The 54,889-nt window shown below is 70.5% G+C and carries 54 protein-coding genes, 4 tRNA genes and 2 pseudogenes (1 of these 60 cut by a window edge); 31 read left to right on the forward strand and 29 right to left on the reverse strand.

Annotation, left to right across the window (positions count from 1 at the left end; all coding sequences use genetic code 11):
• From ACW7G5_RS13830 to ACW7G5_RS13885, 12 genes are all read right to left on the reverse strand, one after another.
• Positions 1-131 (reverse strand): GTP-binding protein (locus ACW7G5_RS13830; protein WP_049472324.1); only part of this gene is annotated, 131 nt, incomplete at its 3' end.
• Between the two features lie 60 nt (positions 132-191).
• A tRNA-Thr gene (locus ACW7G5_RS13835) sits at positions 192-267 on the reverse strand.
• Positions 268-310: 43 nt separating this feature from the next.
• Positions 311-384: transfer RNA gene (locus tag ACW7G5_RS13840), tRNA-Gly, on the reverse strand.
• A gap of 13 nt (positions 385-397) precedes the next feature.
• Positions 398-483: transfer RNA gene (locus ACW7G5_RS13845), tRNA-Tyr, on the reverse strand.
• Between the two features lie 120 nt (positions 484-603).
• Positions 604-1,695 (reverse strand): redox-regulated ATPase YchF, encoded by a 1,092-nt coding sequence (gene ychF, locus ACW7G5_RS13850; protein ID WP_457005460.1) that lies wholly within the window; start codon positions 1,693-1,695, stop codon positions 604-606.
• Between the two features lie 7 nt (positions 1,696-1,702).
• The gene (gene pth / locus ACW7G5_RS13855; RefSeq protein ID WP_457005462.1) at positions 1,703-2,284 is read right to left on the reverse strand and encodes an aminoacyl-tRNA hydrolase; all 582 of its coding nucleotides are present in this window, start codon (positions 2,282-2,284) and stop codon (positions 1,703-1,705) included.
• Positions 2,285-2,335: 51 nt separating this feature from the next.
• Positions 2,336-2,992 (reverse strand): 50S ribosomal protein L25/general stress protein Ctc, encoded by a 657-nt coding sequence (locus tag ACW7G5_RS13860; RefSeq protein WP_457005464.1) that lies wholly within the window; start codon positions 2,990-2,992, stop codon positions 2,336-2,338.
• A 102-nt stretch (positions 2,993-3,094) separates the two neighbouring features.
• Complete coding sequence (locus ACW7G5_RS13865) at positions 3,095-4,057, reverse strand: ribose-phosphate diphosphokinase (protein WP_343255931.1); 963 nt, start codon at positions 4,055-4,057, stop codon at positions 3,095-3,097.
• 40 nt (positions 4,058-4,097) lie between these two features.
• Positions 4,098-4,174: transfer RNA gene (locus ACW7G5_RS13870), tRNA-Gln, on the reverse strand.
• Positions 4,137-5,036, reverse strand: a complete 900-nt coding sequence (ispE, locus tag ACW7G5_RS13875; protein WP_457005466.1) for a 4-(cytidine 5'-diphospho)-2-C-methyl-D-erythritol kinase — start codon at positions 5,034-5,036, stop codon at positions 4,137-4,139. Before ispE ends, ACW7G5_RS13870 begins: the two co-directional genes overlap by 38 nt.
• Positions 5,033-5,683 carry a lipoprotein insertase outer membrane protein LolB gene (gene lolB, locus ACW7G5_RS13880; protein ID WP_457005468.1) on the reverse strand — a complete coding sequence of 217 codons (651 nt, stop codon included), beginning with the start codon at positions 5,681-5,683 and terminating at the stop codon, positions 5,033-5,035. Before lolB ends, ispE begins: the two co-directional genes overlap by 4 nt.
• On the reverse strand, positions 5,680-7,395 hold the full coding sequence (locus tag ACW7G5_RS13885; protein ID WP_457005470.1) for a tetratricopeptide repeat protein: 1,716 nt from the start codon (positions 7,393-7,395) through the stop codon (positions 5,680-5,682). Before ACW7G5_RS13885 ends, lolB begins: the two co-directional genes overlap by 4 nt.
• Before the next feature lie 51 nt (positions 7,396-7,446).
• On the opposite strand from ACW7G5_RS13885, the gene hemA reads away from it, so the two are divergent.
• Genes hemA through ppk2 form a run of 4 tightly spaced genes read left to right on the forward strand, consistent with a single transcriptional unit; the run spans position 7,447 to position 12,388 of the window.
• Positions 7,447-8,769 carry a glutamyl-tRNA reductase gene (gene hemA / locus ACW7G5_RS13890; protein WP_457005472.1) on the forward strand — a complete coding sequence of 441 codons (1,323 nt, stop codon included), beginning with the start codon at positions 7,447-7,449 and terminating at the stop codon, positions 8,767-8,769.
• Positions 8,747-9,835: a peptide chain release factor 1 gene (gene prfA, locus ACW7G5_RS13895; RefSeq protein ID WP_457005474.1), complete on the forward strand. Its 1,089-nt coding sequence runs from the start codon at positions 8,747-8,749 to the stop codon at positions 9,833-9,835. The genes hemA and prfA overlap by 23 nt, the downstream gene beginning before the upstream one ends.
• Before the next feature lie 16 nt (positions 9,836-9,851).
• Positions 9,852-11,603, forward strand: a complete 1,752-nt coding sequence (locus tag ACW7G5_RS13900; RefSeq protein WP_457005476.1) for an O-linked N-acetylglucosamine transferase, SPINDLY family protein — start codon at positions 9,852-9,854, stop codon at positions 11,601-11,603.
• Positions 11,600-12,388, forward strand: a complete 789-nt coding sequence (gene ppk2, locus ACW7G5_RS13905) for a polyphosphate kinase 2 (RefSeq protein WP_457005478.1) — start codon at positions 11,600-11,602, stop codon at positions 12,386-12,388. The genes ACW7G5_RS13900 and ppk2 overlap by 4 nt, the downstream gene beginning before the upstream one ends.
• A gap of 51 nt (positions 12,389-12,439) precedes the next feature.
• Here the strand turns inward: ppk2 and ACW7G5_RS13910 are convergent, their stop codons facing one another.
• The gene (locus ACW7G5_RS13910; RefSeq protein ID WP_457005480.1) at positions 12,440-13,099 is read right to left on the reverse strand and encodes a TlpA family protein disulfide reductase; all 660 of its coding nucleotides are present in this window, start codon (positions 13,097-13,099) and stop codon (positions 12,440-12,442) included.
• A complete protein-coding gene (locus ACW7G5_RS13915) occupies positions 13,096-14,364 on the reverse strand; it encodes a YihY family inner membrane protein (protein ID WP_457005482.1) in 1,269 nt (422 codons plus the stop codon). The genes ACW7G5_RS13910 and ACW7G5_RS13915 overlap by 4 nt, the downstream gene beginning before the upstream one ends.
• Positions 14,365-14,436: 72 nt before the next feature.
• Between ACW7G5_RS13915 and wrbA the strand changes: the two genes are divergently transcribed.
• From wrbA to ACW7G5_RS13930, 3 genes are read left to right on the forward strand one after another with little or no spacing between them, the layout of a single operon-like run.
• Positions 14,437-15,027, forward strand: coding sequence for an NAD(P)H:quinone oxidoreductase (wrbA, locus tag ACW7G5_RS13920; protein ID WP_457005484.1), 591 nt, complete (start codon positions 14,437-14,439; stop codon positions 15,025-15,027).
• Positions 15,027-15,383 (forward strand): DUF2069 domain-containing protein, encoded by a 357-nt coding sequence (locus ACW7G5_RS13925; protein WP_457005486.1) that lies wholly within the window; start codon positions 15,027-15,029, stop codon positions 15,381-15,383. The genes wrbA and ACW7G5_RS13925 overlap by 1 nt, the downstream gene beginning before the upstream one ends.
• A 59-nt stretch (positions 15,384-15,442) precedes the next feature.
• Positions 15,443-15,928 carry an asparaginase domain-containing protein gene (locus tag ACW7G5_RS13930; RefSeq protein ID WP_457005488.1) on the forward strand — a complete coding sequence of 162 codons (486 nt, stop codon included), beginning with the start codon at positions 15,443-15,445 and terminating at the stop codon, positions 15,926-15,928.
• 52 nt (positions 15,929-15,980) lie between these two features.
• Here the strand turns inward: ACW7G5_RS13930 and ACW7G5_RS13935 are convergent, their stop codons facing one another.
• From ACW7G5_RS13935 to sufT, 4 genes and pseudogenes are all read right to left on the reverse strand, one after another.
• Positions 15,981-17,315, reverse strand: coding sequence for a M20/M25/M40 family metallo-hydrolase (locus ACW7G5_RS13935; protein WP_457005490.1), 1,335 nt, complete (start codon positions 17,313-17,315; stop codon positions 15,981-15,983).
• Positions 17,316-18,021: 706 nt separating this feature from the next.
• Entirely contained in the window at positions 18,022-18,309 is a 288-nt protein-coding gene (locus ACW7G5_RS13940; protein ID WP_457005610.1) for a PPC domain-containing protein, read from the reverse strand.
• A gap of 45 nt (positions 18,310-18,354) precedes the next feature.
• Positions 18,355-20,079 (reverse strand): annotated as a pseudogene (locus ACW7G5_RS13945) (S8 family peptidase); the annotation flags it as partial.
• Positions 20,080-20,347: 268 nt separating this feature from the next.
• Positions 20,348-20,899: a putative Fe-S cluster assembly protein SufT gene (sufT, locus tag ACW7G5_RS13950; RefSeq protein WP_457005492.1), complete on the reverse strand. Its 552-nt coding sequence runs from the start codon at positions 20,897-20,899 to the stop codon at positions 20,348-20,350.
• An 89-nt stretch (positions 20,900-20,988) separates the two neighbouring features.
• Between sufT and ACW7G5_RS13955 the strand changes: the two genes are divergently transcribed.
• On the forward strand, positions 20,989-21,396 hold the full coding sequence (locus ACW7G5_RS13955; protein ID WP_457005494.1) for a hypothetical protein: 408 nt from the start codon (positions 20,989-20,991) through the stop codon (positions 21,394-21,396).
• Positions 21,397-21,486: 90 nt separating this feature from the next.
• On the opposite strand, the gene ACW7G5_RS13960 is transcribed toward ACW7G5_RS13955, so the two are convergent.
• Positions 21,487-22,884: an NAD(P)(+) transhydrogenase (Re/Si-specific) subunit beta gene (locus ACW7G5_RS13960; RefSeq protein WP_457005496.1), complete on the reverse strand. Its 1,398-nt coding sequence runs from the start codon at positions 22,882-22,884 to the stop codon at positions 21,487-21,489.
• The gene (locus ACW7G5_RS13965) at positions 22,881-23,195 is read right to left on the reverse strand and encodes an NAD(P) transhydrogenase subunit alpha (RefSeq protein WP_457005498.1); all 315 of its coding nucleotides are present in this window, start codon (positions 23,193-23,195) and stop codon (positions 22,881-22,883) included. The genes ACW7G5_RS13960 and ACW7G5_RS13965 overlap by 4 nt, the downstream gene beginning before the upstream one ends.
• 163 nt (positions 23,196-23,358) lie before the next feature.
• Here ACW7G5_RS13965 and ACW7G5_RS13970 point away from each other — a divergent pair, with 163 nt between their 5' ends.
• Genes ACW7G5_RS13970 through ACW7G5_RS13980 form a run of 3 tightly spaced genes read left to right on the forward strand, consistent with a single transcriptional unit; the run spans position 23,359 to position 24,772 of the window.
• Complete coding sequence (locus tag ACW7G5_RS13970) at positions 23,359-23,934, forward strand: RNA polymerase sigma factor (protein ID WP_457005612.1); 576 nt, start codon at positions 23,359-23,361, stop codon at positions 23,932-23,934.
• Positions 23,931-24,314, forward strand: a complete 384-nt coding sequence (locus ACW7G5_RS13975) for a hypothetical protein (RefSeq protein WP_457005500.1) — start codon at positions 23,931-23,933, stop codon at positions 24,312-24,314. Before ACW7G5_RS13970 ends, ACW7G5_RS13975 begins: the two co-directional genes overlap by 4 nt.
• Before the next feature lie 5 nt (positions 24,315-24,319).
• Positions 24,320-24,772 (forward strand): DUF3106 domain-containing protein, encoded by a 453-nt coding sequence (locus ACW7G5_RS13980; RefSeq protein WP_457005502.1) that lies wholly within the window; start codon positions 24,320-24,322, stop codon positions 24,770-24,772.
• An 82-nt stretch (positions 24,773-24,854) separates the two neighbouring features.
• Here the strand turns inward: ACW7G5_RS13980 and ACW7G5_RS13985 are convergent, their stop codons facing one another.
• Together ACW7G5_RS13985 and ACW7G5_RS13990 are read right to left on the reverse strand one after the other, a co-directional pair.
• Positions 24,855-25,949, reverse strand: coding sequence for an NAD(P) transhydrogenase subunit alpha (locus tag ACW7G5_RS13985; protein ID WP_457005504.1), 1,095 nt, complete (start codon positions 25,947-25,949; stop codon positions 24,855-24,857).
• A gap of 496 nt (positions 25,950-26,445) precedes the next feature.
• Positions 26,446-28,929, reverse strand: coding sequence for a DUF1631 family protein (locus ACW7G5_RS13990; protein ID WP_457005505.1), 2,484 nt, complete (start codon positions 28,927-28,929; stop codon positions 26,446-26,448).
• Positions 28,930-28,979: 50 nt separating this feature from the next.
• Here ACW7G5_RS13990 and ACW7G5_RS13995 point away from each other — a divergent pair, with 50 nt between their 5' ends.
• Genes ACW7G5_RS13995 through ACW7G5_RS14005 form a run of 3 tightly spaced genes read left to right on the forward strand, consistent with a single transcriptional unit; the run spans position 28,980 to position 31,099 of the window.
• The gene (locus tag ACW7G5_RS13995; RefSeq protein ID WP_457005507.1) at positions 28,980-29,600 is read left to right on the forward strand and encodes a nitroreductase family protein; all 621 of its coding nucleotides are present in this window, start codon (positions 28,980-28,982) and stop codon (positions 29,598-29,600) included.
• Positions 29,582-30,523 carry a 5'-3' exonuclease gene (locus ACW7G5_RS14000; protein ID WP_457005509.1) on the forward strand — a complete coding sequence of 314 codons (942 nt, stop codon included), beginning with the start codon at positions 29,582-29,584 and terminating at the stop codon, positions 30,521-30,523. The genes ACW7G5_RS13995 and ACW7G5_RS14000 overlap by 19 nt, the downstream gene beginning before the upstream one ends.
• A 9-nt stretch (positions 30,524-30,532) precedes the next feature.
• Entirely contained in the window at positions 30,533-31,099 is a 567-nt protein-coding gene (locus ACW7G5_RS14005) for an NUDIX hydrolase (protein WP_457005511.1), read from the forward strand.
• A gap of 41 nt (positions 31,100-31,140) precedes the next feature.
• On the opposite strand, the gene pip is transcribed toward ACW7G5_RS14005, so the two are convergent.
• Together pip and prmC are read right to left on the reverse strand one after the other, a co-directional pair.
• The gene (gene pip, locus ACW7G5_RS14010; protein ID WP_457005513.1) at positions 31,141-32,082 is read right to left on the reverse strand and encodes a prolyl aminopeptidase; all 942 of its coding nucleotides are present in this window, start codon (positions 32,080-32,082) and stop codon (positions 31,141-31,143) included.
• 65 nt (positions 32,083-32,147) lie between these two features.
• Positions 32,148-32,987 carry a peptide chain release factor N(5)-glutamine methyltransferase gene (gene prmC / locus ACW7G5_RS14015; protein WP_457005515.1) on the reverse strand — a complete coding sequence of 280 codons (840 nt, stop codon included), beginning with the start codon at positions 32,985-32,987 and terminating at the stop codon, positions 32,148-32,150.
• Between the two features lie 114 nt (positions 32,988-33,101).
• Between prmC and ahpC the strand changes: the two genes are divergently transcribed.
• The 3 genes from ahpC to ACW7G5_RS14030 all read left to right on the forward strand — a co-directional run bounded on the left by ahpC (position 33,102) and on the right by ACW7G5_RS14030 (position 36,458).
• Positions 33,102-33,662, forward strand: a complete 561-nt coding sequence (gene ahpC / locus ACW7G5_RS14020; RefSeq protein WP_457005517.1) for an alkyl hydroperoxide reductase subunit C — start codon at positions 33,102-33,104, stop codon at positions 33,660-33,662.
• 215 nt (positions 33,663-33,877) lie between these two features.
• Positions 33,878-35,470: an alkyl hydroperoxide reductase subunit F gene (gene ahpF, locus ACW7G5_RS14025; protein ID WP_457005519.1), complete on the forward strand. Its 1,593-nt coding sequence runs from the start codon at positions 33,878-33,880 to the stop codon at positions 35,468-35,470.
• A gap of 34 nt (positions 35,471-35,504) precedes the next feature.
• Positions 35,505-36,458, forward strand: a complete 954-nt coding sequence (locus ACW7G5_RS14030; RefSeq protein ID WP_457005521.1) for a LysR substrate-binding domain-containing protein — start codon at positions 35,505-35,507, stop codon at positions 36,456-36,458.
• A gap of 655 nt (positions 36,459-37,113) precedes the next feature.
• Here the strand turns inward: ACW7G5_RS14030 and msrA are convergent.
• On the reverse strand, positions 37,114-37,761 hold the full coding sequence (gene msrA / locus ACW7G5_RS14035; RefSeq protein WP_457005614.1) for a peptide-methionine (S)-S-oxide reductase MsrA: 648 nt from the start codon (positions 37,759-37,761) through the stop codon (positions 37,114-37,116).
• 64 nt (positions 37,762-37,825) lie between these two features.
• Between msrA and ACW7G5_RS14040 the strand changes: the two genes are divergently transcribed.
• From ACW7G5_RS14040 to ACW7G5_RS14060, 5 genes are all read left to right on the forward strand, one after another.
• On the forward strand, positions 37,826-39,580 hold the full coding sequence (locus ACW7G5_RS14040; RefSeq protein ID WP_457005522.1) for a glutamine--tRNA ligase/YqeY domain fusion protein: 1,755 nt from the start codon (positions 37,826-37,828) through the stop codon (positions 39,578-39,580).
• A gap of 97 nt (positions 39,581-39,677) precedes the next feature.
• On the forward strand, positions 39,678-40,085 hold the full coding sequence (locus ACW7G5_RS14045; RefSeq protein ID WP_457005524.1) for a hypothetical protein: 408 nt from the start codon (positions 39,678-39,680) through the stop codon (positions 40,083-40,085).
• Complete coding sequence (locus tag ACW7G5_RS14050; RefSeq protein WP_457005526.1) at positions 40,082-40,660, forward strand: nucleoside deaminase; 579 nt, start codon at positions 40,082-40,084, stop codon at positions 40,658-40,660. Before ACW7G5_RS14045 ends, ACW7G5_RS14050 begins: the two co-directional genes overlap by 4 nt.
• A gap of 37 nt (positions 40,661-40,697) precedes the next feature.
• On the forward strand, positions 40,698-41,780 hold the full coding sequence (rlmM, locus tag ACW7G5_RS14055) for a 23S rRNA (cytidine(2498)-2'-O)-methyltransferase RlmM (protein WP_457005528.1): 1,083 nt from the start codon (positions 40,698-40,700) through the stop codon (positions 41,778-41,780).
• A gap of 111 nt (positions 41,781-41,891) precedes the next feature.
• On the forward strand, positions 41,892-42,650 hold the full coding sequence (locus ACW7G5_RS14060; protein WP_457005529.1) for a hypothetical protein: 759 nt from the start codon (positions 41,892-41,894) through the stop codon (positions 42,648-42,650).
• 25 nt (positions 42,651-42,675) lie between these two features.
• Here the strand turns inward: ACW7G5_RS14060 and ACW7G5_RS14065 are convergent, their stop codons facing one another.
• Together ACW7G5_RS14065 and ubiH are read right to left on the reverse strand one after the other, a co-directional pair.
• Positions 42,676-43,866, reverse strand: a complete 1,191-nt coding sequence (locus ACW7G5_RS14065; protein ID WP_457005531.1) for an FAD-dependent oxidoreductase — start codon at positions 43,864-43,866, stop codon at positions 42,676-42,678.
• On the reverse strand, positions 43,863-45,083 hold the full coding sequence (gene ubiH / locus ACW7G5_RS14070; protein ID WP_457005533.1) for a 2-octaprenyl-6-methoxyphenyl hydroxylase: 1,221 nt from the start codon (positions 45,081-45,083) through the stop codon (positions 43,863-43,865). The genes ACW7G5_RS14065 and ubiH overlap by 4 nt, the downstream gene beginning before the upstream one ends.
• An 82-nt stretch (positions 45,084-45,165) precedes the next feature.
• On the opposite strand from ubiH, the gene ACW7G5_RS14075 reads away from it, so the two are divergent.
• The 9 genes and pseudogenes from ACW7G5_RS14075 to ACW7G5_RS14115 all read left to right on the forward strand — a co-directional run.
• A complete protein-coding gene (locus tag ACW7G5_RS14075) occupies positions 45,166-45,762 on the forward strand; it encodes a hypothetical protein (RefSeq protein ID WP_457005535.1) in 597 nt (198 codons plus the stop codon).
• A gap of 3 nt (positions 45,763-45,765) precedes the next feature.
• Entirely contained in the window at positions 45,766-46,320 is a 555-nt protein-coding gene (locus tag ACW7G5_RS14080) for a cob(I)yrinic acid a,c-diamide adenosyltransferase (RefSeq protein WP_457005537.1), read from the forward strand.
• Between the two features lie 19 nt (positions 46,321-46,339).
• Positions 46,340-47,269, forward strand: a complete 930-nt coding sequence (locus ACW7G5_RS14085) for a histone deacetylase family protein (protein WP_457005616.1) — start codon at positions 46,340-46,342, stop codon at positions 47,267-47,269.
• 87 nt (positions 47,270-47,356) lie between these two features.
• Positions 47,357-49,774 carry an LPS assembly protein LptD gene (lptD, locus tag ACW7G5_RS14090; protein ID WP_457005539.1) on the forward strand — a complete coding sequence of 806 codons (2,418 nt, stop codon included), beginning with the start codon at positions 47,357-47,359 and terminating at the stop codon, positions 49,772-49,774.
• The gene (locus tag ACW7G5_RS14095; protein ID WP_457005540.1) at positions 49,771-51,069 is read left to right on the forward strand and encodes a peptidylprolyl isomerase; all 1,299 of its coding nucleotides are present in this window, start codon (positions 49,771-49,773) and stop codon (positions 51,067-51,069) included. Before lptD ends, ACW7G5_RS14095 begins: the two co-directional genes overlap by 4 nt.
• 1 nt (position 51,070) lies before the next feature.
• Positions 51,071-52,057 carry a 4-hydroxythreonine-4-phosphate dehydrogenase PdxA gene (pdxA, locus tag ACW7G5_RS14100; RefSeq protein WP_457005542.1) on the forward strand — a complete coding sequence of 329 codons (987 nt, stop codon included), beginning with the start codon at positions 51,071-51,073 and terminating at the stop codon, positions 52,055-52,057.
• Positions 52,054-52,866 carry a 16S rRNA (adenine(1518)-N(6)/adenine(1519)-N(6))-dimethyltransferase RsmA gene (gene rsmA / locus ACW7G5_RS14105; RefSeq protein ID WP_457005544.1) on the forward strand — a complete coding sequence of 271 codons (813 nt, stop codon included), beginning with the start codon at positions 52,054-52,056 and terminating at the stop codon, positions 52,864-52,866. Before pdxA ends, rsmA begins: the two co-directional genes overlap by 4 nt.
• Before the next feature lie 35 nt (positions 52,867-52,901).
• On the forward strand, positions 52,902-53,285 hold the full coding sequence (gene apaG / locus ACW7G5_RS14110) for a Co2+/Mg2+ efflux protein ApaG (protein ID WP_343255487.1): 384 nt from the start codon (positions 52,902-52,904) through the stop codon (positions 53,283-53,285).
• Position 53,286: 1 nt separating this feature from the next.
• Positions 53,287-54,114: pseudogene (locus ACW7G5_RS14115) on the forward strand (symmetrical bis(5'-nucleosyl)-tetraphosphatase); the annotation flags it as partial.
• 50 nt (positions 54,115-54,164) lie between these two features.
• On the opposite strand, the gene ACW7G5_RS14120 reads toward ACW7G5_RS14115, so the two are convergent.
• The gene (locus tag ACW7G5_RS14120) at positions 54,165-54,683 is read right to left on the reverse strand and encodes a dihydrofolate reductase (protein WP_457005618.1); all 519 of its coding nucleotides are present in this window, start codon (positions 54,681-54,683) and stop codon (positions 54,165-54,167) included.
• Positions 54,684-54,708: 25 nt separating this feature from the next.
• Positions 54,709-54,889: the 3' portion of a thymidylate synthase gene (locus ACW7G5_RS14125; RefSeq protein ID WP_457005546.1), read on the reverse strand. 614 nt of this gene lie beyond the right edge of the window; the window shows 181 of its 795 coding nt (coding positions 615-795); the start codon falls outside the window, past its right edge; it ends in the stop codon at positions 54,709-54,711.

The raw sequence follows: 54,889 nt of genomic DNA on the forward strand, positions 1-54,889 counted from the left end.
AACTCGCCGCCGAAACGTTCCGCGCCGATCTTCGTCAGCGCCGCCGTCAGCGTCGTCTTGCCGTGGTCCACGTGACCGATCGTGCCCACGTTCACGTGGGGCTTGGTGCGCTCGAACTTACCCTTGGCCATGATTGCGTATCTCGTTGAACTGTTGGATGGAGGCCCGCGCTTTCCGCTGCGGGACGAAGATGGTGCTCACGACTGGAATCGAACCAGTGACCTCCTCCTTACCAAGGAGGTGCTCTACCGACTGAGCTACGTGAGCGTGAGTTGTACCCTGGCGCCGCGGTTCCAATGATACCCCGCGGTGGAGCGGGAGACGGGAATCGAACCCGCACCATCAGCTTGGAAGGCTGAGGTTCTACCGTTGAACTACTCCCGCGCCGGGATGAAGCTGGTGGAGGGAGGTGGATTCGAACCACCGAAGGCGTAAGCCAGCAGATTTACAGTCTGCCCCCGTTGGCCGCTTGGGTATCCCTCCAGCACATGGAACCTTTGAAATCAGCCCGCGATTTTGACGTGCCGGATCGAGGCTGTCAACGCCTGCGGCACATTTCCGCACGCCGTGCGACACCGGGGCGCCGCGCCGACGCCCGCCGGCTCAGACGTTGAAGCGGAAATGCAGGACGTCGCCTTCCTGCACCCGGTACTCCTTGCCTTCAAGGCGCAGCCGCCCGGCCTCGCGCGCGCCGGATTCGCCCCGGTAGCGCAGGAAGTCGTCGTAACCGATGGTCTCGGCGCGGATGAAGCCCTTCTCGAAGTCGGTGTGGATCACCCCGGCCGCCTGCGGCGCGGTGGAGCCGGCCTTGACCGTCCACGCACGGACCTCCTTCACGCCGGCGGTGAAATAGGTCTGCAGCCCCAGCAGGCTGTAGGCCGCGCGGATGACCCGGTTCAGGCCCGGCTCCTCCAGGCCCAGGTCGGCCAGGAAGACATCGCGGTCGGCGTCGTCAAGTTCGCTGAGCTCCTCTTCGATGGCGGCGGAGACCGGCACCACTTCGGCGCCCTCGCCCGCCGCCCGCTCGCGGACGACGTCCAGGTGAGGATTGCCCTCGAACCCGTCCTCGAGCACGTTGGCCACGTACATCACAGGCTTCAGGGTCAACAGGAACAGGTCGCGGACCGCGGCACGATCGTCTTCCGACAGGCCCAGCGCGCGCACCGGCCTGCCGGCGTCCAGGCCGGCACGCACCCGCGCCAGCACCTCGACGCGCGCCTTGGCGTCCTTGTCACCGGTCTTGGCCGAGCGCTCGGCGCGCTGCAGGGCCTTTTCGACCGACTCCAGGTCGGCCAGCGCCAACTCGGTGTCGATGGTCTCGATGTCGGCGATCGGGTCGACCTTGTTGTTGACGTGGATCACGTCGTCGTTCTCGAAGCAGCGCACCACGTGGCAGATCGCGTCGACCTCGCGGATATGGGCCAGGAACTTGTTGCCCAGGCCCTCGCCGCTCGCCGCACCGGCCACCAGGCCGGCAATGTCGACGAACTCGACCGCGGTCGGGATCACCTTCTGCGGGTTGATGATCTCCGCCAGCGCGTTCAGGCGCGGGTCCGGCACCGGCACCACGCCGACATTGGGCTCGATCGTGCAGAAGGGGAAGTTGGCCGCGGCGATGCCCGCCTTGGTCAATGCGTTGAAGAGGGTCGACTTGCCGACGTTCGGCAGGCCGACGATGCCGCATGTGATGCCCATTGTTCTGTCAGGTCCTGTTGGTGTGCAGCCGCTTCATGGCTTCGTTGAAATCGCCGGCCATGGCCAGCGGCAGCACGTCGAACGCCTCGTCGATGGCGCGCCCGATGAGAATGTCGTCGTCGGGCGACGGGCGCCCCAGCACCCAGCCGGTGACCCGGTCCTTGTGCCCGGGATGGCCGATGCCGACGCGCAGGCGGTGGAACCGGCCGTGCCCGAGCAGGCGCATGGTGTCGCGCAGCCCGTTCTGGCCGCCGTGGCCGCCGTCGAACTTGAGCCGGGCGGTACCCGGCGACAGGTCCAGCTCGTCGTGGACCAGCAGCGCCTGTTCCGGCTCGATCTTCCAGAAGCGAAGTGCGGCGACCACCGACTTGCCGCTGAGGTTCATGAAGGTGGCCGGCTTGAGCAGCCAGGCCTCGTGGCCCGCGATCCGGACCTTCGCAGTCTCGCCGTACAGTTTGCCGTCGACCTTGAAGCGCTCGCCCTCGCGATCCGCAAGGGCGTCGACAAAACGGAACCCGGCATTGTGCCGGGTCCGTGCGTGCTCGGTGCCGGGATTGCCCAGCCCGACGATGAGTCGAAGGCCGTCCATCGGGTCGACGCCGGCCGGCGCGCCCGGATCGGGGCGCCGGCGCGAAACGCCTTACTTCTCCTGGGCGTCGTCCTGCTTGCTGGTGGGGACTTCGGCATCGGCCGCATCCTCACCCGCTTCCGGCTCGGCCTCGACGCGCGCGTGGCGGGCCACGGCGACGGCGGGGTTGTGCTCTTCGTCGAGCTTGACCGCGAGCTCGACGCCTTCGGGCAGCGCGACGTCGGACAGGTGCACGGTATCGCCGAGCTCCATCTTGCCCAGGTCGACCTCGATCGATTCCGGCAGCTTGCCAGGCAGGCAGATGACTTCGACCTCGTTGAGCTCCTGGGTCAGGACCACGCTCGCATCCTTGCCGGCAGGCGAGGTTTCAGCGTTCACCAGGCGCAGCGGCACGTTGACGCGGATGGCTTCGTTCTCGTTCACGCGCTGGAAATCCAGGTGCATGATCAGCTGGCGGTACGGGTGGCGCTGCATGTCGCGCAGGAGCACCCGCTCGACCTTGCCGTCGACCTCGAGGTCGAGGATCGACGAATAGAACCACTCGTGCTGGCTGGCGACCCAGGTCTTTTCCTGGTCGAGCTGGATGCTCTTCGGGGCGGCTTCGCCACCGTAGACGATGGCGGGGACCTTGCCGGCATGACGCAGGCGGCGGCTCGCACCCTTACCTTCGTCCTTGCGGCTGGAGGCCGTGATCTTGTTCTCGTTCATCAGTTTTGCTCACTTGCTCTGGATTGATCGCCTCGCGGCGGATGGTGACTCCCCCGCGACCAGGGGAGCCTGTTGAAACGGGTCGGGATGCGGCCGGGGCCGTCAGTCCACGTACAGCGAACTCACCGATTCGCCGAAGGCGATGCGGCGGATGGTTTCGGCCAGGAGCTCGGCAACGCTGAGCTGGCGGATGCGGCCGCAGGCGCGCGCCGCGTCGGAAAGCGGAATGGTATCAGTCACCACCAGCTCGTCGAGCTGGGAGCGCATCACGTTGTCGATGGCGGCACCCGACAGCACGGGATGGGTGCAATAGGCGACGACCTTGGTGGCCCCTTCCGCCTTCAGCGCCGCAGCGGCGGCGCACAGGGTGCCGGCGGTATCGACGATGTCATCGACCAGCACGCAGGTCTTGCCGGACACGTCGCCGATGATGTTCATCACCGTGGCCACGTTGGCCTTCGGACGGCGCTTGTCGATGATCGCGAGGTCCGCATCGTCCAGGCGCTTGGCGATCGCGCGGGCGCGGACCACGCCGCCCACGTCCGGGCTGACCACGACCATGTTGTCGGTGCCGTGCGCGCGCCAGATGTCGGCCAGCAGCAGCGGCGAGGCGTAGACGTTGTCCAGCGGGATGTCGAAGAAGCCCTGGATCTGGTCGGCGTGCAGGTCGACGGTCAGCAGGCCGTCCGCCCCGGCCGCGGTGAACATCCGCGCAGCCAGCTTGGCCGTGATCGGCACCCGCGAGGAGCGCATGCGGCGGTCCTGGCGGGCGTAGCCGAAGTACGGCACCACCGCGGTGACGCTGCTCGCCGAGGCGCGCTTGAGCGCATCGATCAGGGCCAGCACCTCCATCAGGTTCTCGGCGGTCGGGGCGCAGGTGGACTGCACCACGAACACGTCCTGGCGGCGCACGTTCTCCTCGATCTCGACCTGCACCTCGCCGTCGGAAAACGTGGACACCAGCGCCTTGCCGGGACGCACGCCGAGCTCCCGGCACACGGCCTGGGCGAGCGGGCGGTTGGCATTGCCGGAGAAGATCAGCAGGTTGCCATCTTCTTTTTTCACGGGACTACTCCGCTGGGGACGCTGCAAACAACGATGTGATTGGCAGGGGCGGCAGGATTCGAACCTGCGAATGCCGGGATCAAAACCCGGTGCCTTGGGCCACTTGGCGACGCCCCTGCGGTGACCAGGCCGCAAGTGCATCCAGCAGCGGCGAGCGCGACACGCCGGCCACCACCCGGGCACGAAACCCGGCAGGCAGCGCGGCGAGCGCGGCTTCGGCGTGCCCGCGCGTGGCGAACTCGACGAAGCAGCCGCTGCCCGTCCCGGTCAAGCGTGGAGTACCGATGCGCGAAAGCACCTGGAACGCGGCCTCGACGGCAGGTTCCAGGGCACGCAGCACCGGCTCGAACGCATTGGCGAGCAGAGCACCCGAAGCGAAGTCGGACATTGTCGCGGGCGCGGCATCCCTCGTCAATTCAGGGGCTTGGAACAGGGTCGCAGTGGCGACGTGGACACCCGGGTCGGCGACCACGTACCAGGCCGGCGGCAGCTCCACCGGGGCCAACACCTCGCCGACGCCCTCGGCCCAGGCATTGCGGCCGTGGACGAATACCGGCACGTCTGCGCCAAGGCGGGCACCCAGCACCGCAAGCGCGTCGCTGCCGGCATCCAGGCTCCAGAGCGCGTCCAGCGCGCAGAGGACAGTGGCCGCGTCTGAGGACCCACCGCCGAAGCCACCTCCCGCGGGAATGCGCTTTTCAACGCAAATGTCCGCACCATTGGCGACGTTGAACGATTTTTGCAGAAGTTTTGCCGCGCGCAGACTGAGGTCCAGCGCTTCGGGAACGGCTCCGAGATCCTCGCCGTGGCGAACGATGCGGCCATCGATGCGCGGGCGCAGGTGCACGGAATCGCCCCAGTCGAGGATCCGGAACACCGTTTGCAGCTCGTGGTAGCCGTCGGCACGGCGCCCGGTGATGTGCAGGAACAGATTGAGCTTGGCCGGCGCCGGCCACGCAGACCAGCCGGGCGCGGTCATGGCCCGGCCTCGCCCCAATCGTCGACGACCAGGCGCACGCCGGCGTCGCCACGCCCGGCATCGATGCGCAGCGGCAGCGCCGGATGCCCGCCACCGGCTTCTCCCCACCTGCGGAACTCGATGGTCCAACCCGCCTGCTCCAGGCGTGCGGGCAGCAGGTCGGCGCCGAAGTCCATGCGCGCGGGACCATGCTCGGCTTCGTCGGCCGGCAGGCCGCGCAGCCACGCGCCCAGCGCGCCCACGGGCACGTCGAGGCCGGTGGCTTCGAGCAGCAGTCGCTGGCCATCCGGACCGGTCCGCGTGCCGCCCTCCATGCCCTCCAGACGTGCACCGCCGGCGTCCACGGACAAGCGCCAGCTTTGCCGGGTCACCGGTGCCGCCAGCGCGATCTCGATGGCCGCGCCGTCCTGGCGCCATTCAATGCGTCCGCTGCCGCCCCTGGCGCCGCGGGTGATTGCCGCGCGCCCGGCCAGCTGCCAGGCCGGCATCGCGGCGAGTGCCTGCGCGCGCCCGGCCTGGATGGCTTCCGCACGCTCCAACGCGGCCGCTTCAAGCGCCGGCAGCGTCGCTGGAGGCAGGGACCGCGTTGCGCAGGCGGCAAGCGCGCCGGCGCAGGCCAGCCCGAACAGGATCCGCGGATACCTCATGCGCCGACATCCTCCAGCGCGCGCTGCAGCGAGCGATTGTCGGGATCGATGCCGCGGGCATCCTCGAACCATTCCATGGCCTCGTCCCGACGACCCAGCTGCCACAGCACGGTGCCGACGTGCGCGGCGATCTCGGCGTCCTTCTCGAGCACGAAGGCGCGGCGCAGTTCGATCAGGGCCTCCTCATTGCGGCCCAGCCGGTGCAGCACCCAGCCATAGCTGTCGATGATCGCGGCGTTGGTAGGCTCCGCCACCCGCGCGCGCTCGATGAGTTCCAGCGCTTCGCGGTAGCGGTCGGTGCGGTCGGCCAGGGTATAGCCCAGCGCGTTCAGCGCGGCGCTGTTGTCGGGCTCGGCCACCAGGATGCGGCGCAGATCGGCCTCGGCGCGGGGAATGTCGTCGCGGCGTTCCCACATCAGCGCGCGCGAGTACAGCAGCGCGGATTCGTCGGGAAACGCGGCCAGGCCACGCGCCAGGACATCCAGCTCGGCGGCGGCGTGGCCGTCCTCGCGGCGCAGCTCCGACTCCATCAGGTAGGCATCGCGACGCAGGCGGTCGTCGGCGTCGGCATCCTGCTGCAGGGCGTGGAGCGCTTCGTAGGCCTCTTCGCCGCGCTCGAGATCGTGCAGCATCTTGGTTGCGCGCAGGCGCGCGGTGGCGCGCTGCTCGCCGCCAGGGACGCTGCGATACCAGTCCAGGGCTTCGCCCGGCCGTTCGAGGAATTCCGCGACCTGGGCCAGCAGCAGCCGCCGCGCCGGATTGGGCACCTCGGCACCCTTGGCCAGGTCGTCGTAGAGCGCGGCCAGCGCGACCTTGTCGTCGGCGTCGGCCAGCAGCGACGCGCGCAGCGCCACCTGGCCGAGGTCGTCATCGCCACCCGAGGCGACGGCAAGCAGGGCTGCGCCCGCCGCGGGATCACCGAGCCCGGCATAGGCCAGCGCCACGCGCGCACGGATCCGCGGCGCCGCGAGGGCGCCCCCGGCGGCCAGCGCATCCAGCACCGCGCGGGCATCGTCGCCATGGCCGGTGCGGTGCAAGTGCTGGACCCGCAGCAGGCCCATGGCGGGGTCGCCGGGATGCAGCTCACGCGCCACCGCGTCGATGCGACCGAACAATTCGTCGTCGCCCAGGCCGAGCGCAAGCTGCCCCGCCGCCGACAGCGGCATCGGCTCGGTGGGCAGGGCGCCGCGATCGAACAGCTGCCCGAGCACGCGCGCGGACAGCGCAGGGTCGCGGCTGCCGGTGCCGAGCACTCCGAAGGTGGCCAGCCAGCCGCGCGCGCCACCTTCGCGCAACATCGCTTCAAGCTCACGCCTTGCGGCCCGCGCCTTGCCGGTGCGCAGGGCCAGGGTGGCGCCCGCACCCTGCATGCCGAGCGACTCGGGGGCCCGCTCGCGCCACAGCGCCAGCGCCTCGCCGAGCGCCCGGTCATCGCGCCCCATCAAGGCGTAGCGGGTGGCCCGGGAGGCCAGCGCGGCATCCCCGGGCGCGGCCCGCGCAGCCTTGAGGTACCAGTCCACCGCTTCGTCCAGGCGCCCGGCGGATACCGCGAACTCGGCCGCCATGACCTCGCGCAGGGGAACTTCCGCGGAGCCATCGCCGGCCGCCGCCGGCGCCGCCGTGCACAGGACCGCGGCCAGCAGCGCGGCCAGCGCCCGAATGGGCGCGGAACGCCCGTTCCGGGCGCTGCGGGACGCGCGAGGCGCGGGCACCGTAAAATGTCGCCATGTCATGCCGGCACTTTATCGCAAGCACCTGAACGAATGAGCCTTGTCGCCATCGGCCTCAACCACCAGACCGCGCCCGTCGAACTGCGCGAACGGGTGGCCTTTGCCGACGATCGGCTGCGCCACGCGCTGGCGGACCTGCGCACCCTGCCCGGCGTGCGCGAGGTCGCGCTGCTGTCGACCTGCAATCGCACCGAACTCTATGCCGTGGCCGACGACGGCGGCCGCGCGCTGGCGAACTGGCTGGCCACCCACCCCGAAGACCCGATGGGCGATGCCGGTTCGCTGCAGGCCTATCTGTACCGGCACGCCGACGCCGACGCCGCACGCCATCTGTTCCGCGTCGCCACGGGCCTTGATTCGATGGTGCTGGGCGAGCCGCAGATCCTCGGCCAGGTGAAGCAGGCCTGGTCGATGGCGCGCGGCGCGGGCACGCTGGGCGGGCAGCTGGACCGCCTGTTCCAACACGCCTTCGTTACCGCCAAGCGCGCGCGCACCGAGACCCGCATCGGCACCAGTCCGGTCTCGATGGCGTCGATGGCGGTGCGCTTGGCGCAGGACAGCTTTGCCCGGCCCGAGGATTCGGTCGCCCTGCTGGTCGGCGCCGGCGAAACCATCGAGCTGGCCGCCCGCCACCTGGCCGCGGCCAAGGTCAAGCAGCTGATGGTGGCCAACCGCACCTATCGCCACGCCGAGGAGCTGGCGCACCGGCACGGCGGCATGGCCCTGCCGCTGGACGAGCTCGAGCACCACCTGCACCTGGCCGACATCGTGTTTTCCGCCACGGCCAGCCGCGAACCGGTCATCAACCGGGCCGCCGTGGAGTCGGCCATGCTCGCGCGGCGCCATCGCCCGATGCTGCTGCTCGATCTTGCCGTGCCACGCGACATCGACCCCGAAGTCGGCGGCCTGCGCGATGTCTACCTGTATACCGTCGACGACCTCGAGCGCGCGGTCGAGGACAACCGGCGCAACCGCCGCGAGGCCGCCGACGCCGCCGAGTCGATCATCGACCTGCAGGTGGCGAGCTACGAGCGGATGCGGGCCACCGGCTCGCGCAGCGGCCCGATCCGGCGCCTGCGCGCCCATGGCGAGGCGGCGCGCAGCGAGGTCCTGGAACGCGCGCGCCAGCAGCTGGCCGCCGGGCAGTCGCCCGAGGCGACCCTGGAATTCCTTGCGCACACGCTGACCAACCGCCTGCTGCACGCGCCTACCGCGGCGCTGCGCGAGGCCGCCGCCGCCGGTGACACCACCATGCTGGAGGCCGTCGAGCGCATGCTGCCCCCCGGTCATGCGGGCGCCCCACCCGCCGCCACCCCTCGCCCGGGCACCGACGATGCTGCCGACCCTGCGCCGTAAGCTCGAGGCCCTGGCCGAACGTCGCGACGAACTCGAGCGGCTGCTCGCCGAGCCTTCGGTCGCTGCCGACCAGTCGAAATTCCGCGCCCTGTCGCGCGAATTCGCCGGCCTCGACCCGCTCGCTGCCGCCCTCGCCGACGAAGGCCGCGCGCGCGCCGACCTCGAGGCCGCCGAGGCGATGCGCGCCGATCCGGAACTGCGCGAACTGGCCGAAGACGAAGTCGAAGCGGCGACCGTGCGCCTGGCCGAACTCGACGACGTGCTGATGGCCCTGCTGGTGCCGCGCGACAGCCGCGACGACGGTGGCATCTACCTCGAAGTCCGCGCCGGCACCGGCGGCGACGAGGCCGCGATCTTCGCCGGCGACCTGCTGCGCATGTACACGCGCTATGCCGAACGCCAGGGCTGGCGGGTCGAGGTCGAATCCGCCAACAGCGGCGAACACGGCGGCTTCCGCGAGGTCGTGGCCCGGGTCGAAGGGGCCGGCGCATACGCGCGGTTGAAATTCGAATCAGGGACCCATCGCGTGCAGCGGGTGCCGGAAACCGAGTCCCAGGGCCGCATCCACACCTCGGCGGCGACGGTCGCGATCATCCCGGTCGAGGAGGACGGCGAGCCGATCGAGATCAACCCCGCCGACCTGCGCGTCGACACCTTCCGCTCGTCGGGCGCCGGCGGCCAGCACGTCAACAAGACCGACTCCGCGATCCGCATCACCCACCTCCCCTCCGGCGTGGTGGTGGAGTCGCAGACCGAGCGCTCGCAGCACGCCAACCGCGACAAGGCGATGAAGCGCCTGCGGGCGATGCTGGCCGAGGCCGAGGCCGAGCGCCGCGCCGCGGCGACGGCCGCCAGCCGCAAGCTGCAGGTCGGCAGCGGCGACCGCAGCCAGCGCATCCGCACCTACAGCTATCCACAGGGCCGGATCACCGACCACCGCGTTGACGGCCTGACCCTGTACGACCTGCCCAACGTGATGGACGGCGCGCTCGATGCACTGGTGGACCGCCTCACCCGCGAGCACCAGGTGGACGAACTGGCGCGCCTGTCGGAGCAGGCCTCGTGAACCCCGGGGTTCCCGCATGAACGCGATGCGGGACCCCCGCGACGAAGCGCGACGCGCAGTGGCGGCCGCTCCCGGCAATCCCATCGCCTGGGTCGTACTGGCCGACGCCGAGCTGGACGCCGGCGATGGCGCCACCGGCGAGGCCGCCGCCCGACGCGCGCTGGCGCTGGCGCCAGGGCATCCCGAAGCGCTTGCACGCCTGGGCCGCGCGCAGTGGCTGCGCGGCCAGCATCGCGCGGCCGTGGACAGCCTCGGCCAGGCCGCCCGCGCGGCCCCTGGCCACCCCGGCATCGCGCTGTGGCTCGGCCATGTCCTCGAGGATATCGGCGAGGCCGAAGCCGCGTCGGAGGCCTATGCCCGCGCCCACGCCCTTGCGCCCGGCTCGGCACAGATCGCCGCCTATCTCCTTGCCTGGCGCAGGCGGCTCTGCGATTGGCGCGGCCTGGACGCGCTGTCGGCCCAGGTACGCGGTGCGGTTGCCCGCGGGGAGGCGGCGGTGGAGCCGTTCGCTTTCCTCAGCGAAGACGGCGACGCCCTGGAGCAGCTCCGCTGCGCGCGCCTCAACGCCGCCGGCATCGCGCGCGCAGTACGGCCGCTGCCACCGCGCGGGCATGCCGCCGGCGACGGCGCGCTACGCATCGGCCCGCTGCGCATCGGCCTGCTGTCCAACGGTTTCGGCGCCCACCCCACCGGCCTGCTCACGGTCGCCTTGCTGGAGGCGCTGCGCGCCGAGCCCGGGCTCGAGGTACACCTGTTCGCGCTCAATCCCGGCGACGGCAGCCTGGTGCGCCAGCGGCTCGAAGCGGCGACCACGCTGCATGACGTGTCCGGGCTGCCCCATGCCGCGGTGGCGCTGCGGATCCGCGAGGCCGGCATCGACATCCTCCACGACCTGCGCGGCTGGGGCGGCGGCGGCACTCCCGCGGTGCTCGCGATGCGGCCCGCGCCGGTGCAGGTCAACTGGCTGGCCTACCCCGGCACGTCAGGCGCGCCCTGGATCGACTACGTGCTGGCCGACGGCTTCGTGCTGCCGCAGGCCCTGGAGGCGGGGTTTTCCGAAGCCGTCGCGCGGCTGCCGCGCTGCTTCCAGCCCTCCGATACGCGTCGCGCGCCGGCAACGCCGCCTGCGCGCGCCGAATGCGGCCTCCCGGACACCGGCGTGGTGTTCTGCTGCTTCAACAACAGCTACAAGACCAATCCGGCCAGCTTCATGCGTGCGATGGCGGTGCTCCGCGGCGTACCCGGCAGCACGCTGTGGCTGCTCTCCGGTCCCGGGCGTGGCGACGATCGCCTGCGCGCCGCCGCGACCTCGGCAGGCCTCGACCCGGCGCGCCTGGTATTCATGGCCAAGCAGCCCCACGCGGCCTACCTGGCGCGGCTGCAGCTCGCCGACCTCTTCCTCGACAGCAATCCCTACAACGCCCACACCACCGCGTCCGACGCGCTCTGGGCCGGCTGCCCGGTGCTGACCCGCCCCGGACGCACCTTCGCCGCGCGCGTGGCCGGCAGCCTCAACCACCACCTCGGCATGGACGAACTCAACGTGGCCGACGACCGCGCCTTCGTCGAGCTCGCCATCGCCCTGGGCAAGGACCCGGCCCGGCTCCGCGATGTCCGCGTCCGGCTGGAACAGCTTCGCGCGTCGTCCGGGCTGTTCGACATGGCCGGGTTCGCGCGCGACTTCGCAGCCATGGCCAGGGCCATGGCCGACCGCCACCGCCGCGGGCTGGCGCCGGGCCCCATCCAACTGCACGAGGAGTCTTCGTGACCCGGGAATTCCGTGGCAAGGATTACAAGCGCGAGATCAAGGCGCTTCAGCTGGAACTGGTCGCGATGGCGCGCTGGGCGCGCCATCGCGGCGAACGCATCGTCGTTCTGCTGGAAGGGCGCGACACCGCCGGCAAGGGCGGCACCGCCAAGGCCATCACCGAGCACCTGGACACCCGCCAGTACCGCGTGGTCGCGCTACCAAAACCGAGCGAACGCGAGCAGGGCGCGTGGTACTTCCAGCGCTACATCCCGCACCTGCCCACCGCCGGCGAGATCGTGCTGTTCGACCGCAGCTGGTACAACCGCGCCGGCGTCGAGCAGGTGATGGGCTTCGCCAGCCAGGACCAGGTCGACGCGTTCCTGCGGCAGGCTCCGGTGTTCGAGAAGCTGCTGGTCGACGACGGCATCCGCCTTTTCAAGTACTGGCTGTGCTGCGACCAGGAGCAGCAGGAGGAGCGCTTCGCCGAACGCCGCGAGGATCCGCTCAAGGCCTGGAAGCTGTCACCCATCGATCTCGAGGCGCGGCTGCGCTACGACGACTACACCCGCGCCCGCGAAGCGATGCTGGTCGCCACCCACACCCCGCACGCGCCCTGGACCCTGGTCGACTACAACCACCAGAAGTCGGGGCGCCTGGCCCTGATCCGCAACCTGCTCGACCACCTGCCCGACGTGACCGTGCCCGCGTGCCACCCGGAGTTCCCGCCGCTGCCGGGCAAACCGCTGAAGGAGCGCTACGGGGTGGTCGAGCCGATCCCGCCCTACGCCACCGGCGACGACTGAAGCCCCTCCGGACGACTGAAGCCCCGTGCAGGAGCAGCTGGGGAACGCGGGTCAGCTGCCTTGGCCGGGTGCCGGGCCGCCGGCGGCTTCGATCGCCTGCTCCAAGTCCGCGGCCGTCACCGGGCCGAGGAACGTCTTCACCAGGCGTCCGTCCGGCGCGACCAGGCAGGTGAGCGGCAGGCCGCGCGGGGTCGGGAAGTCGCGCGGCGGATCGTAGGTGTCGATGATCGCCACCGGATACACCACCGGGCGCTTCTGCAGGAACGCGCGCAGGGTCTCCGGATCGGTGTCCTCGTAGGCCAGGCCGATCACCTCGATGTGCTCGCGCATCGCGTCAAGCGCGGACAGCTCGGGCATTTCCTTGATGCAGGGCGCACACCAGGTCGCCCAGAAGTTCACCACCACCCAGCGTCCGCGGCGCTCGGCCAGGTCGTAGCTGTCGCCATCGAGGGTAGTCACGACGAGGGACGGATACCCGGCGCCTCCGGCACTCGGGGCCGATTCGGTCCCTTCAGCCGCAGCCCCGGGCGCATCATCCGAGCCGTTGCCGGGTGCCCCGCTGCGCACATCGCCCGGTCTCGGATCAGGCGCCGTGGCCGGGGGCGGCGCCTCCAACGCGCCCGGTCCTTGCGCATCCTCGCGCTGGCAGGCGACAAGGAGTGCAAGGGCGAGGCAGGTGGCAAGGGCGTGGCGCAGTGGCATGTCGGTCATCCGGACGGTGGTTCGAGGCAGTCACCGACGCGGCGGCGGAGCAGCTCGCGCAGCGGCAGCCGCAGCTGGTCGATGGTGGCGATCACCGCGGCGCCGCGGGCGTCATCGGCGCCCGGCAAATGTGCCTCGGAGATCGGGATGCGCAACTGGCCGGCTTCGTAGAGTTCGGCCAGGCTGAGGTCGTCGAGGTCGCGCGCCAGCAGCCATTCGCCGCCCTCCGCCCGGCGCACCACGCGGATCGACTCCAGCTGTCCGAGCGTCTCCTGCACCAGTGCATCGGTGAGCACAGGCTCGCAGTCGAGGATCTCGTCGCTGTGCAGCCCCCTGCCCTCCGCGCGCGCCTCCCGCAGGCGGGCGAGCAGGCGCAGCATGGCGTAGATCTCGTAGCCCTGCGGCAAGCGCATGTGTGCCGGCTGGTAGCGGAACGCCGACACCGAGGATGCGAACGAGGCACCCAGCAGCACGCTCACCCAGCCGAAGTACAGCCACAGCAGGAAGATCGGCACGAAGGCGACCGCGCCATAGATGTTCTGGTAGCCGTTGAAGCTGCCAAGGTAGATGCCGATCAGGCGACGGGCGGCCTCGAGCAGCAGCACCGCCACCACCGCGCCGGCGAAGGCGTGCCGCCACTGCACGGTGCGGTGCGGCACCACGCGGTAGATCATGGCAAACGCCAACAGCTCGATGACAACCGGAGCGGCGCCCAACAGGGTGTCCTGCAGCCATTGCCCGGCGCCGGTGCTGAACACCTCCAGCGCGAAGATCCGGCCAAGCACCGACAGGCTGGCCGCGGCCACCAGCGCACCCAGGGTCAGCACCGTCCAGTACACCAGGAAGCGCGAAAACTGCGGCCTTGCGGAATGGACGCGCCAGATCCGGTTGAAGGCGGATTCGATCCCGAACAGCGTCACCAGCACCGAAACCACCAGTGCGATCACGCCCACGGCAGTGAGCTTGCCGGTGTTCCCGGAGAACGACAGCAGCCAGTCGCGGATGCCCTCGGCCGAGCTGGGCACGAAGTTGGCGAAGATGAAGCCGGTCAGCAGGTCGCGCCATTCCTCGAACACCGGGAACGCCGACAGCACGCCGAACACCACCATCGACAGCGGCACCAGGGCGAACGTGGTGGTGAACGACAGCGCGCCGGCGGCCTCGAACAGGCGGTCGTCGAGGAAGCGCCGCCACAGGAAGCGGGCGAAGGTCGTGGCGCGCGCGCGGTCGCGCAGGCGCTCGCCCCAGCGGTTGAGCGAATCCAGTGGCTCCATCGTCGCGAGGTTAACCGATCGCGCGGCACGCGACGGCCTGCGGCTATGCTTGCCGGCCCCGGAGGAGAACCCATGGCCGAGATCCTTGTCCTGTACTACAGCCGCGGCGGCTCGGTGGCCGCGCTTGCCCGCCAGGTGGCGCGCGGCATCGGCGAGGTCGAGGGCATGTCCGCGCGCCTGCGCACCGTGCCGCCGGTGGCGCCGGTCACCGTGGTCGCGACCGCACCGGTGCCCGAGGAGGGCGCGCCCTATGTCGAAAGCCGCGATCTCGACGAGTGCGCCGGGCTGCTGCTCGGCAGCCCCACGCGCTTCGGCAACATGGCCGCGCCGATGAAGCATTTCATCGACGGCCTCGGCAGCGAGTGGGCCAGCGGCACCCTGGTCGGCAAGCCGGCCGCGGTGTTCACCTCGACCGCCACCATGCACGGCGGCCAGGAATCCACTCTGCTGACGATGATGCTGCCGCTGCTGCACCACGGCTGCGTGATCGCGGGCATCCCGTTCACCGAGCCGGGGCTGTCGGCGACGCGCACCGGCGGCACGCCCTACGGCGCCAGCCACGTCGCCGGCGGCGACAACGACCCGACGCCCAGCGACGAAGAGGCGCGACTGGCACGTGCGCTGGGGCGGCGGATCGCCAGTCTCGCAGCGAGGCTTTCCTGATGGCGTTGCCGGCATCCCGGGGCGTCCTCGGGGCCCTGCTGCTGGCCTTGGCGGCGCTGTTCGCCGCCTGGTTCGCGGATGACGCACGCTACCTGCAGGCGCTCGCGGTGTTCACGCTGCCGCCCCTGCTGCTCGGCATCGGCGTGCTCGCACGCCGGCGTACCGCCCCGTTCTGGGCCGGGGTGCTGGCCCTGGGCTGGTTCTGCCACGGCGTGATGCTGGCCTGGGAGCGGCCCGGCGACCGCGCCTGGGCGCTGGGCGAAGTACTGCTCGCGCTTGGCATCGTGTTTGCCGCGAACTGGCCGGGCCTGAGCGCGCGCTTCGGCGGGCCGGGCCGGGGGAAGGGAAACGACTAGAATGCGCAACCTGCCGACGCGCTGCTCCGGCCCGGCCGCATGCCTTTGAGGAACACCCGATGGAAGAACTCCTGATCGTCACCACCGGCGGCACGATCGACAAGGTCTACTTCGACGACAAGTCGGATTTCCAGGTCGGCGAACCGCAGATCGGGCGGATCCTCGAAGAGCTCGGGGTGGCGTTCCGCTTCCGGGTGATCCCTATCATCCGCAAGGATTCGCTGCACATCGACGATGCCGACCGCGAGCTGCTGCGCGCCACCATCGCGGCGCAGCAGGCGCGCCACGTACTGGTCACCCACGGCACCGACACCATGGTCGAGACCGCCAAGGCGCTGTCCTCGCTCGACGACAGGACCATCGTCCTCACCGGCGCGCTGAACCCGGCGCGCTTCCGCGGCTCGGACGCTGAGTTCAACATCGGCACCGCCGTGGGCGCCGTGCAATCGCTGCCGGCTGGCGTCTACATCGCCATGAACGGACGCATCTGGGACCCGCTCACCGTGCGCAAGAACGTCGCAGCCAACCGGTTCGAAGCAGCCTGACGCAGCAACGCGGCGGCGGCCTGTCGCGGCGCCGGTACCACGCAGGCTCCGATCAGGGTCGCGGCGGCATGGGCCGGGTGCGCGGCGGTCCGTCCGAAGGCGGCCGGGCCGGCGGCTGCGGCGTCCGCCGCACCCGCGTCTGCATGCCCAGTTCACCCATGAAGGCCAAGCCCAGGCGGGCGATGATGGTGGCATGCACTGCATCGCCGCCGAGGTTCTCGAGGGTGTCGTCCGGCGTGTGCAGGAGCGGGAAGAACGGCCCCTCGTCGTACATCGCCGCGGGGAACCCGGCCTGCGTCCAGGACGCGTGGTCGGAGCAGGCATAGCCGCAGCTCGAGTCGCTGCGGGTATGGCCCAGCGGCGCCAGGTAGACGTCGAACAGGTCCTTGAGGAACTGCACCAGCTGCGGGTGCGAGTTGTCGCTCATCACCCGGATGTCGCTGGCCGAGCCCGGCGCGCGGTAGTTGGTCATGTCCATCTGCAGCACGCCGACGACGTTGCGACCCTCGGCCGCGAAGTGCTGGGCGATGGCGCGCGAACCGCGCAGCCCGACTTCCTCAGCCGAGTAGCCCATGAACATCACCGTTCGCCGGGGCCGGTAGCCCTCGGCCATGGCGATGCGCAGTACTTCGGTGAGCGTCGCGATGCCCGACGCGTCGTCGTCGGCGCCCGGCGCGTCCATGTCGTCGCCGGAGCCGACGTAGGAAATCGAGTCCAGGTGGCCGCCCAGGACCACGATCTCGTCGGCGAGGTCGGTGCCCTGGATGGTGAGGATGACGGAAGGCTGGCCCGCGCAGTTGTTGCAGCTGGTGAACAGCTCGGCGCTGACATCGCCGCGGCCGGCGGCCAGCGCCAGCCACTGGTCGCGGATCCACAGCGGCGCGGCATGGCCGTGCGAGCTGGCGTAGTAGCGGTTGGGCCAGGCCGTGGACAGGTGCTGGATGGTGGCCCTGATCGCCGGCTCCGACACCTGCGGCAGCCAGCCCTCGATCAAGCGATGCTGGTCGATCGTGTACTCCGGCAGCGCCGCCCGCTGGCTGCGCAGCGCGGCGTCCGAGGCCACGAAGGCTTCAGCCTCGGCGCGCGTGGCGAAGGCGAAGAAGCCGCCGCAGCGACGCTCGACCTCGTGCACATGCCGGCTCAAGTCCGCGACCTGGTGTTCGCGCAGGGTGGCCAGCACCAGTTGCCGACCAAGCGCGTCGCGTCGCGGCGCGACCTGCCCGCTGAAGTCGCGCAGCGCGGCCTCGAAGGTACTGCGCTCGGCGACCACGTGCACCGGCGCCATCGGATCGAATACCGACGCTCCATGGTCGTGCGCCAGCACGGACGTCGCCGCAAGCAGCAGGCCGGCGGCCGCAACCGTCTTCGCCAGAATCCCGGTATTCATGGTCCACCCCCTCGCCGATGCTCTTGAACGCGATCATTGCACGTCACGACCGACCGGCGCCCCCACCTGCGACGGACGCAAAAGAAAAGGGTCTTCTCCCGATTGAGGAGAGACGTACGGCCGGCCCGGCGGAGTGGCTGTTTCTTCTCGAGGCTCCGGGTGATGACGTGACAGTTGGGGCCGGGAGCTGCTCCGTCCCGGTGCGCGCTGCCCGTCCCGCACACAGGGGGTGTGCTCCCCCGGCCTGTCCGCGTCCTGCTCCCAAGGCCGGCCGCCGGCCATCCATGGCCGGCTGTACGCACACCCCCTGTGCACGGGACGGGCCGTGGCGTTTCTTGGCTTCGGGACGGAGATCAGGAGCGGGCGCGCTCGCGCTCGTGGGCGTAGCTGTGGCGTGGCTGTGCTTGATCCGGTGACGCCGCCGGGTTTCAACGTCGGCGTCGCCGCTTCTTCCCCCGACCGCGACAAAGGTCCGGGCCCGCCGTGGATGCAGGGGGGATGCCCAGAGCCGGCCATGGATGGCCGGCGGCCGGATCTGGGAGCAGGACGCGAATAATCCGGCTGGGCATCCCCCCTGCGTCCACGGCGGGCGGCGCACACCTCCCGGAGCAATCAACCGGAAGCCCTATGCAAATCGGGAGAAAAACCAAAAAAAAGCGGCGGGCGGGTCACCCGCCCGCCGCCGCTGCAAAGTGGACCACTCCGCTCAGTACGAACCGACCACCGACACGCCCGAATAAGCGCTGTAGCCGCGCACCAGCACGTGCCATGTGCCTGCCGCCGGACTGTTGAAGGTGCAGGTCTCGGCGTTGCCCGCCCGATACGGCCTGCAGCTGTAGGTCGACGTGGTCGGCGCCGAGCCCTGGCGCACGTACAGGTCGACATCACCGCTGCCACCGGACGTCTGCACCCGCAGCTGGCTGCGGCCCGCCGGAACCTGGATCGTGTAGCGGCGCTCGCTGTTCGCCGCGCCCGACAGGCCGGTCACCGGCACGCCGTTCTGCAGCTGGCTGCCGCCGCCACCGCCGCCACCGGTGCTGTAGCTGCCGCTGAGGGTGACGCCCGAGAACGCCGAATACCCACGCAGCATCACGTGGTACGTGCCTGCCTGCGGCGCGGCGAAGCTGCAGCTCTCTGCGTTTCCGGAGCGGTAGGGGCGGCAGTCATAGGTCGATGTGGTCGGCTGCGAGCCCCGGCGCACGTAGAGGTCGAGGTCACCGCTGCCGCCGCTGGTGGCGATGTTGAGGTTGGTGGCGCCCGCGGGAACCGTGATCGTCCAGTACTGGGTGCTGCCGGAGCCACCGGAAATCCCGGTCACCGGCGTGCCGTTCGCAAGCTCGTTGTCGCCCGGGCCACCGGGATCCCCGCCACCACCGCCTGCCGCCGCGTCCACCGCCGCCTTGGCGTTGACGATGCCGGCACCGATCGGCTGCGACGGCGTGTTCGGGAAGGCCCTCGCCGTGCTCTTGATCAACGCCTCCACCTGGGCCGGGGTCTTGGCCGGGTTGGACACCGACTGGATCAGCGCGACCACGCCGGCCACGTGTGGCGCCGCCATCGAGGTACCGTCGTAGCTGGCATAGCTCTCGCTGCCCGGTCCCTGGCTACCGGTATTGAGCGTGGAATAGATGTTCGAGCCCGGCGCTGCGATGTCGACGATGGCGCCGTAGTTGGAGAAGCTCGAGCGTGCGCCGCTGCTGGTGATCGAGCCCACGGCGATGACGTTGCTACAGTTGGCCGGCGAGAAGCCCGAGGTGTTGGCGTTGCTGTTGCCCGCCGCGATCACGATGGTGGTGCCGCGGCCGACCGCGCCGTTGATGGCGCTCTGCATGGCGCTGCCGCAGCTGCCCGAGCCGCCAAGGCTGAGGTTGATGGCTTCCGCCGGGTTGGCATTGGCGGGCACGCCGCTGACCGAACCGCCCGAGGCCCAGATCACCGCATCGGCGATGTCGGAGTCGTAACCGCCGCCGCGACCGAGCACGCGCACCGGGACGATCTTGGCACCGTACGCGGTGCCGGCCACGCCCTTGGCGTTGTTGGTCACCGCCGCCACCGTTCCGGCAACGTGGGTGCCGTGCCAGCTGGACGCATAGCCGCCGGAGTAGTCGCCGGGATCGCTGGCGTCGTTGTCACGGCCGTTGCCGTCGCCGCCGACCGACGCCGAGGAGATGAAGTCGTAACCGGGCAACACGTTGGCGTTGAGGTCGCTGTGGTTGGTGATGCCGGTATCGAGCACCGCAACCACGGCGCCCGCGCCGCTGGTGGTATCCCAGGCCTGGGTGGCGCGGATGCCGCCGGAACCGGTGCCATAGCCCCACTGCTGGCTGAAATGGGTGTCGTTGGGGGTCATGACCAGCTTGTTGAGCTTGTCGACCTCGACATATTCAACGTTGGGATTGGCCGCGACCTGGCGCATCAGGCTCTCGGCCTCGACGCGGTCGAGCTTGCGGCTGGTGGTGATGACTTCGGCTCCCACCGCCATGCGGCGCTCGTGGCGCAGCATGAGCGGCGCGCCCCGTGCGCCTGCGGGCAGCATGCCGGCGGCCGACTTGAGGGCGGCATCGCGTTGCTTCGCGCTGGCCTGCTCGGGGCTGCCGTCGACATATTTGATGATGAAGCGATCGTGCTGTTCCGAAGCCTGCAGACCACTGAGGTTGATGCGCTCTGTGGCAAGTGCGGGTGCGGCGGCCAGAGAGACCAGGGCCACGGTCGTTGCAAGCGCGAGGGCGTGCAAACGCGCGCGGCGGAGCTTTTCGTCGGTCATGAGTGGTTTTCCCGGAGCGGTAGGCGTGCCGCACTTGGCGGCGTGGAGGCCGGCAGGGCACCGTTCCGGGAATCCCCTCCCCGTTGTGGCAACCGCCGGACGCGAAACGGACTGACGCTTTTCGTCCGCAAAGTGACGCTAAGCGACACTCGCGCTGCCACGCAAGCGGAAACAGGACGCAATCGGCAGCACCACATGCGCCACCGGTCACAGTTCAGGAATTTATATGTGGAAACAGGAGGGACGGGCCTTGCGCTCGCCGTCCGGATCAGAACATTCCGGTTTCCAGGCGCGCGGCCTCGGACATCATGTGCCGGGTCCACGGCGGGTCGAACACCAGCTCGACGTCGGCCTCGACAACGGTCGGGATCATCTCCAGCTTGTTGCGGACGTCGTCCACCAGGATGTCGCCCATGCCGCAGCCGGGTGCGGTCAGGGTCATGCTCACCTCGACCAGGCGCTGGCCGTCGTCGCGATGGGTCACCTTGGCCTCGTAGACCAGGCCAAGATCGACGATGTTGATCGGGATCTCCGGATCGAAGCAGGTCCGCATCTGCGACCACACCAGGCGCTCGACCTCGGCGTCGTCGGCGCCCTCTTCCAGCTCCAGCGGCTGCGGCGGCTCCTTGCCGATGGCGTCGGCGTCCTCCCCGGCGATGCGGAACAGGTTGCCCTCGACGAAGATCGTGAAACTGCCGCCCAAGGCCTGGGTGATGTAGCCCACGCTGCCGGCGGGCAGGGTGACCTCGTCGCCCTGCGGAACGAGCACTGCGGCGCAGTCGCGCTCCAGGCGGACGGGTTCACTGTTGCGGGAATACATGTGGGTGCTCGCGACGTTCCGGTGCGGGTCCACCATTCTACCGCCGCGCGGGGCGCTATCCTGTACCACCCCGCAAGGCGCTCTGTTCCATGCCCCCACCCCGATCCCGGCCCGTCGCGGCGCTGGCACTGGCGCTGGCCGGAAGCATCGGCATCGCAGCGGCCTGGGTGCTCGTCGCCCAGGCCACCGGCCGCCAGTGCAGCTGGATGGCGGTGGTCGCGGCGCTGGACGCCGCGCTGCTGCTGCGCATGGGCCGGCAACGCCCGGGCCTTGCCCGCGCACTCTGGGGCGTGCTGGCCACGGCGCTGACAATTGTCCTCGCGAACTGGGGGATCATCGCCACCGAGGTCGGGCGCATGCTTGGCCTGGCGCCGTGGGCGTCGATGGGCAAGCTCGGGTTCGATCACGCCTGGCTGCTGGCACGGATGGCCAACGATGCGGTTGCGCTGGCCTGGCTGGCCGCGGGGATGGTGGTGGCCGCAGTCGCAAGCCGCTGACCGGGGCACTCGGCGCCCCAGCCCACCCACCTGCGGTCCCGGTGTCCGCTCCCGCGGCCCATCGACACCGGCCTTTTTGACGCCGCGTCCTCAGTGGCCGCCGTCGAGCGCCTTGAGTTCGCTGACCAGGGCGCTGGCCATCTCCGAGCCGTCGCCGTAAAGCATGCGCGTGTTGTCCGCATAGAACAGCGCGTTTTCGATGCCCGCGAAGCCCTTGCCCTTCCCGCGCTTGATCACGATGGTGTTCTTCGAATCGACCACGTCGAGTATCGGCATGCCGTAGATGGGGCTGGCCGGGTCGGTCTTGGCCACCGGGTTGACCACGTCATTGGCGCCGATCACCAGACTGACGTCGGTGTTCTTGAACTCGGGGTTGATGTCGTCCATGTCGGTGATCAGGTCGTAGGGCACGCCGGCCTCGGCCAGCAGCACGTTCATGTGCCCGGGCATGCGCCCCGCGACCGGATGGATCGCGAACTTCACCTTCACCCCGCGCTCGATCAGGCGCTGGCTCAGCTCCCAGATCTTGTGCTGCGCCTGGGCCACGGCCATGCCGTAGCCGGGCACGATCACCACGCGCTCGGCGTAGGCCATCATCGCGGCGACGTCGGCGGCCTCGATCGGCTTCTGGCTGCCGGTGATCTCCGCGGCTTCGCCGGTGGCACCGAAGCTCGAGAACAGGACGCTGCCGATCGAACGGTTCATGGCCTTGGCCATCAGCCGGGTCAGCAGCATGCCGGCGGCACCGACCATGGTGCCGGCGATGATCAGCGCCTCGTTGCCGAGCACGTAGCCCTCGAAGGCCACCGCCAGCCCGGTCAGCGCGTTGTACAGCGAAATCACCACCGGCATGTCGGCGCCGCCGATGGGCAGGGTCATCAACACGCCCAGCGCCAGCGCGGCGACGAAGAACGCCACCACCAGGGGCACGCCCAGCGAATGCACCAGCATGCCGCCAAGCACAAGCGCGGCCACGAACACCGCGGCGTTGAACAGCTGCATGCCAGGGAAGCTGTAGCGCTTGTCCATGCGCCCGTCGAGCTTGGCCCAAGCGACCACCGAACCCGTCAGCGCCACCGAGCCGATCAGCGCGCCCAGCACCGCCAGCACCGGCACCACCACGCCGGGTGCCTGGCCCGCGTCCGTCCAGCGCAGCAGCTCGACCGCGCCGATCGCCGCCGCCGAGCCGCCGCCGAGGCCGTTGTACATGGCCACCATCTGCGGCATGTCGGTGATCGCGACCTTCTTGCCCGAGACCCAGGCCAGCACCGTGCCCAGCAGGAGCGCGACCACCATCAGCGCGACATTTTGCAGCCCCGGGATGAAGAAGGTGACCAGGGTCGCCAGCACCATGCCGACGCCAGCCCACTGGATGCCGCTGCGCGCGGTGCGCGGCGAGGCCATGCGCTGCATTCCAAGCAGGAACAGCGTGGCGGCGACCAGGTAGCTGGCCTTGATCACCAGCAGCAAGATCTCCTGGCCGCTCATGCGCCGCCCCCCTTGCCGCCGGCCTTCCCCTTTCCGCTGGGCTTGAACATCTCCAACATGCGCTCGGTGACGACGTAGCCACCGGCGGCATTGCCGGCACCCATCATCACCGCAACGAATCCGATCGCCTTCTCCAACGTGGTGTCGGCGTGTCCCAGCACGACCATTGCGCCGATCAGCACGATGCCGTGGATGAAGTTGGAACCCGACATCAGCGGCGTATGCAGGATGACCGGCACGCGCGAAATGATCACATGCCCGGCGATCGCCGCCAGCATGAAGATGTACAGCGCCACGAATCCATCGGCCATGCGTGCTCTCCCCGGAACTGCCCGTCCCGATCATAACCGTCCGGGCCGCCGCCGCCACGGTTGTCAACCACGGGCCGCGACGTGCGTTGTCAATGCCGATCCCATTGGATGCAGGTGGATGGACGGCAGCGTACAAGTGCATCGCAGCGGCACCGGGGTGGCTATGCTGGACGGCATGCCTGCCGATGCCGCCGCCACGGCCGTCGTGCCGCCCGTCAAGGCGGCCGGCGATGCCGAGACCCTCGAGGGCTTCCTCGACGGCATCGCCGCGCGCGCCTTCCGCTTTGCCGAGGCCGGCCTGCGCCACCGCGAGGACGCGATGGATGCGCTGCAGGACGCCATGATCAGGATGCTGGGCTACCGCGACCGCCCGGCGCAGGAATGGACGCCGCTGTTCTGGACGATCCTGCGCAGCCGGATCGTCGACACGCAGCGCCGGCGCACGCTGCGCCTGGGCTGGATGACCTCCGCCGACGAGCGCCAGGAGGCGGGGGTGGAATGGGCCGGCGACGAACCGGACCCGTCCCGCAGCCACGACGGCCAGGAGGCCTACGGAGAACTGGTTGCGGCGCTGCGCGACCTGCCCCGGCGCCAGCGCGAGGCCTTCACCCTGCGCGTGCTGGAGGAGCTCGACGTGGCGACGACCGCCCGCGTCATGGGCTGCGGCGAAGGCTCGGTCAAGACACACCTGTCACGCGCACGCATCGCGCTGCAGAAGCGATTGGAGGATTTCCGATGAACGACCCGCGCCACGACGATTTCGACCGCAGGATGCGCCTGCTGCACGCGCGCGCCGTCGAACAGGTGCCCTCGCGCACCACTTACCAGCTGCGCATCCGCCGTGAGGCCGCGGCGCGTGCGCCGGCCAGCCGCGGTGGCAGCAGGGGTTGGTGGCTGGCCGCGGCCGCCACGGCGACCGCCGTGTTCGCACTCGCCATCGGCCTGCGCCAGCCCGAGCCGTCGTTCCTGCCCGCGGACGGCGACGTTCCGGCGCTGGCCTCGGCTGCCGAGGCGGTGCAGGCGGCGGACTACGAGGAAAGCTTCGCCACGCTCGACGAAGACCCCGACCTGTACCTGTGGCTCGCAGCCCAGGACAGCCTGATCCTGGCCATGGAGTGATGACCGTGCCGAACTTCCGCACCCGATCGATCGCCGCTGCCCTGCTGGCCCTGGCCCTGGCCACCGCCCTGCCGGCGGTGGCGCAGCCGGCACAGCCCGCCGCGGCGCTGCCCGCCTGGGACGAACTCACGACCGCCCAGCGCGAGACCCTGGTCGCGCCCATGCGCCAGCGCTGGAACGACCATCCCGAAAAGCGCGCCCACATGCTGTCCCATGCCGAGCGCTGGCAGGAGATGGACCCCGGGCAGCGCGAGCGCGCACGCCGCGGCGCCCACCGCTGGCAGCAGATGGAACCTGAAAAGCGCGAAGCGATGCGCGCGCTCTACTCGCGCATGAAGGCCCTGCCCGAGGCCGAGCGCGAGGCGCTCCGCACGCAGTGGAAGGCGATGAGCCCGGAGCAGCGCCGAGCTTGGGTGAAGATCAATCCGGCACCGCCGGAGCGGTCGCGGGAGCGCTGAAAACCAGGGTAGCTGCACGCGGGATGGAGTCGCGGCCATGGCCGCTCCCACACGCGAATGGCGGCGCACACAAGCCGGTTGTTCAGGCGTCGCGGGGTGGCCAGACGGTCTTGGCCAGCAGCTCGTCGTCCCAGTCGAACGTCATCGCACCTTCCGACACCAGCAGGCTGGCGAAGTTGTACGCGTTGCGCGCGAACATCTCGCTGGCATGCAGCGCGCCGCTGCTGGCCAGGTTCAGCGGCCCGGCCACGGTGACGCCACCGGCATCCACGGTTTCACCCGGGCGGGTCAGCTCGCAGTTGCCGCCGGTTTCGGCGGCGAGGTCCACGATCACGCTGCCCGGCGCCATGCCCGCGACCATGTCCGCGGTAATGATCTTCGGTGCCGGGCGACCGGGCACCGCGGCGGTGCAGACGATGACATCGATGTTGCGCAGGTGCTCGCCCAGGCGACGCTGCTGCTCGGCGCGTTCCTCATCGGTCAGCGCACGCGCGTAGCCGCCCTCGCCCGCCGCACTCACGCCAAGGTCGAGGAAGCGGCCGCCCAGCGATTCGATCTGCTCGCGCGTCTCCGGGCGCACGTCGAAGCACTCGACCTGCGCACCCAGCCGGCGCGCGGTGGCCACGGCCTGCAATCCGGCCACGCCGGCGCCGACCACCAGCAGCTTCGAGGGACGGATGGTGCCGGCCGCGGTAGTGAGCATCGGGAAGAAGCGCGGCGCCAGCTGGGCGGCGATCAGCACCGCCTTGTAGCCGGCCATGCCGGCCTGCGAGCTGAGGATGTCCATGGCCTGCGCGCGCGTGGTGCGCGGCAGCCGTTCCAACGGGAAAGCAACCAGGCCCCGCGCGCGGATGGCGTCGGCGCGCGGCTGGTCGGCGTCGGGCTGCAGCTGGCCGATGATCGCCGCGCCCTCGCGCAGCGTCGCCAATACCGCCGTTGGCGGCGCCTGCACGCAGAGCACCAGATCGGCACCGGACAGGGCGGCCGCGGTATCGTCGACCAGCGTGGCGCCGGCGGCGGCATAGGCGGCGTCGGGAAAATGCGCCAGCGCGCCGAGGCCGCGCTCGATGGTGACGGTTGCGCCGGCGGCGACCAGCTTTTTGCAGGTTTCCGGGGTCAAGGCGACCCTTCGCTCACCGGGCGCGGTTTCGCGCGCAACTCCAATGCCTACTGCCATGCCCGCTCCCCGGTGTCCGCTCCGGCCCATCCTAGCGAATGTCCCGGGCGTGCGCGATGCACCGCCTTCAGTCCGGCTGCGCGGCGCCCGCCAGTTCGCGCAGCACGGCTTCCACCGGCCTCGCCAGCAGGTGCCCGGCAGCGAGGGCCGCATCCAGTTCGTCCGCGGCCCTCGCTGCCCTGCACCAGCCAGCGGCCGGCCCATGCGCTGACGCAGGACCAGACCGCACCCGGCGCCATGCGCGGCGTCGCTGCCTCCGCCCCGGCGCCACGAGGACGCCACCGGCTCCAGCGCTTCGTGTCCGGGCCAGGCCGGGACGCCAGCCATGCGCACGCCCTGTGCGAGCAGGGCCGCACCCGTGCTGGCACCATCAATCGCGTACCCGCCCTTGGCGAGCGCGGCGTTGAGCCAGGCATAGGCATCGGTGAGCGGAGCGATGCACAGACGTTCGTATTCGGCGGCGACGCGGACCCGCTGCCGTCAGCCGCCGCGGCGGCTATTTGCCGCCGACGGCCTGCTTTTTCGGGTTGAGGCGTTGCCAGACCTGTCGCATGGCTTCGTCGAAGGGCGCATCGGTCGAACGCACCACCACCAGGCCCGCGGCGATCAGTGCCGTGAGTTCCTCTGGCGACACCACCATCCTGCGCGCACCTCGGCGGTTGACGATCAGGAAACGTCCGGTCAGCGGGCTGATCCACGCGATCCGCCCCGCGGTTTCATGGCCATCCTCGTCCACCAGCCGAAGGCCCTGCCCCACCCGGAGCCGGCGCATGCGCGCAGCGACCTCGGGATCGAACTCAAGGGTATCGGTGCCACCGGCGAGTTGCAGGCCGGCCAGCGCCGGCTCGTCGGCACCGGGATCGACATCGTCCACTGCGGCTTCGGGATGATGGACCTGGCGCGGCGCGTCGGGCAGACCCAGCGCCGAGATGATCCTCGCCATCGCGTCACGGGCCCCGGTGGCGTCCATGCCGCAGTTGGAATAGCACTCGCCCAGTGGCACCTGCAGCGCCAGCAGCTGCTCGGCAACCACGCGCCCGCGGGCGTGGAAGGCGTCGGCATCCACCTGCACCATGGCGTCGCCAAGGGCGATGGCCTGGTGGTGGCGCGCGGTGCCTGCGCCGTCGCGCAGCCAGGACTGGGTGAGGTGGTGGCGCCAGTGGCGGTCGAGGAACTGTGCCACCGGCGCGGTCAGCGCGCGGTCCGACAGCCGCGACGCGACGAGGTCGGCGGCGTGCGCGCGCGCCTGCTGCAGCCGTTCGCGGCCGTGGATGGCCTCGCCTGCGCGTTTCTCGGCCAGGTCGGTGCGTCGGCGCTGCTGCTCGAGCTGGTCGCGCAGCTCGCTGGCGGCGAGTTCGAAGATCGCCTGGTCGTCGTCGTATTCGTCGACCACCCGGTCAACCGCACGTTCTGCGTGATCCAGGGTCTCGCGGTCCTGCGGCGTTTCGCCGACGTTGCCGTCGCAGGCCTCGGTCAGCACGTCGAGCAGGCGCCGCGCCGGGTGGCTGCGGCGGTTGAACATGGAATCGTCGGTAAGCGCGACCTTGAGATAGGGCACCACAAGGCGCCCGAAGAAGTCGCGCGCCCGGTCTTCGAGGTCATTGGCGTCGTTGATGGAGCTGAAGAGCATGCCGACAAGGTCGATCGCGTCCTCTTCGTCGACGCTGAAGTGGGTGGCGTCGGCGTCGAAACCCAGCTGGCGCACGCCGCCGAGGATCGCTTCGCGCATGACCCGGGTCAGTTCGCGGGCGTCGCTGGCGGCCAGCGCCCTGGCGTAGGGTGCGGTGTCATCGCCCTGCAGGATCTGGGCCACGTTCAGCAGGTCCTCGGTGCGCAGGACCTCGACTCCGTCGTCCACGGCCTGGTCCGGCTGCGACCCGTCATCGTCCACGGCCCCTGCGATATCCGCGGCACCTGCCGCCCGCCAGCTGGCCAACTGCTCGCGGACGACGTCGCGATAGCGCGGAGGACGACCTTCGGCGGGCGCGGCATGTGCAGCGGCCGCGATCGAAGAGCCGACGCCACCGTTGCCGTTGCCGTTGCCGACATTGCCTGCGCCGCCCGTCGCACCATTGCTGGCGTGGCCGAGGCCATGGCCCTGGCCGTGGCTGTTGTTGCCGCCACCAACACCGCCCCGGCCGCCGCCGATGTGTTCCACCGTGCCGCCATCCGGCACCCAGCCTTCGCCGGGGTCGCCCGCATGGGACCTTGCCCCGGCCTGCCCTGCGACGGCAGCACGCGAACCGACGGAGCCACCACCGGAGCCACCACCCGAACCGGCCTCCGCCCGTCCACGGCCGGAGCTGCCGGCACCACTGCGGGACTGGAAGCCGAAGCCGGCATCCTCAAGCATCTCGTTGAGCTTTTCATAAAGCTCGCCAAGCACCTCGGGCAGGCGCTTGTCGAAATGATTGAACACCAGCGGACGCAGGCCACGGGTGAGGTCTTCGGCACCGAACAGGCCGACGAAGGCCGCCACGGCCGCCGTCGGCCGCACCGGGCTGGCGCGCTTGCCCTCGACGCCCAGCGCTGCAGCCAGGGCTTGCAGGCGCTCATCAAGCTGCTCCAGCGGATGCAGGAACTGGTGGTCGAGAAGCTCGGTGGTGTGCTGGCCGGCGAGGTGGATCTCGAGTTCGCCTTCCGACATCAGGCTGAGCGACTTGTCCTCGCCCTGCTCGACCGGCGGCTTGCGCCAGGCGTCGAATTCGCGCTCCAGCGACTCCCGGTAGCGCGTGGCCAGGTCGAGCGCGCGGTGTCCGAGCGCCATGACCGCCATGCGATCGTCCTGCGCACCGCTGTAGTCATGGCCGGCCAGCGCCTCGAGGCGCACCTGCTCTTCGATCGTGCCCCAGAAGCCCGACAGCACTCCGCCCAGCGCGGTGACCGACTCGCGCCTGAGCGCGTCGAACAGGCGCACGGGGTCGCGCAGCGAGCCGTGGCGCGTCTTGGACAGGTAGGCGGAAGGTTCTTCTGCGATCATCAGGGGATGCGGCCGGTGCTGGGGGATGCACCCACACCTACCATCCCTGAATGGAGCCTTCCAAGTCTGTGACTGCAATCTCAAATAGCCCCGCCCCTTTCTTCCTGCAGGCCCTGGACGCACGGCGCTCGGTGCCCGCCAGGCAACTCGCCGAGCCCGGCCCGGATGCCGCCACGCTGCAGCGCATGCTCGCCTCGGCCGTGCGCGTGCCTGATCACGGCAAGCGCGTGCCGTTCCGTTTCCTGGCAATCACAGGCGACGCACGCCATGCGCTGGGGGAAGCGGTCGCCGACCGTGGCCTGCGCTTGCGCCCCGTTGCCGGCGACGCCGCGGCCGCCAAGGATCGCGCCCGCTTTTCGCACGCGCCGCTGGTGCTCGTGGTGGTTGCGGTCCTGGATCCCGGCGACGACGCAATACCGGAGCAGGAACGCCTGCTCACCGCCGGCTGCACCTGCTTCGCCCTGCTGCAGGCCGCACAGGGGCTGGGCTTCGGCGCCACCTGGCTCACCGGCTGGCCGGCCTACGACCCGGAAGTGCGTGCCCTGCTCGGGCTCGGCGCGGACGAACGCATCGCCGGCTTCATCCACGTCGGCAGCCCGCAGTCCGAAGCGCGCGAGCGCGAGCGGCCGGACCCGGTCGCGCTGCTGCAAGAGTGGACCCCGCCGGCGTGAGCACGCCGGCGCCCCCGCTGTACCTGGTCGACGCCAGCCTGTACGTGTTCCGGGCCTGGCACTCGATGCCGGCCGACGGTTTCCACGACGCCGACGGCTGGCCGACCAACGCGGTGCACGGCTTCGCCCGCTTCCTGCTCGACCTGCTGGAGCGCGAGCGCCCGCGGCACATCGCAATCGCCTTCGACGAGGCCCTGGACTCCTGCTTCCGCAACGCGCTGTACCCGGCCTACAAGGCCAATCGCGCCCCGGCGCCGGCCGAACTCAAGCGCCAGTTCGCCTACTGCAAGTCGCTGTGCGCAGCGCTCGGCCTGCCCATCCTTGCGCACCGCGAATACGAAGCCGACGACCTCATCGGCAGCGCCCTGGTGCAGGCCCGCGGCGACGGTTACCGGGGCGTGATCGTGTCCGCGGACAAGGACCTGTCGCAGCTGCTCGAAGAGGGTGACGAACAGTGGGACTACGCCCGCGGCCAGCGCTGGGGCGCGGGCGGGGTCAAGGCGCGGCAGGGCGTGCATGCCCACCAGGTCGCCGATTTCCTCGCGCTGTGCGGCGATGCGGTAGACAACATCCCGGGCGTTCCCGGCATCGGCAGCAAGACCGCGGCGGTGCTGCTGGGGCATTTCGGCAGCCTGGACATCCTCCTGGAACGCATCGACGAGGTCGCATTCCTGCGCCTGCGCGGCGCAGCGCAGGTGGCCGCGCGTCTGCGCGAACATCGCGAGCAGGCCCTGCTCTGCCGGCAGCTGTCGACGATCTCCTGCGATGCGCCCCTGGCCGACGCCGTGCCGCCCTTCGCACGCACGCTGCCCGATCCAGGCGCCGTGTCCGCCTTCGCCGACGCGCTCGGCTTCGGACCGATGACGCGGCGACGGCTGGATGCGGTGGGCGACACCTCCACCACCGCCACCCCACGGGGTTAGGATCAAGGCATGGACAACGACAGCCGCCAGGCGGCCACGGACGAACCCGAGATCCTCTACAAGGGCGAATGGCTGCGCATGGTCAAGCGCGGCCACTGGGAGTCCTGCGAGCGCACGCACGGCAAGGACGGCCTGGCGGTGCTGGTGATCGCTGTGACGCCGGACGACGACGTGCTGTTCGTCGAGCAGTACCGGGTGCCGCTCGGCGCACGCACGATCGAGATGCCGGCCGGGCTGGTCGGCGACGACGACGAGGGCGACACCCTGGAGTCCGCCGCGCGCCGTGAGCTGATCGAGGAAACCGGCTGGGACGCGGGGCGCATCGACGTGCTGCTGGTCGGCCCGACTTCATCTGGCATGAGCAATGAACGCATCGCCTTTGCCCGCGCGCTCGAGCTGCGCAAGGTCGGCGATGGCGGCGGTGTCGACGACGAGCAGATCACCGTCCACGCCATTCCGCGCGCGACCGCGCCCGCGTGGCTGATGCAGAAGCATGCCGAGGGCTACGAACTGGACCTCAAGCTGTGGGCCGGGCTGTGGATGATCGAACACAACCCGGACGGCTCGAAGGCCTGAGCGTGCCGGCCCCGCCCACGCGGGCGGGGAATGGAACGGGGTCAGGCGAAGCGATCGGTCGCCTGCACCAGGGCGTCGACGGTCTCCGGCTCGAAGGCCGAATGCCCCGACGCCGGGGTGACCACCAGCTCGGCCTTGGGCCACACCTGGTGCAGGTCCCAGGCGTTCTGGATCGGGCAGACCACGTCGTAGCGGCCGTGCACGATCACGCCGGGGATGTCGACCATCCGGTAGGCATCACGCAGCAGCTGGTCGTCGCACTCGAAGAAGCCGGCGTTGGTGAAATAGTGGTTCTCGATCCGGGCGAAGGCCAGCGCGAACTGCGGGTCCTCGTGGTCGGACATGAAGCCGGGATCGATGTGCAGGAAGCTGGTCGCCGCCTCCCACACGCTCCAGGCGCGCGCCGCGGCCAGGCGGGTGGCTTCGTCGTCGGAGGTCAGGCGGCGGTGGAAGGCCGCGATCAGGTCGCCGCGCTCGCTTTCCGGGATGGCGCCGATGTAGTGCTGCCAAGCCTCCGGGAACAGCCGCGAGGCACCTTCCTGGTAGAACCACTCCAGCTCCCAGCGGCGCAGCATGAAGATGCCGCGCAGCACGAGTTCGGTGACCTGCTTCGCATGGCTCTGCGCGTAGGCCAGCGCGAGCGTCGAGCCCCAGGAGCCGCCGAATACCTGCCAGCGGTCGATGCCGAGCTGCGCGCGCAGCAGTTCGATGTCGGCCACCAGGTGCCAGGTGGTGTTGTCGACGAGGTCGGCATGCGGGGTGGAGCGCCCGGAGCCGCGCTGGTCGAACAGCACGATGCGGTACTTCGCCGGATCGTGGAAACGGCGCATCTTGTCGGTGCAGCCGCCGCCCGGGCCGCCGTGCAGCAGCACCACCGGCTTGCCTTCGGGATTGCCGCACTGCTCGTAATAGAGGACGTGGCGGTCGTCGACGCGGAGGGTGCCGGTGTCGAAAGGTTCGATCTCGGGGTACAGCGTGCGCATGCGGATGCGGCCTCGTGCGGGATAACCGGGCCAGTCTACCAGCCGGGCCCGTGCATCCCGCCCGGTCAGCCCGCCGGCCGGCGCCCCACGCCGACCCGATCGCGCCCTTCGAGGTCGGCCACCGTAGCGACCTGCTCGAAGCCGGCCGCGACCAGCAGCGCACGCACTGCGGCACCCTGGTCATGGCCGTGCTCAAGCAGCAGCCAGCCGCCGGCGGCAAGGTGCCGAGGGGCCGTCGCGGTGAGGGTCCGGATCGCGTCCAGGCCGTCTGCACCGGAGGCCAGCGCCAAAGGCGGCTCGTAGCGCAGGTCACCCTGTTCCAGATGCGGATCGTGTTCGGCGATGTAGGGCGGGTTGCTCGCGATCAGGTCGAATCGCTCGCCGGCCAACGGCCCGAACCAGTCACCGCTGCGGAACTCGACCCGGTGCTCCAGACCGTTGCCGGCCGCGTTGGCGCGCGCCACCACCAGCGCCGCCTCGCTGCGGTCGGTGGCGATCACGCATGCCTGCGGGCGCTCGCTGGCGATCGAGAGCGCGATCGCGCCGCTGCCCGTACCCAGGTCGGCCACGCGCAGGGGCGCCGCGGGGTCCAGCCGTGCCAGGGCCTCCTCGACCAGCAGTTCGGTCTCGGGCCGCGGGATCAGGGTGTCCGGCGTCACGGCAAGGTCGAGGGTCCAGAATCCGCGCCGGCCCAACAGATAAGCCACGGGCTCGCCGGCCGCGCGGCGCGCAACCAGCGCCTGGAAGCGCGCAGCCTGTCCGGGCGCCAAAGTGGCTTCGCCATGGGCATAAAGCCAGGCCGCGCCGCGCCCCAGCACTTCCTGCAAAAGCAGGGTCGCCTCGGCTGGATCCACCCGGACGCGCGCTGCGTCGAGGCATTCTGAAACACTGCGTCCGGTTTCCATAGGCCACACCTATCGATTGAATCATTATAATCAACTTCACGAATTGATAGGCCACGCCTAACATGTCCGTTGTCCGGCAGCTGCCGGTGTCTTCCCCACCATCGCGAGGATTCCATGTCCGTCATCAATACCGAAATCAAGCCGTTCCAGGCCACCGCTTACCACAACGGCGAGTTCGTCGAAATCGACAGCGCCAACCTGAAGGGCAAGTGGTCCGTGTTCGTGTTCTACCCGGCCGACTTCACCTTCGTCTGCCCGACCGAGCTCGAGGACCTTGCGATCAACCATGACGAGTTCAAGAAGCTCGGCGTGGAGATCTACAGCGTGTCCACCGACACCCACTTCTCGCACAAGGCCTGGCACGACACCTCGGACGCGATCGGCAAGATCCAGTATCCGATGATCGGCGACCCGACCCACGAGATTTCGAAGAATTTCGAAATCCTGCGTCCGTCCGGCCTGGCCGACCGCGGCACCTTCATCGTCGACCCGGAGGGCGTAATCCAGTCGATCGAGATCACCGCCGAGGGCATCGGCCGTGACGCGCTGGAGCTCCTGCGCAAGGTCAAGGCCGCCCAGTACGTCGCCGCCCACCCGGGCGAGGTCTGCCCCGCCAAGTGGAAGGAAGGCGAGAAGACCCTGAAGCCGTCGCTGGACCTGGTCGGCAAGATCTAAAGCAGCAACGCGCCTTTGTGGGAGCCGCCATGGCGGCGATCGCGGCTATAGCCGCTCCTACAACAACAGCACTCCACTCCATCCCCGCTTCTGTGGGGGTGGGGCTGGACCGGAGTCCGTGCCACGGCGCGGCCTGCGGTCCATCCCCACGCCGGTGGCGACCCGTCGAACGACGGGACGCAGGCCCCCGCCTTGCCTTTCGAAGGAGTTCCACCATGCTCGAAGACGACCTCAAGACCCAGCTCAAGGCCTATCTGGAGCGCCTGCAGCGCCCGATCGTGCTCGTGGCCAGCGTCGACGACGGCACCCGGTCGACCGAGATGCTCGAGCTGCTGGAAGACATCCGCGCGCTGTCGGACAAGGTGACGGTCGAGGTGTCGCGCGACGATGCCCACCGCAAGCCGTCCTTCGCCGTGACCTCGCCCGGCCACGACATCGACCTGCGCTTCGCGGGCCTGCCGATGGGCCACGAGTTCACCTCGCTGGTGCTGGCCCTGCTGCAGGTCGGCGGCCATCCGTCCAAGGCCGCGCCGGAGCTGCTGGAGCAGGTCCGCGGCCTCGAGGGGGAGTACCGCTTCGAAACCTATTTCTCGCTGTCCTGCCAGAACTGCCCGGACGTGGTCCAGGCGCTGAACCTGGCCGCGGTGCTGAACCCCGGCATCAGCCACGTGGCCATCGACGGCGCCCTGTTCCAGGACGAGGTCGAGGCGCGCGAGGTGATGTCGGTGCCGACCGTGTTCCTCAATGGCGAGGTCTTCGACCAGGGCCGCATGAGCTTGGAGCAGATCGTCGCCAGGCTCGACACCGGCGCCGCGAAGCGCGACGCCGCGGCGATCGCGAAGAAGGACGTGTTCGACGTGCTGGTGGTCGGCGGCGGCCCCGCGGGCGCCGCGGCCGCGATCTACTCCGCGCGCAAGGGCATCCGCACCGGCGTGGTGTCGGAGCGCTTCGGCGGCCAGGTGCTGGACACCATGTCGATCGAGAACTTCATTTCCGTGCCTGAAACCGACGGTCCGCGCTTTGCCGGCCAGCTCGAGGCCCACGTGCGCCAGTACGACGTCGACATCATGAACCTGCAACGCGGCAGCGCGCTGAGCCAGGACGACAAGGGCATCACTTCGATCGAGCTCGAGAGCGGCGCCACCGTTCGCGGCCGCACCGTGGTGCTTGCCACCGGCGCGCGCTGGCGGCAGATGGGCGTGCCCGGCGAGGACCAGTACCGCAACAAGGGCGTGGCCTACTGCCCGCACTGCGACGGCCCCCTGTTCAAGGGCAAGCGCGTGGCGGTGATCGGCGGCGGCAACTCCGGCGTCGAGGCCGCGATCGACCTGGCCGGCATCGTCAGCCACGTCACCCTGGTCGAGTTCGATTCGAAGCTGCGCGCCGACGAGGTGCTGCAGCGCAAGCTGCGCAGCCTGTCCAACGTCCGCATCATCACCTCGGCGCAGACCACCGAGGTGCTGGGCGACGGCAAGCGCGTCAACGGACTGGTCTATCGCGACCGCGCCGGCGGCGACTCCCACCGCGTGGAGCTGGAGGGCGTGTTCGTGCAGATCGGCCTGCTGCCCAATACCGAGTGGCTGAAGGGCGCGATCGAGCTCAGCCCGCGCGGTGAGATCGTGGTCGACAACGCCGGCCGCACCTCGCTTCCGGGCGTGTTCGCCGCCGGCGACGCCACCACCGTGCCCTACAAGCAGATCGTCATCGCCATGGGCGAAGGCGCCAAGGCATCGCTCAGCGCCTTCGACCACTTGATCCGCAGCAGCAGCCCGGCCGCGACGGCCGACGTCGAGGCGGCGACGGCCTAAGCCGCCGCCGTCCCGACCACAGCGAGGCACCGCCATGAACCTCCGCGACCTGGGCTACTTCATCGCCCTCGCCGATCACCTGCACTTCGGTCGCGCGGCGGCGGCGAGCTTCGTCAGCCAGCCCACGCTCTCCACCCAGATCCGCAAGCTGGAGGAGGAGTTGGGCGTGGCCCTGGTGGAACGCGCGCCGCGCAACGTCATGCTCACGCCCGCCGGGCACGAGGTGGCGGCGCGTGCGCGCCGGGTCATGGCCGACGTCGAACAGATGCGCGAAGCCGCGCGCCGCAGCCAGGATCCGGAGGCCGGCAAGGTCACCCTGGGCCTGTTCCCGACGCTGGGGCCCTACCTGCTGCCGCACGTGGTGCCGGGGATCCGCGCCCGCTTCCCCGAACTCGAACTGCTGCTGGTGGAGGAGAAGAGCGACGTCCTGCTTGAACGCCTGCAGCAGGGCCGGCTCGACGCGGCCCTGCTCGCGCTGCCGGTCAACGACGAGCAGCTGCACGTCGAGTTCCTGTTCGAAGAGCCCTTCGTGCTCGCGGTGCCGGAAACGCATCCGCTGGCCGGCCACGGCCCGATCGCGCTCGCCGACATCGCCGACGAGCGCCTGCTGCTGCTTGCCGACGGCCACTGCCTGCGCGACCAGGCGCTGGATGTCTGCCATCTGTCCGGCGCCAGCGAAAAGGGCGAGTTCCAGGCGACCAGCCTGGAAACCCTGCGCCAGATGGTGGCCGCGAACGTCGGCGTCACCCTGCTGCCGACGCTTGCGGTCAAGCCACCGGTGGCGCGCTCGGACAGCATCGAACTGGTGAACTTCCGCGACCCGCCCCCCAGCCGCCGGATCGCGATGGTCTGGCGGCGGAGCACGGCGATGGCGCCCTTCCTGCAGGAGCTCGCCGGCGTGCTGCGCCAACTGCCGCCGGACCTGCTATCGCCGACGCTGCGCGAGACCACGGCGCCGATGCACGTCCCCGGCGCCCCGGGGCTCTAGCGCGAAGCGTGCGCCCTTACCCCCGAGGGGGAGGCGTACGGCTGGCATGGCGGGGTGGCTGGTTCTTGTCGATGCTCCGGGATGTTGACGTGACAGTTGGAGCGGTGTTGCGCCGGGAGCTGCTCCGTCCTGGTCCGCGCTGCCCGTTCCGTGCATTTCTCCGTGGAGTCCGCGCTGCCCGTCCCGTGCACAGGGGGTGTGCTCCCCCGGCAGTCTCCGCGTCCTGCTACCACTGCCGGCCGCCGGCCATCCATGGCCGGCTGTGCGCACACCCCCCGTGCACGGGACGGGCCGTGGAGTTTCTTGGCTTCGGGGCGGAGATCAAGAGCGGGCGCGCTCACGCTCGTGGGCGTGGCGTGGCCGGGCGGCTTGATCCAGGACGATCCGCCGGGTTTCGACGTCGGCGTCGCCGCCTTCCTCCCCCGACCGCGAAGAAGGTCCGGGCCCGCCGTGGATGCAGGGGGGATGCCCAGGGCCGGCCATGGATGGCCGGCGGCCGGATCTGGGAGCAGGACGCGAATAATCCGGCTGGGCATCCCCCCTGCGTCCACGGCGGGCAGCGCGCTCCCTCACGGAGCAGGAAGCCCCCTCACTCGGTAGAAGAACCAAAAAGGTTCACGCGCGTCTGACAGCGGCGTCGTTGACGTGCCGATCCTCAAGCGCCGACGCCGACCTGGCAGCTGACGCCGGTGCCGCCGATCCCGCAATAGCCGCCCGGATTCTTCGACAGGTATTGCTGGTGCTCCTCTTCCGCGTAGTGGAAGGGCGGCGCGGGGAACACGATCTCAGTGGTGATGGCGCCATGCCCGGCGTCGGCGAGCCGCTGCTGGTAGGCATCGCGGCTGGCGAGCGCGGCCTCATACTGCTCCTGCGTCCGGCAATGGATCACCGAGCGGTACTGGCTGCCGACATCGTTGCCCTGGCGCATGCCCTGGGTCGGGTCATGGCCCTCCCAGAAGCGCGTGAGCAGCTCATCGAAGGCGATGCGGGCGGGGTCGTACACGACCAGCACCACTTCGGCGTGCCCGGTATCCCCGCCGCAGACCTGGCGGTAGGTCGGCGCGGACGCGTGGCCGCCGGCATAGCCCGCGGCCGTGGTCTCCACGCCCGGCAATGACCAGAACAGGCGCTCCACGCCCCAGAAGCAGCCCATCCCGAACACCACCCCCGACATGCCGGCGAATTCGCCGCGCAGCGGGCGACCGTGCACATGGTGGGCGTTGGGCAGGTTCATGACGGTGATACTCCGGGCAGGCAAAGCATGATCATCCGCCCACCGCCGGTCGCTATCAAGCCGCCGCAGCGCGGCTCCGCTACACTGCCCGGTCCACGGCGCAGGCCCGCGCCGGCATCCTCCCCGTGACCCCATGACCGAGCCCAACGACACTGCGGCAGGCGCCGCGCCGGCGCCCGCCGTGAAGCAGGACTTCATCCGCCAGATCGTCCGCCAGGACCTTGCCAGCGGCAAGCACGACGCCATCCGCACGCGCTTCCCGCCCGAGCCCAACGGCTACCTGCACATCGGGCACGCCAAGGCGATCTGCCTGGACTTCGGCATCGCCGAGGAGTTCGACGGCCGCTGCAACCTGCGCTTCGACGACACCAATCCGGCGAAGGAAGATCCCGAGTTCGTCACCGCGATCCAGGATGACGTGCGCTGGCTGGGCTTCGAGTGGAACAGCCTGCGCCATGCTTCGGACTATTTCGAGGTGTTCTATCTCGCCGCCGAGAAGCTGGTCCGCCAGGGCGACGCCTTCGTCTGCGACCTGTCGGCGGAGGAAGTGCGCGAGTACCGCGGCAGCCTGACCGAACCCGGACGCGAGTCGCCGTACCGCAACCGCGGCGTCGAGGAGAACCTGGACCTGTTCCGGCGCATGCGCGCGGGCGAGTTCGCCGACGGCGCGCGCACCCTGCGCGCGAAGATCGACATGGGAAGCGGCAACATCAACATGCGCGACCCGGCCATCTATCGGATCAAGAAGGTGCCGCACCAGAACACCGGCGACGCCTGGCCGATCTACCCGATGTACGACTTCGCGCACGCCCTGGGCGACGCGGTCGAAGGCATCACGCATTCGCTGTGCACGCTGGAATTCGAAGACCACCGGCCGCTGTACGACTGGTGCGTGGACCGCGTGGACCTGGCCGGCAACCCGGAGCTGCTGGCGCCGCTGGCGGACCGTGGCCTGCCGATCGAGGCCGCCAAGCCGCGCCAGATCGAGTTCTCGCGCCTCAACATCAACTACACGGTGATGAGCAAGCGCAAGCTGACCCAGCTGGTCGCCGAAGGTCTGGTGGACGGCTGGGACGACCCGCGCATGTACACCCTGCAGGGCCTGCGCCGGCGCGGCTACACGCCCGCCGCGCTGCGCCTGTTCGTCGACCGCATCGGCATCAGCAAGCAGAACTCGATGATCGACTTCTCGGTGCTGGAAGGCGCGCTGCGCGAGGACCTGGACGCGCGCGCGCCGCGGCGCATGGCCGTGGTCGCGCCGCTGAAGATGGTGCTGGCCAACCTGCCCGAAGGCCACGAGGAAACCCTGCGCTTCCCGAACCATCCGAAGGACGGATCCTTCGGCGAGCGCGAGGTGCCGTTCTCGCGCGAGCTCTGGATCGAGCGCGACGACTTCGCCGAAGTCCCGCCCAAGGGCTGGAAGCGCCTGGTGCCCGGCGGCGAGGTCCGCCTGCGCGGCGCCGGCATCGTGCGCTGCGACGAAGTGGTCAAGGACGAGGCGGGCGACATCATCGAGCTGCGCGCGACCCTCGACCCGGAATCTCGCCCCGGCATGGAAGGCGCCAACCGCAAGGTCAAGGGCACCATCCACTGGGTCGGCGCCGCGCGCGCGGTCGAAGCCGAAGTCCGGCTCTACGACCGCCTGTTCTCGGTGCCCGACCCGGACGACGAAAGTGACGGCCGCACCTATCGCGACCACATCAATCCGGAGTCGCGGGCGTCCGTGCGCGGCTACATCGAGCCCGCCGCGGCCGAGGCCGCGCCGGAGGATGCCTGGCAGTTCGAGCGCCTCGGCTACTTCGTCGCCGACCGCCGCGACCACCGCGGCGACGCGCCGGTATTCAACCGCAGCGTGACTCTGCGCGACACCTGGGCCGCCAAAGCCTGAGCCGACACCCCCCGCGCCGGCATCCCGGCGCTGCCCCGCGGCCCCCGGCCGCGGCAGCGCTACCATGCCTGCGTCGTCCACGACACGGAGACCTTTCATGCGCCGGATCATCCAGTCCGCATCCATCCTGCTGTTCGTGCTGGCCCTCGCGGCGTGCACGGCCGCCCAGCCCGACGGCGGCGTCAAGCCGCCGCCGATGAGCGACCCGCTGCCGGCGACGCCCGTCGCGCAGCCCGCGCCCGCAGTGCCTTCCATCCCCGCGGGCGTGCCCGACCTCGACCGCAGTTGCCGCGTCGACAGCGACTGCGCGGTGAAGAACGTCGGCAATTGCTGCGGCTACTTCCCCTCCTGCGTGAACAAGGACGCCGAACCCGACCCCGCGGCGGTCCAGGCCGCCTGCGCCGAGTCGGGAATGGCCGGCGTCTGCGGCTTCCGCGACATCCAGGCCTGCGCCTGCGTGTCCAACAGCTGCGAGCCGGCCGCGTCCGGCGGGGTGGTCCGATGAGCCTGCCCGCGCGCGTCGACCTGCGCCTGCCGGACTGGGTCCACGACGCCGTCGACCGCGACCGCGCCTACGCCGGCGACGCCGACAAAGTGGCGCTGGCGATCACCCTCGCCGCCCGCAACATCGCCGAAGGCACCGGCGGACCCTTCGGCGCGGTCCTGTTCGGCCCGGACGATCGCATCGTCGCCGCCGCGGTCAACGTAGTGGTGCCGCAGGCGACCTCGCTGGCGCACGCCGAGAACATGGCCTACATGCTTGCCCAGCAGTCCCTTGGCCGCGCCCGCATCAACCTCGATGCCGACGGCCGCGCCTGCGGCCCGTACACCCTCGCCACGTCGGCCCAGCCCTGCTGCCAGTGCTTTGGCGCCACCGTCTGGGCCGGCGTCGACCGCCTGCTGATCGGCGCCCGCGCCGAGGACGTGCACGAGCTCACCGAGTTCGACGAAGGCCCGCTGCCGGCGGACTGGCCCGGCGAGCTCGCCCGCCGCGGCATCGAGGTCGTCCGTGACATCGCCCGCGACGCCGCGCGCGAGGTGCTGGCCACGTACGGCAGCGGTGGCGGCGCGCGCTACTGATGCACGCGTCCCCGCCCCGCCAGGCACGCGCCGCGGCATGAGCGGCCTGCTCTGCTACTGCCGCGGCGGCTTCGAGCCCGAGCTTGCGGCGGAGCTTGGCGAGCGCGCGGCCAGCGCCGGCCAGCACGGCTACGCGGCCACCGAACGTGGCAGCGGCTTCGTCCGTTTCCTTGCGCCCGGCGGCGATGCCGGGGCGCTGTCGCGGGCCCTGCCCTGGCGCTCGCTGGTGTTCGCGCGGCAGAAGCTGGTGCTGCTCGCAGAGCTCGACGCCCTGGACACGACCGACCGCGTGACGCCGGTGCTCGCGGCCCTGCAGCGGCACGTGGACGCGTCCGGGGGCGGCCCGCGTTCGGCATTCGGCACGCTGGTGGTCGAACATCCCGACAGCGACGAGGCCCGGCCGCTCGCCGGCCTGGCACGCGCCCTCGGCAACGCCCTGCGGCCCGCCCTGCGCAAGGCCGGGCTGCTCGCCGCGAAAGACGATGCGCGCCGGCCCGCACTGCACGTCTGCCTGCTGGCAGGCAACCACCTGCTGCTCGCCACCGCCGATCCGAGCGACGCGTCGCCATGGCCGATGGGCGTGCCGCGCCTGCGCCTGCATCGCGACGCGCCCTCGCGCTCGGCGCTGAAGCTGGAGGAGGCCTTCCTCACCCTGCTCGACGAACGCGAGCGCGACCGCATGCTGCGCGCCGGCATGACCGCAGCCGACCTCGGCGCCGCCCCCGGCGGCTGGACCTGGGTGCTGCAGCGCGCGGGGCTGCAGGTGTCGGCGGTCGACAACGGGCCGCTGCGCCAGCACGTCCTGGACGGCGGCGGCGTCGAACACCTGCGCGAGGACGGCTTCCGCTGGCAGCCGCCGCGGCCGCTGGACTGGATGGTCTGCGACATGGTCGAACAGCCGCGGCGCGTGGCCTCGCGCATGGCCACCTGGTTCCGCGAAGGCTGGTGCCGCCAGGCCGTGTTCAACCTCAAGCTGCCGATGAAGAAGCGCTGGCTGGAGACCTCGCTGTGCCTGGAGCTGTTCAGCCGCGAGGCGCAGCGGCCGCTGGAGCTGCGGGCGCGCCAGCTCTACCACGACCGCGAGGAGATCACCGTCCTCGCCATGCCAAAGGACGGCTGAACCGGCGCCGGGCGTCCAGCACGCGTCCGGCCGATCCTGTCCGGCCGATCCTGACCCCGGATTCATGTCGACAGGTCTAGCGTGGCCGCCGTTCCCAACCGAGGCCGCGCCATGAACCCGTCCCAGCACATGCATCCCCTCGCCATTGCCCTGCTCGCCTGCAGCCTGGTCGCCAGCGGCCCGCTGCTCGCGCAATCCGCGGAAAGCGTCGGCGTGCAGGCGCGCACCGAAGTCAATTCGCGGACCGCCTACGACGACTCGCGCGCCGCCAGCAGGGAGGCGGAGGCCGCGCGTGCCGCAGCGCAGGCCGCCGCCAGCGAACGCCGGGCCGGGGCGGTCACGCCGCGTGGCCAGGCGCAGGCCGAATACAGCGCCTGGCAAGCCGACCAGGCATCGCGTCGTGCGGAACTCGCGGCAGTGGAGGCCCGGCGCGCCGCGGACCATGCCGGCGCGGCCGCGTCCGCGGCGGAGGGAGGGGCCGCCCGTCCCCGCGAGATCGTCGCGCAGTCGCAAGCCGCCGCACGCGACGCCAGTACCGCCACGGCGATCGCGCGGCAGGCCGCACTAGAGGCCACGACCGCGGCCGAGACCGCGCGCGCGGCCGCCAGCGCCGAGCCCGCCCCGCCGCCGCCCGCGCGCGTCGACGCCACCTACCCCAGCGAACCGCTGGTCACCTTCACGTCGAGCCCCCCGGATTCGGTGGTCGGCGACTACCGGATCGACATGGCGGCCCTGGACCGCAACGGTGACGGCCGCCTGAGCCGCGCCGAGGCACGCGCCAACGCCACGCTCAGCGCCGAGTTCGCCGCCGTGGACAACAACAATGACGGCGCGCTGGATGCCGGCGAGCTGAAGGGCTGGATGCGCTGACGGACACGCGACCCGGCGGCCGGCGTCAGGCGCCGGCCGCGCGTCGCCAGAGCGCGCCCGCCACGCCCGGCAGCCGCCCGGCGAGTCCCAGCGCGTGCCCGCGCAGCATCACCGCGGCGGGCGAGTCACTGGTATAGACCCGGTTGATGCCATCGAATGCGCGCGCCGCAAGCGTCGACTCACTGCGTCGCGCCCGCGCCCAGCGCTCGATCCGCTGCGGCGTATCCCAGGGCTGGCGCCGCGACAGCGCCACCGATACCGAGTCGCGCAGCGCCGCCACGTCACGCAGCCCGACGTTGACGCCCTGCCCCGCCAGCGGATGCATCACATGCGCCGCATCCCCCACCAGCAGCACGCGCCCCGCGGCGTGGCTGCGTGCGAGCTGCAACCGCAGGGGGAACGCGGCACGGGCCGAGCAGGGCACGACCTGGCCAAGGCGACGGTCAAATGCCCGTCCCACCGCGTCGCCGAACGTGGAATCGTCCATCGCCAGCGCCGCCTCCGCCTCGGCGGTCGGCAGCGACCACACGATCGAACAGCTGCCGTCGGCGAACGGCAGGAATGCCAGCGGGCCGCCAGGCAGGAAGCGCTGCCAGGCGGTCGCCTCGTGTTCCTGCTCCGTGCGCACGAAGCCGACCACGCCCGATTGGCCGTAACCATGGCCATCGACCTCCACCCCGGCCAGCCGGCGCAGGGTGGATCCAGCGCCGTCGGCGGCCAGCGCGATGCGCGCCGCCACCCTGCGGCCATCGTCCAGGCGCAGGCGCACCCCGCGCTCATCCTGCTCAAGCTCTTCCACCCGCGCCGGGCAGCGAATCTCGACGCCGGCACCCGGAAGACAGGCCCACAAACGGTCGACCAGCAGTACGTTCTCGACGATCCAGCCGAGTTCGCGACGTCCCAGGCGGTCGGCGTCGAATGCGAGCTCGCCGCCACCCGCCGCGTCCCAGACCCGCATCCGGCGATAGGGCTGCAGGCGCGTGGGCGCGCCGTCGCGGCCGTCGATCCCGGCCCAGGCGCCGATGTCATCGAGCAGCGCGGCATTGTCGTGCGCGAAGGCGAACACGCGCAGGTCGGGCCTGGTTTCCGACCAGGTCGCCGGCGCACGCCCCTCCACCAGCACCACCGACAGGCCGAGCCGGGCCAGCGCCAGCGCCGCCGAGGCCCCGACCACGCCGCCGCCAACGACGGCCACGTCACGCATCGCGCGGCTCATCGAAGCGCCTCCGGGCGGCAGGCCGCGGGTACGTCGCCGCGGTACCCCATGGCGCCACCGGCCAGGCCGGCCTGCAGTCCGGGCAAAGCAGCCAGCGCCAGCAATCCGGCGCTGCGCAGCAGCGAAGCGCCGGGCGTCGGGTTGGCCGTGAAGCGCGCCAGGCCATCGGAGAATTCCAGGGTGCGCGCGCGATCCTCGTCGCGGCGCGCGGCATGGCCGGCAAGCAGCTCCTCGTCGCCCGGATCGCCGCCAGCGCTGGCGCAGGCGCGCAGCAGCGCGGCCAATGTCATCGCATCGCGCAGGCCCAGGTTGAAGCCCTGCGCGCCCACCGGATGCATGCTCTGCGCGGCGTTCCCGACCAGCACGGCGCGCGCGGTCACCAGCGCCCGGGCGCGCACCGCCACCGCCGGATAGGCGCTGCGCGGACCCACCGAAAGCAGGCGCCCGATGCGCCAGCCGAAGGCGTCCTGGACCCGCGCCAGGAAGCCGGCCTCGTCCAGCGCCTGCACCGCCTCGGCGTCGGCGCGGGCAACCCCGTGGACCAGGCCCCAGGCGCGGTCGCCGCGCGGCAGCAGCGCGGTCGGGCCGTCGTCGCCCAGGCGTTCATACGCCGTGCCATCGGGGGCGCGCGCGGCGCGCAGCCTGGCCACCATCAGCACCTGGCCGTAATCGTGGCGGGTCGCGCTGATGCCCAGCGCGTCGCGCACGCCGCTGTGCATGCCGTCGGCGGCCACCACCAGGCGGGCGCGGATGCGCGCCGGGCCTTCGCCTGCCAGTTCGAGGACGCGATGCCCGGCTTCCCCGGCTGCGAAACCGGTGAAGCGCGTTGCACGATGACGCACCAGCCCGGCCAAGCCGGCAAGCCGGGCCTCCAGCGCATCGCCGAAGTCGCGCGCCACCACCACCTGGCCGAATGCGCTGCGGCCATGGTCCGCGGCGTCCAGCACCACCCGGCCGAAGTCGCCGCGGCGGCTGGCATGGATGCGGGTGATCGCACCGGTGGGTGCCCGCAGCAGCTGCATCACGCCCAACGAGGTGAGCGCGTTGACCGTGGCCTCGGCGAAGCTCAGGTTGCGCTCGTCGAACACCGCCGGCATCGCTGCCGCGGGCGTGGCCTCGACCATCGCCACCTGCAGCCCGCTGCCTTCCAGCGCGATGGCCAGGCTGGCGCCGACCAGCCCGCCGCCGATGATCACCACGTCATGCGTCGTCGTCATGGCGGCATGATACGGCCGCCGCGGCCCGCAGTTCGCTAGAATGGCGCGAATCCAGCCATCAGCCGTCGGAGCCGAGAGCGCCATGAACACCACCCTGCAACGCGCCATCGTCCTGTCGCTGCTCATGCTTTTGATGGCGGCCACGCGAAGCCACGTCTTCACCCACTTCACCCCGGTGCCCGACGCGACCTGGGCGGCGTTCCTGATCGGCGGCTTCTACCTGCGCGCCTGGGCACGCTGGGCGTTCCCGGCGCTGATGGCGCTGGCGGTGCTGATCGACTTCCTGGTGATCCGTGGCCAGGGCCTGGACTTCTTCGCCCACTACTGCGTCTCGCCCGGCTACTGGATGCTGGTGCCCGCGCACGCGGCGATGTGGGCCGGTGGCCACTGGCTGCGCCAGCACTACGCGGGTGCGAGTCCGGCCGCGCTGGCGCGCCTTGCCGCAGTAGTGGTGCTGTCCACCGCGGCCTGCCACCTGTTCGCGCAGGGCGGCTTCTACTGGCTGTCGCCGGCGGTCGCCGAGCCGACCCTGGCCGGCTGGGCCGCCAACTACGGCCACTGGTTCGCGCCCTACCTTGCCGCCACCGCGATGTTCGTGGCCGCGGCCGCGCTCGCCCAGGTAGTGTCCGAATCCGTTGTCCGCAACGCCGGCGCCGCGCGGCGCCACGGCCAGAGCTGAGGCATGGGCAACCGGCTTTCGAAGATCTACACCCGCACCGGCGATGACGGCAGCACCGGCCTGGGCGACGGCAGCCGCACCGGCAAGGACTCGCTGCGGGTCGAGGCCTACGGCACCGTGGACGAGGCCAACTCGACCATCGGCGTGGTGCTTGCGGCGGAGGTTCCGGACTCCGTGCGCACCCTGCTGACCGCGGTCCAGCACCAGTTGTTCGACCTCGGCGGCGAACTCTGCATCCCGGGCCACGCGGCGATCGACGACGACGACATCACCCGGCTCGAGCAGCACCTGGACCACTACAACGCCGACCTGCCGGCGCTCAAGGAGTTCATCCTCCCCGGTGGCGGCGAAGCCTCGGCGCGCTGCCACGTCGCGCGCACCGTGGTCCGCCGCGCCGAGCGCTGCGCGGTGGCGCTGGCCCGCGAGGAAGAGGTGCGGCCGCAGGCGGTGCGCTATCTCAACCGCCTCTCCGACCTGCTGTTCGTGCTGTGCCGGGTGCTGGCACGCGAAAGCGGCCACGGCGAGGTCATCTGGCAGCACGAGCGCCGCCGGACCTGAGGGCATGGACGCGAAGTGGCTGCCGGTCTTCACCCACGCAGCGTGCTTCGCGCACGACACCGGTCCCGGGCACGTCGAAGTCCCCGCCCGTCTGGGCGCGGTGGTGACCGCGCTTCGCGACCACGTCCCCGGCATCGAATGGCTGGAAGCGCCGCGTGCAACCCGCGGCCAGTTGCTGCGCGTGCATGAATCCCTGTTGCTGCACGCGGTGCTCGAAGCCACGCCCCCCGAAGGGCTGCAGCAGCTCGACCCCGACACCGTGCTCTCACCGGGTTCCGCGGAAGCGGCGCTGCGCGCGGCGGGTGCGGTGGTCGCAGCCGTGGACCTGGTCCTGGGCGGGGAGTCGGACGCGGCCTTCTGCGCGGTGCGGCCGCCCGGCCACCACGCCATGCCCGCGCACGCGATGGGCTTCTGCCTGTTCAACAACATCGCCGTGGGCACGGCACATGCGCTCGACCGCCACGGCCTCGCACGGGTCGCCATCGTGGATTTCGACGTCCACCATGGCAACGGCACCGAGGCGATCTTCGCCGACGAGACGCGGGTGCTTTACGCCAGCGCTCACGAAATGCCCCTGTTTCCGGAAACCGGCCATCCCCGCGACCGCGGCGCGGGCAACATCCACAACGCCGCCCTGCAGGCCGGAAGCGGCAGCCATCGCTTCCGCGAAGCATGGCGTGAACGCCTGCTGCCGGCGATCGACGGCTTCGAGCCACAGCTGGTGATGATCTCGGCCGGCTTCGATGGCCATCGCGCCGACCCCGTGGCCCACCTTGAACTCGAGGCCGATGACTTCGCCTGGCTGACCGGCGAACTCGGCGACATCGCCGCGCGCCACGCCGGCGGCCGCATGGTTTCCGTGCTCGAGGGTGGTTACGATCTCGCGGCGCTGGCCGAATGCAGCATCGCCCACGTCCGGGCACTGGCCATGGGAACGCAGGCGGCCTGAGCGCCCGCCGTTCACGGGCCGCGCATTGCCGCTGCCGGGGCGATGCGGCAAGCTAGCCGCCGCCCTTCTTTTCCGCCGGAATCCTGCGTGCGCCCAGCCCCCCGCCTGCTCCCGCTGTCGCTTTGCATCGCTTTCGCGCTGGCGGCACCCCATCCGGCCGCGCTGGCCGACGATGACATCGAGCCGAACTGGAGCCTGTGCCCGATCGTGTCGTCGGTGCCCGAGTTCCCCGATGCGCAGCCGGCCGAAGGCGGCCCCGACGACCGGGCCTCCCAGCCCACCGATATCGCCGGTGACAACCTGGCCGGCATCGACGGCGAAAACCTGGAGTATTCGGGCAACGTGACCCTGCGTCGCGGCGACCAGTTCCTCGGCGCGGACAACATCGAATACCGCAGCGAAAGCTCGACCTACGTCGCCACCGGCAGCGTCCGCTACCAGGACTCGGCGATGCGACTGATGGCCGAGCGACTCGAGGGCGACCAGGAAGCGGACACGCACCGCGTCGACAACGTGTCCTACCAGCTCACCGAGCGCCGCGGCAACGGCGGCGCCGAGCGCATCGAGATGAAGGGCTCGCAGGGCGCGCTTTACGGCTCGACCTATTCCACCTGCCCGCCCGACGACCGCTGGTGGGAGCTGCGCGCCGAGCGCATCGACATCGACGACGACAAGGGCCAGGGCATCGCCCGCAACGCCACCCTGCGCCTGGGCAAGGTTCCCGTGTTGTACATCCCGATCTTCGCCTTCCCCACCGACAACCGGCGCAAGACCGGGTTGCTCTATCCAAGCATTTCGTATTCCAGCCGCAACGGTTTCGATTGGCGCCAGCCGATCTACCTCAACCTGGCTCCGAATTACGACATGACCCTCGAGCCGCGGCTGATGACCAACCGCGGCCTGCTTCTCGGCACCGAGTTCCGCTACCGCACCAGCGGCGGCCGCGGCGTGTTCGACATCGAGCTGCTGCCGTCCGACCAGCTGACGCGCGACGGCCGCGCCGAGGAGCTGGCCGACCCCGACATCCGCGAGGAAAACCGGCGCAAGGAAGACCGCGGCCTGTTCCGTTTCAATGGCAGGCAGAACATCAACCGCTACTGGCAGGCGCGCACGAACCTGGCCTGGGCCAGCGACCCGCGCTACATCGAGGACTCCAGCAGCAACCTCAACGGCCGCACCAACTTCTCGATCAAGAGCGACCTCGGCATCTACGGCCGCGCGCGCACCTGGGACGCCGGCGTGATGGCCGATTACTGGCAGCTCGGCGACTACACCCAGCGGGAGGCGGTCCTGCCGTACCACCGCCTGCCGCGCGCCTTCGTGAACTGGGAGGACGACTTCGGACGCTGGCTGGTCGCCGGCGCGTCGGCTGAGCTCACCCGCTTCCAGCACGCCGACACCCGCGCAAAGCCCGGTGGCAGCCGTCTGGACATCAAGCCCTGGGTATCCATGCCGCTCCAGGGCGCGGCCTGGTTCGTGACTCCAACCCTGGCCTGGCGCTATACCGGTTACGAACTCGAGGACAGGCTCGCGAGCCAGCTCGCCACCGGAGGCAATGCGCCCGACACCTCGCCTTCCCGCAGCCTGCCCATCAGCACGGTCGACGCCGGCGTGTATTTCGATCGCGCCACGCTGTTTCGCGGCAAGTCGCACCTGCAGACCCTGGAGCCCCGGCTGTTCTACGTGAACACGCCCTACCGCGACCAGTCGGCGCTGCCCCGGTTCGACACCCGGACGATGTCGTACAGCTGGGGCCAGCTGTTCCGGGACAACCGCTTCACCGGCGCCGACCGCCAGGCCGATGCGAACCAGTTGACGCTCGCCCTGACCACGCGCCTGGTCGACCAGGAGAGCGGCCGTGAAAAGCTCTCGGCAAGCATCGGCCAGATCCGCTACTTCGAGGACTCGCGCGTCGGCCTGACCAGCAACTCTCCGGTAATCGGCAAGGGCAAGTCGGCGTGGATCGCCGACGCGAGCTACGAGATCAATGACCGCTGGAGCGTGGGCGGCACTTATCACTGGAACCCGGCCACCAAGCAGGAAGACCTGGCCAGCGCGCGCGCGCGCTATCTGATCGGTGACGACGGCGTGGTCAACCTGGCCTACCGCTACCGGCGCAGCGCCAGCAGCCAGGAGGATCTGCTGGAACAGGTCGACTTTTCGTTCCTGTACCCGCTCAATCCGTCCTGGAGCCTGGTCGGGCGCTATTACTATTCCCTGCTGGACAAGCAGCTGCTTGAAGGAATCGCCGGCGTCCAGTGGGACAGCTGCTGCATGGCCGCCCGCCTGGTGGCGCGCCGCTACGTCCGCAATTTCAAGGGCGAGTTGAACGACGCGATCCAGCTCGAGATCGAATTCAAGGGCCTGGGCTCGGCCGGGCCCGAGACAACCAGCCGCCTGCGCCGTGCTATTCTCGGCTACCACCGCGAGGACCTGTACCTGGTGCCTCCGCCCAATGTCCGCAACGACGACGGCGACACGCCCTCGGACGACGTTTTCCCATGAAGAATCTCTTCCTCTCCCTCGCTTTCGCCCTGGCGGCCATTGCCACGCCGGCGTTCGCCCAGCAAGCGCAGCCAATCGACGGCATTGCCGCCATCGTCGATGAAGACGTGATCCTGCAGAGCGAACTCGAACGCGCCGTGCGCAACATCAAGGCGCAGTACGGCAACCGCGCCGACCAGCTGCCGCCCGAAACCGTGCTGCGTCGCCAGGTGCTCGAGCGCCTGATCCTGGTCCAGCTGCAGACCGCACGCGCCCAGTCCACCGGCGTGCGCGTGGCCGATGAAGAGCTTGACGCCGCGGCCGCGGGGATCGCCCGGCAGAACAACATGACGCCCGACCAGCTCCGCCAGCAGCTGGCCGGCGACGGCATCTCGTACGACGAGTTCCGCGGCTCGTTGCGCGACGAGCTCGCCATCCAGCGCCTGCGCCAGCGATTCGCGCAGAGCACGATCATGGTCACCGACGCCGAAGTCGACGCGGCCTTGGCCAGCCAGGCCAGCGGCACCCAGTACCGGCTCGCCAACATCCTGGTCGCACTGCCCAACGGCGCCACGCCACAGCAGATCGCAATGGCCGAAGAGAAGATCGAAGGCGTCCAGGGCCTGCTCGAACGCGGCGAGATGGATTTCGCGGCGGCGGCAGTGCGCTACTCCGACGGCCCCAACGCACTCGAGGGCGGCGATCTCGGCTGGCGCGGCATCGACGAGATCCCGTCGGCCTTCAGCGCGGTCGTCGGCGGCCTCCAGCCCGGCCAGATGTTCGGTCCTGCGCGCGGTCCCAGCGGCTTCCAGCTGCTGCAGCTCGTCGACATTCGTGACGGCGTACAGGCCAGCTCCGGACAGTCCGTCACCCAGTACCAGGCGAGCCACATCCTGATCCGGGGCGACGACGCCGCCGCCAAGGCCCGCATCGACAGCCTTCACGCCGCAGTCGCCGGTGGCTCCTCGTTCGCCTCGGTCGCGAGCGAATCCTCCGACGACACCGTCACCCGCGAGGCGGGCGGTGACCTTGGCTGGTTCACCCACGACGAGTTCGGCCCGCAGTTCGGCGACCAGGTCGCGGCGCTGCAGGACGGCGAAGTCTCCGCTCCGTTCCGCAGCCAGGCTGGCTGGCACATCATCCAGCGCGTCGGCAGCCGCCAAGCCAGCGTTGACGATGAGAACCGTCGCAACCAGGCCCGTGAAACCATCGGCCAGCGCAAGCTCGAGGATGAATGGAACCGGTTCCTGCGTGAAATGCGCGGCGAAGCCTATATCGATATCCGTCCCGCCTCCGGCGCCGTCGGCGACAGCTGAAATGCAGCGCCTGCGGCTCGCGCTGGTCCCGGGTGAACCGGCCGGCGTCGGGCCGGAGCTGTGCGCACGCGCGCTGCAGAAGCGCTGGGACGCCCGACTCGAGATCTTTGGCGATGGCGATGCGCTGGTTGCCGCGGCGCAGCGCATCGGCCTGCCCTTGGCGCGCATCGCGCCCGAACGCCTGCAGGCGCCCGGCGGCGAGTTCACGCTGCACCACCACCCTGCCACGGTCGCCGCAACGCCCGGTGTACCGGAGGCGGCCAATGCGGCATCGACAGTGGCGGCGCTGCTCGCCGCAGCCGACGCCTGCCTGGGCGGCCGCTGCCAGGGCATGGTCACCGGGCCGGTGCACAAGGCTTCGATCAATGACGGCGGCATCGCCTACAGCGGCACCACCGGCCTGCTGGCGGCGCACACCGATCGCGAGGTGGTGATGATGCTCGCCAACCCGACCATGCGCGTGGCCCTGGCCACGGTGCACATGCCGCTGCGCGCGGTGCCCGACGCACTGACCGCGGCCCGGCTGGAAGGCTGCCTGCGGGTCCTGCATGCCGCGCTGCGTGATGACTTCGGCATCGCCGAGCCCGTGGTGGCGGTGTTGGGACTGAATCCGCACGCCGGCGAGGACGGCCATCTTGGCCGCGAGGAACTCGACACCATCATCCCGCTGCTGGAGCGCCTGCGCGCTACGGGCATGCGCCTGGAAGGGCCACTGCCGGCGGACACCGCCTTCCTGCCCGCGAAGCTGGAGGGCTTCGACGCGGTCCTGGCCATGTACCACGACCAGGGCCTGCCGGTGCTGAAGCACAGCGGCTTCGAGCAGGCGGTCAACATCACCCTCGGCCTGCCCTGGCCGCGCGTGGCGGTCGACCACGGGACCGCGCTGGACCTGGCCGGCAGCGGCCGCGCCGACCCCTCCAGCCTGTTCGCCGCCATCGATACCTGCACCCGCCTGGCGCAGGTGCGCGCCGCCCGGAGCAGCGCATGACAGCCCCGCAAGACGGTCACGACGGCCGCTTCCGGCAGCCTGCCAAGAAATCACTGGGCCAGCACTTCCTGCACGAGCGCGGGGTCGTCGACCGCATCGTCCTCGCGGTCGACCCGCGCCCGGGCGAGCGCATCGTCGAGATCGGCCCCGGCCAGGGCGCGATGACCTTCCCGCTGCTCGACCGCCACGGCAGCCTGACTGCGATCGAGTTCGACCGCGACCTGCTGGCGCCGCTCACGGTGCGCGCGCGCGAACACGGCGCGCTGGAGCTTATCCACGCCAACGTGCTCGACGTCGACTTCACCGCGCTCGCCGATGGCACGCCGCTGCGCCTGGTCGGCAACCTGCCTTACAACCTGTCCTCGCCGATCCTGTTCCACGCCCTCGACCACGCCGCAGCCGTGCGCGACATGCACTTCATGCTGCAGAAGGAAGTGGTCGACCGCATGGCCGCCGGACCCGGCAGCAAGGTGTATGGGCGCCTGAGCGTGATGCTGCAGGCCTGGTGCCACGTCACCGCGCTGTTCACCGTGGGACCCGGCGCATTCAGGCCGCCGCCGAAGGTGGACTCGGCCGTGGTCCGCCTGGTGCCACGCGACCCCGCAACCATCGGCATCGACGATCCAGCGCGCTTCGCGGCGATCGTCCGCGCGGCCTTCGGCCAGCGCCGCAAGACCCTGCGCAACTCGCTGCAGACACAGTGCGACAGCTCGGCGATCGTGGCCGCCGGCATCGATCCTTCACAGCGCGCCGAGCAGCTCGAGGTCGCGGATTTCGTGCGGCTTGCCAACGCCGTGCCCGCTGCGTAGCCCAAGTATTCACGCCAAGCGCTTACACTCGCCTGATGGACGACACACCCGACTACACCCTGGAGATCCAGATCGCGACGCGCTTCCTTGCCGAGGAATCCGCGCCCGAAGACGATCGCTATGTCTTCGCCTACACCATCCGCATCCGCAACCTCGGCCGTCGCGCCGCACAGCTGCTTGATCGCCACTGGGTGATCACCGACGGCAACGGCCACGTCGAAGAGGTCCGCGGCGACGGCGTGGTGGGCGAGCAGCCGCTGATCGAACCCGGCGACCAGTTCACCTACACCTCCGGCGCCGTGCTTGAAACCGCAGTCGGCAGCATGGAAGGCAGCTACGGCATGGTCGGCGACGACGGCACCCGCTTCGACGCGCCGATCCCGCCGTTCACCCTCGCCGTTCCGCGCACCCTGCACTGACATGGCCGTCTGGGCGATCGGCGACCTCCAGGGATGCCTGGGGCCCACTGAGCGGCTGCTCGAACGCATCCGCTTCGACCCTGCTCGCGACCGGCTGTGGTTCTGCGGCGACCTCGTCAACCGCGGCGGCGAATCGCTGGAGACGCTGCGCCTGGTGCACTCGCTGCGCGACAGCGCCGTCACCGTGCTCGGCAACCACGACCTCTCGCTATTGGCGATCGCCGAACGCCGCGAAGCCGACCAGCGCAAGGTCAATCCCGACCTGCAGCGCGTGCTGTTCGCGCCCGATCGCGACGAGCTGCTCGACTGGCTGCGCACGCAGCCGCTGGTGCACGCCGACCGCGAGCTCGGCTGGATGATGGTCCACGCCGGCCTGGCGCCGAAGTGGACCGCCGACGACGCGCTGGCGATGTCCGCCGAAGTCGAGCAGGTGCTGCAGGGCCGCAACCGCCTCGGCCTGCTGCGCAACATGTACGGCGACCGGCCGGCCTGGTCGTCGGGCCTGCGCGGCACCGACCGCCAGCGCGCGATCATCAACATCTTCACCCGCATGCGCTACTGCAGTCCGCGCGGCCGCATCGCGTTCGAGGAAAAGGGCGCGCCGGGCACGCAGCCGCCGGGGCTCTATCCCTGGTACGCGGTGCCCGGGCGCGTGGAGCGCGGGCTCAAGCTCGCCTGTGGCCACTGGTCGTCGCTGGGCCTGTTCATCGGCCACGGCGTGCACGCGATCGACACCGGCGCCGTCTGGGGTGGCACGCTCACCGCGCTGCGCCTGGATTGCGATGAACTGCAGGTGGTCCAGGTCCCGGGCAGGCCGTCGCCTCGACCCTGAAGCGGCGCGCGTGGCCACGCGGACCACGCTCCGCAGCCCAGGTCGTTTCAGCGACGCCGGTATTCGACGAACTCGAACGCGAAGGCGTGGCGCGCATCGGCCGGATGCACCGCGCGCGACACCGCACGCCAGGCGTCCGCATCGAACGCCGGGAAGAAAGCGTCGGCACCTTCGATCCCGGTATCGACGTGGGTCAGGTGCAGCACCGACGCCTGCGGCAGCGCGAGCGCATAGACCTCGCCACCGCCGATCACGCACAGGGTGGTGGCGCCGTCGCCGTCGGCGCATGTCCGGGCCTGCCCCAGCGAGGCCACCGCCTCCATCCCGGGGAACGGCACGCGTCCGCTGCGGGTCAGAACCAGGTTGCGACGCCCCGGCAGCGCGCGACCGAGCGACTCGGCCGTCTTCCGTCCCATCAGGATCGGCTTGCCGAGGGTCAGCGCCTTGAAATGGCGGAAGTCGTCCGGCAGGTGCCAGGGCATCGCGTTGTCGCGGCCGATGGCGAACCGGCGATCGACTGCAGCCACAAGGACGATCGACGGAACGTCCCCGTCCCGCCGCGCCATCACGCCCGCGCCGGCCACGCCGCCCTCAGACCGCCACCGGCGCCTTGATCGGCGGCAGCGGATCGTAGCCCTCGATGGCGATGTCCTCGTAGCTGAAGTCGAAGATGTCGCGGATCGCCGGGTTGAGCGCAAGCTTCGGCAGCGCGCGCGGCGTACGCGCCAGCTGTTCGCGGGCCTGCTCGTAATGGTTCGAATACAGGTGTGCG

This window comes from Luteimonas sp. A501 (genome assembly GCF_054052085.1).

Bases quoted from the DNA above. Each gene is read 5' to 3' on its own strand.
- ychF (WP_457005460.1), bottom strand. From the start codon at position 1,695: ATGGGCATCACATGCGGCATCGTCGGCCTGCCGAACGTCGGCAAGTCG.
- pth (WP_457005462.1), bottom strand. From the start codon at position 2,284: ATGGACGGCCTTCGACTCATCGTCGGGCTGGGCAATCCCGGCACCGAG.
- ACW7G5_RS13860 (WP_457005464.1), bottom strand. From the start codon at position 2,992: ATGAACGAGAACAAGATCACGGCCTCCAGCCGCAAGGACGAAGGTAAG.
- ispE (WP_457005466.1), bottom strand. From the start codon at position 5,036: ATGACCGCGCCCGGCTGGTCTGCGTGGCCGGCGCCGGCCAAGCTCAAT.
- lolB (WP_457005468.1), bottom strand. From the start codon at position 5,683: ATGAGGTATCCGCGGATCCTGTTCGGGCTGGCCTGCGCCGGCGCGCTT.
- hemA (WP_457005472.1), top strand. From the start codon at position 7,447: ATGAGCCTTGTCGCCATCGGCCTCAACCACCAGACCGCGCCCGTCGAA.
- prfA (WP_457005474.1), top strand. From the start codon at position 8,747: ATGCTGCCGACCCTGCGCCGTAAGCTCGAGGCCCTGGCCGAACGTCGC.
- ACW7G5_RS13900 (WP_457005476.1), top strand. From the start codon at position 9,852: ATGAACGCGATGCGGGACCCCCGCGACGAAGCGCGACGCGCAGTGGCG.
- ACW7G5_RS13910 (WP_457005480.1), bottom strand. From the start codon at position 13,099: ATGACCGACATGCCACTGCGCCACGCCCTTGCCACCTGCCTCGCCCTT.
- ACW7G5_RS13915 (WP_457005482.1), bottom strand. From the start codon at position 14,364: ATGGAGCCACTGGATTCGCTCAACCGCTGGGGCGAGCGCCTGCGCGAC.
- wrbA (WP_457005484.1), top strand. From the start codon at position 14,437: ATGGCCGAGATCCTTGTCCTGTACTACAGCCGCGGCGGCTCGGTGGCC.
- ACW7G5_RS13925 (WP_457005486.1), top strand. From the start codon at position 15,027: ATGGCGTTGCCGGCATCCCGGGGCGTCCTCGGGGCCCTGCTGCTGGCC.
- ACW7G5_RS13930 (WP_457005488.1), top strand. From the start codon at position 15,443: ATGGAAGAACTCCTGATCGTCACCACCGGCGGCACGATCGACAAGGTC.
- ACW7G5_RS13935 (WP_457005490.1), bottom strand. From the start codon at position 17,315: ATGAATACCGGGATTCTGGCGAAGACGGTTGCGGCCGCCGGCCTGCTG.
- sufT (WP_457005492.1), bottom strand. From the start codon at position 20,899: ATGTATTCCCGCAACAGTGAACCCGTCCGCCTGGAGCGCGACTGCGCC.
- ACW7G5_RS13955 (WP_457005494.1), top strand. From the start codon at position 20,989: ATGCCCCCACCCCGATCCCGGCCCGTCGCGGCGCTGGCACTGGCGCTG.
- ACW7G5_RS13960 (WP_457005496.1), bottom strand. From the start codon at position 22,884: ATGAGCGGCCAGGAGATCTTGCTGCTGGTGATCAAGGCCAGCTACCTG.
- ACW7G5_RS13965 (WP_457005498.1), bottom strand. From the start codon at position 23,195: ATGGCCGATGGATTCGTGGCGCTGTACATCTTCATGCTGGCGGCGATC.
- ACW7G5_RS13970 (WP_457005612.1), top strand. From the start codon at position 23,359: ATGCTGGACGGCATGCCTGCCGATGCCGCCGCCACGGCCGTCGTGCCG.
- ACW7G5_RS13975 (WP_457005500.1), top strand. From the start codon at position 23,931: ATGAACGACCCGCGCCACGACGATTTCGACCGCAGGATGCGCCTGCTG.
- ACW7G5_RS13985 (WP_457005504.1), bottom strand. From the start codon at position 25,949: ATGGCAGTAGGCATTGGAGTTGCGCGCGAAACCGCGCCCGGTGAGCGA.
- ACW7G5_RS13990 (WP_457005505.1), bottom strand. From the start codon at position 28,929: ATGATCGCAGAAGAACCTTCCGCCTACCTGTCCAAGACGCGCCACGGC.
- ACW7G5_RS13995 (WP_457005507.1), top strand. From the start codon at position 28,980: ATGGAGCCTTCCAAGTCTGTGACTGCAATCTCAAATAGCCCCGCCCCT.
- ACW7G5_RS14005 (WP_457005511.1), top strand. From the start codon at position 30,533: ATGGACAACGACAGCCGCCAGGCGGCCACGGACGAACCCGAGATCCTC.
- pip (WP_457005513.1), bottom strand. From the start codon at position 32,082: ATGCGCACGCTGTACCCCGAGATCGAACCTTTCGACACCGGCACCCTC.
- prmC (WP_457005515.1), bottom strand. From the start codon at position 32,987: ATGGAAACCGGACGCAGTGTTTCAGAATGCCTCGACGCAGCGCGCGTC.
- ahpC (WP_457005517.1), top strand. From the start codon at position 33,102: ATGTCCGTCATCAATACCGAAATCAAGCCGTTCCAGGCCACCGCTTAC.
- ahpF (WP_457005519.1), top strand. From the start codon at position 33,878: ATGCTCGAAGACGACCTCAAGACCCAGCTCAAGGCCTATCTGGAGCGC.
- ACW7G5_RS14030 (WP_457005521.1), top strand. From the start codon at position 35,505: ATGAACCTCCGCGACCTGGGCTACTTCATCGCCCTCGCCGATCACCTG.
- ACW7G5_RS14040 (WP_457005522.1), top strand. From the start codon at position 37,826: ATGACCGAGCCCAACGACACTGCGGCAGGCGCCGCGCCGGCGCCCGCC.
- ACW7G5_RS14045 (WP_457005524.1), top strand. From the start codon at position 39,678: ATGCGCCGGATCATCCAGTCCGCATCCATCCTGCTGTTCGTGCTGGCC.
- ACW7G5_RS14050 (WP_457005526.1), top strand. From the start codon at position 40,082: ATGAGCCTGCCCGCGCGCGTCGACCTGCGCCTGCCGGACTGGGTCCAC.
- rlmM (WP_457005528.1), top strand. From the start codon at position 40,698: ATGAGCGGCCTGCTCTGCTACTGCCGCGGCGGCTTCGAGCCCGAGCTT.
- ACW7G5_RS14060 (WP_457005529.1), top strand. From the start codon at position 41,892: ATGAACCCGTCCCAGCACATGCATCCCCTCGCCATTGCCCTGCTCGCC.
- ACW7G5_RS14065 (WP_457005531.1), bottom strand. From the start codon at position 43,866: ATGAGCCGCGCGATGCGTGACGTGGCCGTCGTTGGCGGCGGCGTGGTC.
- ubiH (WP_457005533.1), bottom strand. From the start codon at position 45,083: ATGACGACGACGCATGACGTGGTGATCATCGGCGGCGGGCTGGTCGGC.
- ACW7G5_RS14075 (WP_457005535.1), top strand. From the start codon at position 45,166: ATGAACACCACCCTGCAACGCGCCATCGTCCTGTCGCTGCTCATGCTT.
- ACW7G5_RS14080 (WP_457005537.1), top strand. From the start codon at position 45,766: ATGGGCAACCGGCTTTCGAAGATCTACACCCGCACCGGCGATGACGGC.
- ACW7G5_RS14095 (WP_457005540.1), top strand. From the start codon at position 49,771: ATGAAGAATCTCTTCCTCTCCCTCGCTTTCGCCCTGGCGGCCATTGCC.
- pdxA (WP_457005542.1), top strand. From the start codon at position 51,071: ATGCAGCGCCTGCGGCTCGCGCTGGTCCCGGGTGAACCGGCCGGCGTC.
- rsmA (WP_457005544.1), top strand. From the start codon at position 52,054: ATGACAGCCCCGCAAGACGGTCACGACGGCCGCTTCCGGCAGCCTGCC.
- apaG (WP_343255487.1), top strand. From the start codon at position 52,902: ATGGACGACACACCCGACTACACCCTGGAGATCCAGATCGCGACGCGC.
- ACW7G5_RS14120 (WP_457005618.1), bottom strand. From the start codon at position 54,683: ATGGCGCGGCGGGACGGGGACGTTCCGTCGATCGTCCTTGTGGCTGCA.